General features: G+C 31.7%; 37 protein-coding genes and 1 other RNA gene (1 of these 38 cut by a window edge). 17 read left to right on the forward strand and 21 right to left on the reverse strand.

From position 1 onward, the window contains the following. On the reverse strand, positions 1 to 1329 hold the 5' portion of the coding sequence (gene dnaK / locus DK442_RS08375) for a molecular chaperone DnaK (RefSeq protein ID WP_109435416.1). The gene continues 588 nt to the left of window position 1, outside the view; the window shows 1329 of its 1917 coding nt (coding positions 1-1329); its start codon is at positions 1327 to 1329; its stop codon lies off the left edge, out of view. A gap of 228 nt (positions 1330 to 1557) precedes the next feature. Here dnaK and DK442_RS08380 point away from each other — a divergent pair, with 228 nt between their 5' ends. Then, on the forward strand, positions 1558 to 2982 hold the full coding sequence (locus tag DK442_RS08380) for an L-serine ammonia-lyase (protein WP_109435417.1): 1425 nt from the start codon (positions 1558 to 1560) through the stop codon (positions 2980 to 2982). A 61-nt stretch (positions 2983 to 3043) separates the two neighbouring features. On the opposite strand, the gene DK442_RS08385 is transcribed toward DK442_RS08380, so the two are convergent. After that, positions 3044 to 3523, reverse strand: a complete 480-nt coding sequence (locus tag DK442_RS08385) for a nuclear transport factor 2 family protein (protein WP_109435418.1) — start codon at positions 3521 to 3523, stop codon at positions 3044 to 3046. A 161-nt stretch (positions 3524 to 3684) separates the two neighbouring features. Here DK442_RS08385 and panB point away from each other — a divergent pair, with 161 nt between their 5' ends. Together panB and DK442_RS08395 are read left to right on the forward strand one after the other, a co-directional pair. Then, positions 3685 to 4503 (forward strand): 3-methyl-2-oxobutanoate hydroxymethyltransferase, encoded by an 819-nt coding sequence (panB, locus tag DK442_RS08390; RefSeq protein ID WP_109435419.1) that lies wholly within the window; start codon positions 3685 to 3687, stop codon positions 4501 to 4503. A gap of 99 nt (positions 4504 to 4602) precedes the next feature. Beyond that, positions 4603 to 5298 carry an RluA family pseudouridine synthase gene (locus DK442_RS08395; protein ID WP_109435420.1) on the forward strand — a complete coding sequence of 232 codons (696 nt, stop codon included), beginning with the start codon at positions 4603 to 4605 and terminating at the stop codon, positions 5296 to 5298. On the opposite strand, the gene DK442_RS08400 is transcribed toward DK442_RS08395, so the two are convergent. From DK442_RS08400 to DK442_RS08415, 4 genes are all read right to left on the reverse strand, one after another. Next, positions 5286 to 5738: a DinB family protein gene (locus tag DK442_RS08400; protein ID WP_109435421.1), complete on the reverse strand. Its 453-nt coding sequence runs from the start codon at positions 5736 to 5738 to the stop codon at positions 5286 to 5288. The two genes, DK442_RS08395 and DK442_RS08400, sit on opposite strands and share 13 nt — an antisense overlap. Before the next feature lie 9 nt (positions 5739 to 5747). Beyond that, a complete protein-coding gene (locus DK442_RS08405) occupies positions 5748 to 6557 on the reverse strand; it encodes a DMT family transporter (protein WP_109435422.1) in 810 nt (269 codons plus the stop codon). Between the two features lie 56 nt (positions 6558 to 6613). Continuing rightward, a complete protein-coding gene (locus DK442_RS08410) occupies positions 6614 to 8806 on the reverse strand; it encodes a T9SS type B sorting domain-containing protein (RefSeq protein WP_109435423.1) in 2193 nt (730 codons plus the stop codon). 131 nt (positions 8807 to 8937) lie between these two features. Continuing rightward, positions 8938 to 10482, reverse strand: a complete 1545-nt coding sequence (locus DK442_RS08415; protein ID WP_109435424.1) for a hypothetical protein — start codon at positions 10480 to 10482, stop codon at positions 8938 to 8940. A gap of 213 nt (positions 10483 to 10695) precedes the next feature. Here DK442_RS08415 and DK442_RS08420 point away from each other — a divergent pair, with 213 nt between their 5' ends. The 9 genes from DK442_RS08420 to DK442_RS08460 all read left to right on the forward strand — a co-directional run bounded on the left by DK442_RS08420 (position 10696) and on the right by DK442_RS08460 (position 18931). Next, on the forward strand, positions 10696 to 11868 hold the full coding sequence (locus DK442_RS08420) for a 2-isopropylmalate synthase (protein ID WP_109435425.1): 1173 nt from the start codon (positions 10696 to 10698) through the stop codon (positions 11866 to 11868). 81 nt (positions 11869 to 11949) lie between these two features. Further along, positions 11950 to 13332 carry a 3-isopropylmalate dehydratase large subunit gene (leuC, locus tag DK442_RS08425; protein ID WP_109435426.1) on the forward strand — a complete coding sequence of 461 codons (1383 nt, stop codon included), beginning with the start codon at positions 11950 to 11952 and terminating at the stop codon, positions 13330 to 13332. Between the two features lie 2 nt (positions 13333 to 13334). Continuing rightward, on the forward strand, positions 13335 to 13922 hold the full coding sequence (gene leuD / locus DK442_RS08430; RefSeq protein ID WP_109435427.1) for a 3-isopropylmalate dehydratase small subunit: 588 nt from the start codon (positions 13335 to 13337) through the stop codon (positions 13920 to 13922). Between the two features lie 68 nt (positions 13923 to 13990). Continuing rightward, entirely contained in the window at positions 13991 to 15106 is a 1116-nt protein-coding gene (gene leuB / locus DK442_RS08435) for a 3-isopropylmalate dehydrogenase (protein ID WP_109435428.1), read from the forward strand. A 187-nt stretch (positions 15107 to 15293) separates the two neighbouring features. Next, entirely contained in the window at positions 15294 to 16139 is an 846-nt protein-coding gene (locus tag DK442_RS08440) for an N-acetylmuramoyl-L-alanine amidase-like domain-containing protein (RefSeq protein WP_109435429.1), read from the forward strand. Between the two features lie 460 nt (positions 16140 to 16599). Then, complete coding sequence (locus DK442_RS08445; RefSeq protein WP_109435430.1) at positions 16600 to 17586, forward strand: AraC family transcriptional regulator; 987 nt, start codon at positions 16600 to 16602, stop codon at positions 17584 to 17586. 161 nt (positions 17587 to 17747) lie between these two features. Continuing rightward, positions 17748 to 18485, forward strand: a complete 738-nt coding sequence (locus DK442_RS08450) for a hypothetical protein (RefSeq protein WP_235010925.1) — start codon at positions 17748 to 17750, stop codon at positions 18483 to 18485. A gap of 12 nt (positions 18486 to 18497) precedes the next feature. After that, positions 18498 to 18725: a putative signal transducing protein gene (locus tag DK442_RS08455; RefSeq protein WP_109435431.1), complete on the forward strand. Its 228-nt coding sequence runs from the start codon at positions 18498 to 18500 to the stop codon at positions 18723 to 18725. A 5-nt stretch (positions 18726 to 18730) separates the two neighbouring features. Continuing rightward, the gene (locus DK442_RS08460) at positions 18731 to 18931 is read left to right on the forward strand and encodes a hypothetical protein (protein WP_109435432.1); all 201 of its coding nucleotides are present in this window, start codon (positions 18731 to 18733) and stop codon (positions 18929 to 18931) included. A gap of 266 nt (positions 18932 to 19197) precedes the next feature. Here DK442_RS08460 and DK442_RS08465 read toward each other — a convergent pair whose 3' ends face one another. From DK442_RS08465 to DK442_RS08475, 3 genes are all read right to left on the reverse strand, one after another. Next, positions 19198 to 19722 carry a hypothetical protein gene (locus DK442_RS08465; RefSeq protein ID WP_109435433.1) on the reverse strand — a complete coding sequence of 175 codons (525 nt, stop codon included), beginning with the start codon at positions 19720 to 19722 and terminating at the stop codon, positions 19198 to 19200. A gap of 159 nt (positions 19723 to 19881) precedes the next feature. After that, a complete protein-coding gene (locus DK442_RS08470) occupies positions 19882 to 20976 on the reverse strand; it encodes a helix-turn-helix domain-containing protein (protein WP_109435434.1) in 1095 nt (364 codons plus the stop codon). A gap of 237 nt (positions 20977 to 21213) precedes the next feature. Next, a complete protein-coding gene (locus DK442_RS08475) occupies positions 21214 to 22776 on the reverse strand; it encodes a GMC oxidoreductase (RefSeq protein ID WP_235010926.1) in 1563 nt (520 codons plus the stop codon). Between the two features lie 181 nt (positions 22777 to 22957). On the opposite strand from DK442_RS08475, the gene DK442_RS08480 reads away from it, so the two are divergent. Further along, positions 22958 to 23557, forward strand: coding sequence for a TetR/AcrR family transcriptional regulator (locus tag DK442_RS08480; RefSeq protein ID WP_109435435.1), 600 nt, complete (start codon positions 22958 to 22960; stop codon positions 23555 to 23557). Between the two features lie 86 nt (positions 23558 to 23643). Here DK442_RS08480 and DK442_RS08485 read toward each other — a convergent pair whose 3' ends face one another. From DK442_RS08485 to DK442_RS08495, 3 genes are all read right to left on the reverse strand, one after another. Then, positions 23644 to 27180, reverse strand: coding sequence for a T9SS type A sorting domain-containing protein (locus tag DK442_RS08485; protein ID WP_109435436.1), 3537 nt, complete (start codon positions 27178 to 27180; stop codon positions 23644 to 23646). Positions 27181 to 27183: 3 nt separating this feature from the next. Then, on the reverse strand, positions 27184 to 27615 hold the full coding sequence (locus tag DK442_RS08490) for a hypothetical protein (protein WP_109435437.1): 432 nt from the start codon (positions 27613 to 27615) through the stop codon (positions 27184 to 27186). A 352-nt stretch (positions 27616 to 27967) separates the two neighbouring features. Further along, positions 27968 to 29593 (reverse strand): ABC-F family ATP-binding cassette domain-containing protein, encoded by a 1626-nt coding sequence (locus DK442_RS08495; RefSeq protein WP_109435438.1) that lies wholly within the window; start codon positions 29591 to 29593, stop codon positions 27968 to 27970. Positions 29594 to 29860: 267 nt separating this feature from the next. Between DK442_RS08495 and DK442_RS08500 the strand changes: the two genes are divergently transcribed. Continuing rightward, complete coding sequence (locus DK442_RS08500; RefSeq protein WP_109435439.1) at positions 29861 to 31306, forward strand: peroxiredoxin; 1446 nt, start codon at positions 29861 to 29863, stop codon at positions 31304 to 31306. A 60-nt stretch (positions 31307 to 31366) separates the two neighbouring features. Here DK442_RS08500 and fsa read toward each other — a convergent pair whose 3' ends face one another. The 3 genes from fsa to ffs form a co-directional block, all read right to left on the reverse strand. Further along, positions 31367 to 32020 carry a fructose-6-phosphate aldolase gene (gene fsa / locus DK442_RS08505; protein ID WP_109435440.1) on the reverse strand — a complete coding sequence of 218 codons (654 nt, stop codon included), beginning with the start codon at positions 32018 to 32020 and terminating at the stop codon, positions 31367 to 31369. A 162-nt stretch (positions 32021 to 32182) separates the two neighbouring features. Further along, a complete protein-coding gene (locus tag DK442_RS08510; RefSeq protein WP_109435441.1) occupies positions 32183 to 33004 on the reverse strand; it encodes an SDR family oxidoreductase in 822 nt (273 codons plus the stop codon). Positions 33005 to 33102: 98 nt separating this feature from the next. After that, positions 33103 to 33201: signal recognition particle sRNA small type (gene ffs, locus DK442_RS08515), an RNA gene on the reverse strand. Positions 33202 to 33289: 88 nt separating this feature from the next. Between ffs and DK442_RS08520 the strand changes: the two genes are divergently transcribed. From DK442_RS08520 to DK442_RS08530, 3 genes are all read left to right on the forward strand, one after another. Next, positions 33290 to 34342, forward strand: a complete 1053-nt coding sequence (locus DK442_RS08520) for a glutaminyl-peptide cyclotransferase (RefSeq protein ID WP_109435451.1) — start codon at positions 33290 to 33292, stop codon at positions 34340 to 34342. A 204-nt stretch (positions 34343 to 34546) separates the two neighbouring features. Next, complete coding sequence (locus tag DK442_RS08525) at positions 34547 to 36310, forward strand: DEAD/DEAH box helicase (protein ID WP_109435442.1); 1764 nt, start codon at positions 34547 to 34549, stop codon at positions 36308 to 36310. Between the two features lie 134 nt (positions 36311 to 36444). Further along, positions 36445 to 37209, forward strand: a complete 765-nt coding sequence (locus DK442_RS08530; protein ID WP_109435443.1) for a carboxypeptidase-like regulatory domain-containing protein — start codon at positions 36445 to 36447, stop codon at positions 37207 to 37209. 66 nt (positions 37210 to 37275) lie between these two features. Here DK442_RS08530 and DK442_RS08535 read toward each other — a convergent pair whose 3' ends face one another. The 6 genes from DK442_RS08535 to DK442_RS08560 all read right to left on the reverse strand — a co-directional run. Then, positions 37276 to 37641: a VOC family protein gene (locus DK442_RS08535; protein ID WP_109435444.1), complete on the reverse strand. Its 366-nt coding sequence runs from the start codon at positions 37639 to 37641 to the stop codon at positions 37276 to 37278. Between the two features lie 39 nt (positions 37642 to 37680). After that, positions 37681 to 38337 carry an RNA methyltransferase gene (locus DK442_RS08540; RefSeq protein ID WP_109435452.1) on the reverse strand — a complete coding sequence of 219 codons (657 nt, stop codon included), beginning with the start codon at positions 38335 to 38337 and terminating at the stop codon, positions 37681 to 37683. 1917 nt (positions 38338 to 40254) lie between these two features. Further along, positions 40255 to 41070: a mechanosensitive ion channel family protein gene (locus DK442_RS08545; protein ID WP_109435445.1), complete on the reverse strand. Its 816-nt coding sequence runs from the start codon at positions 41068 to 41070 to the stop codon at positions 40255 to 40257. Between the two features lie 174 nt (positions 41071 to 41244). Continuing rightward, positions 41245 to 42201, reverse strand: coding sequence for a type IX secretion system membrane protein PorP/SprF (locus DK442_RS08550; protein ID WP_109435446.1), 957 nt, complete (start codon positions 42199 to 42201; stop codon positions 41245 to 41247). Positions 42202 to 42237: 36 nt separating this feature from the next. Then, the gene (locus DK442_RS08555) at positions 42238 to 42543 is read right to left on the reverse strand and encodes a hypothetical protein (protein WP_109435447.1); all 306 of its coding nucleotides are present in this window, start codon (positions 42541 to 42543) and stop codon (positions 42238 to 42240) included. A gap of 607 nt (positions 42544 to 43150) precedes the next feature. Next, positions 43151 to 44631: gliding motility-associated C-terminal domain-containing protein (locus DK442_RS08560; RefSeq protein WP_200825100.1), on the reverse strand; the 1481-nt coding region annotated here is incomplete at its 5' end.

Genomic DNA, 44631 nt, shown 5'->3' on the forward strand with positions numbered 1-44631 from the left:
TGCAGCCATAGGACGCTCTCCTTGCAATACATGAATCTCAACCGATGGTTGGTTATCAGCTGCAGTAGAAAATACTTGTGATTTCTTAGTAGGAATCGTAGTATTTGCATCAATAAGCTTAGTCATAACGTTACCCATAGTTTCTATACCTAAAGAAAGTGGAGTAACATCTAATAATAAAACATCTTTAACATCTCCTGTTAATACTCCTCCTTGGATAGCTGCTCCAACTGCAACAACTTCATCTGGATTCACTCCTTTACTAGGTGATTTACCAAAGAATTTCTCAACAGCTTCCTGTACAGCAGGAATACGAGTAGATCCTCCTACTAATATAATTTCATCAATATCACTAGTTGATAATCCAGCAGCCTTAAGTGCTGTACGACATGGTTCTATCGTTCTTTTTACTAAATCATCTATTAATTGATCAAACTTTGCTTTTGTTAGTGTTCTTACCAAGTGCTTAGGACCACTTGCAGTAGCTGTAACATATGGTAAGTTAATTTCAGTTTGAGCAGATGATGATAACTCAATTTTAGCTTTTTCTGCAGCTTCTTTAAGACGTTGTAAAGCCATTGGATCTTCTCTTAGATCCATATTCTCTTCACTTTTAAACTCTTCTGCTAACCAATCAATGATTTTTTGATCTACATCGTCTCCTCCTAAATGTGTATCTCCATCTGTAGATAAAACTTCAAAAACGCCATCACCTAATTCTAGTATAGAAACATCATGTGTACCTCCACCAAAATCAAATACTACGATTTTCTGATCTGTACCTTTTTTATCAAGACCATAAGCTAATGCTGCTGCTGTAGGTTCGTTGATAATTCTTTCTACTTTAAGACCAGCGATCTCTCCTGCTTCTTTGGTAGCCTGACGTTGCGCATCATTAAAGTAAGCTGGTACAGTAATTACTGCACTAGTGACATCCTGACCAAGATAATCTTCTGCTGTTTTCTTCATTTTCTGAAGTGTCATTGCAGATAATTCTTGTGGTGTATATAAGCGCCCATCAATATCAACTCGTGGCGTATCATTATCTCCTTTTACAACTTTATAAGCTGCTCTTTGGGCTTCTTTTGAAGATTCAGAGAATTTATTTCCCATAAATCTTTTAATCGAAGAGATAGTCTTAGTTGGATTAGTAACCGCTTGACGCTTTGCAGGATCTCCTACTTTAATTTCTCCTCCTTCTACAAATGCAATGACAGAAGGGGTAGTTCTCTTACCTTCAGCATTAGGGATTACTACAGGCTCATTACCTTCCATTACAGAAACACAAGAGTTGGTTGTCCCTAAGTCTATTCCTATTATTTTACTCATTTTTATATTTAAATTATTATACTATTATTCGTACTAATTCAATGCTGTTAAGTCAATGATTATGCCATTACAATCAATCTGACAGGATGTCATTACAATCTATTATATTAATATTAAACAAGCTATTAACTCTAAATAAAAAACAGTAGTAACTATTCCTTAAAAAACAAGTTTCTTTATTGTCAAAAAACTATATTTACCGCTTAAATTTTATCAATAGTTTAAATTATGGAATGTATCAGTGTTTTTGATATGTTGAAAATAGGTGTTGGTCCTTCTAGTTCACATACATTAGGTCCTTGGCGAGCAGGTCGAAGATGGATAGCAGAATTAAAAAGTAACAAAGTATTTGAATCTGTTACTGTAATCACGGTTGATCTTTTTGGTTCGTTATCATTAACAGGAAAAGGTCATGCTACTGATATTGCTGTAATTTTAGGATTATGTGGTTATGATCCTCAAACCATAGATGTTTCTACCATATCTTCTATTATAGATACTATTAACACTGATAAAGAACTTATCCTTAATAATGAGATAAGAATACCTTTTGACCCTAAGACACAGATTATATTTAATCGAGAATTTAAAGAGTTTCACCCTAATGGTATGACATTTCATGCCATATTGAACAACGGAGAAAAAATATCTTCTTCTTTCTATTCTATCGGAGGTGGATTTGTAGTACAGGAAGAACGAAAAAGAAAAGAGAAGAAACTTGAAAAATTTCAATATTTTCCTTTACCTATACAAAAAGCTACAGATTTACTTCAATATTGTACTTCTCAAAACAAAAAAGTATCTGAAATCGTCCTTGAAAATGAAAGATCACTAAGAAGTGATGATGAGATTAATAATCGAATCGCTCAAGTCTGGAATACAATGCTCGAATCTATGTATATAGGTTGTCATACAGAAGGGACATTACCTGGTGGGCTAAATGTTAGGAGAAGAGCTTATGATACTCATAAAAAATTGATAGGTACTACTCCCTATAGTACACCTACAGAATGGATTGAATCTATTCGAGATACCGAAGTAAAATTTCGTCAAATCCTTAAATGGGTATCATGCTTTGCCCTAGCAGTAAATGAAGTTAATGCCTCTTTAGGAAGAGTCGTAACTGCTCCAACAAATGGAAGTGCTGGTGTTATTCCTGCAGTCATGATGTACTATATGGTTATCGAGAATCACGATGCTAACTTTGATGATGTAAAACAATTTATGTTAGTTGCTGGCGAAATTGGAAGCTTATTTAAAAAAGGAGCTACTATTTCTGCTGCTATGGGTGGTTGTCAAGCCGAAATTGGTGTCTCATCAGCAATGGCAGCTGGAGCATTAACTGAGTTAATGGGAGGTACTCCTGATCAAGTCCTTATGGCTAGTGAAATTGCTATGGAACATCATTTGGGACTCACCTGTGATCCCATAGGTGGTTTAGTTCAGGTTCCTTGTATAGAACGAAATGCTATGGGTGCCATAAAAGCAATTAATGCATGCGAAATGGCATTAGATACAGATGCTGCAAATGCTAAAGTCCCTTTGGATAAAGTAATAGAAACGATGTGGGAAACCGCTCAAGATATGAATACCAAATATAAAGAGACAAGCGAAGGTGGTCTGGCTATTAAAGTTAGCCTAAGTGATTGTTAGATTTATTTAACAATCATAGCCTAAAACAGTAAGGCTCTTTTCTTAATCAATTTTTTAATATTTATTTACATCCTTCCCGATGTCTGGTATCTGCAAGAGCAATAATTTTCCAGTCTTTACCATCATTGAATAACTGAAATACATTTACTCCACAATGACTAAAATTATCATTGACATAAAACTCATACGGAGTCCAGGCATTTGCTATAAATGCATCTGTATCGATTTTAAATGATAATAATCGTTCTTCCCATTTCTGTTCTGCCGGTCTATTTTTAATCGCTAAAACAAATTTTCCAACATCTGTCTTAATAGTCTTAGAATGCCCTTCTTTATTCCTCGCAATAGTTTGCATTACTATATTATTATCCATGGTACTCTTCATTTTAAGAGTATCACCAGAATGAAATCCTTCAAAAAACTTTAAAATGGTTTGTTTTACTTCTTCTTTATAATTATTTACATCATCTACAGCTACTTCTTTTTGTGAAAAAGCATTCCAAGAAAATAGCACAATAAATAATAATGATAATTTATACATAACGTTTTTTATTTTTTGATCGATATAAAAGTAAGGTTTTAATTATTTTCTAAAATAGATAATTTTTACTTCAATATCATAAAGAAAAATCAAAAGCAGATTACTCTTGTTACCATATTGGTAATTCATTACTTTTACAGTCCTTAAAAAAAACAATACAAATGTCTACAGCTAAAAAAGATTACAAACGAGTGACGGTTAAATCCCTAGTGGAAATGAAGGCTAATAAAGAAAAGATATCGATGTTAACCGCATATGACTATACTATGGCTAAAATTGTTGATGGCGCCGGTGTCGATGTAATTCTTGTAGGCGATTCTGCATCTAATGTGATGGCTGGTCATGAGACAACATTACCTATTACTTTGGATCAAATGATATATCATGCTTCTTCTGTTATTCGTGCAATTGATCGTGCATTGATTGTGGTTGACTTACCTTTTGGAAGTTATCAAAGTGATCCCAAAGAAGCTTTACGTTCTGCAATACGAATAATGAAAGAATCTGGAGGACATGCTGTAAAATTAGAAGGTGGAAAAGAAATTAAAGAATCAATAAAGAGAATCCTTAATGCAGGAATTCCCGTAATGGGACACCTTGGGTTAACTCCTCAATCTATTTATAAATTTGGTACATACACTGTAAGAGCAAAAGAAGAAGAAGAAGCTCAAAAACTAAAAGAAGACGCGCTTATGCTTGAAAAAGCAGGGTGTTTTGCTATTGTTCTTGAAAAAGTACCTGCCAAATTGGCTAAAGAAGTTGCAGAAAGTCTCACTATACCTATTATCGGAATTGGAGCAGGAAATGGTGTTGATGGGCAAGTATTGGTAACACATGATATGTTAGGTATGACTCATGAATTCAACCCTCGCTTCTTAAGACGTTATTTAGACCTGTATACTGAAATGACAAACGCTTTTAAACAATATGTAACTGATGTTAAAGCTGTTGATTTCCCTAATGAAAATGAGCAATATTAATTTTGAGTAAACTTGATTATTAGAGCTATTATTAAAATGACGTCAAAGTTTAATACTACATTACAATACTTCTAAAATCTAATAATCTAAAAAACCAAGATGTCGAAAAGTTTCTCTACAAAAGATAACCTGCAAGTTCTCTATGAAGACAATCATATTATTATTATCAATAAACGTCCGGGAGATATTGTACAGGGTGATAAAACTGGTGACACTCCACTTAGTGAAGTCGTTAAAGAATATATTGCCGAAAAATATAATAAACCAGGAGCTGTATATCTAGGTGTAGTACATCGATTAGATAGACCTACTAGTGGTATTGTTGTATTTGCAAGAACAAGTAAAGCTTTACCAAGACTTAATAAATTATTTGCAAATAAAGAAGCTCAAAAAACATACTGGGCCGTTGTAAAAAAACAACCTCCAAAAGAAAAAGATACTCTTATACATTGGTTAAAAAGAAACCCTAAACAAAATAAATCATACGCCTACACAAAAGAAGTTCCTGATAGTAAAAAGGCAATTTTAGAATATAAAATAATTAAAAAACTAGATCGTTATTATCTTTTGGAAATTGATCTTCATACAGGGCGTCACCACCAAATAAGATCTCAACTTTCTGATATAGGATCCATAATAAAAGGAGATTTAAAATATGGAGCAGATCGCAGTAATAAAAATGGAAGTATTCATCTGCATGCAAGAAAACTTACATTTATACATCCGGTCAAAAAAGAATCCCTTACAATAATCGCCCCTCCTCCATCTGATTCGATTTGGGATCATTGCTTATGATTTAAAATTTGTTTTGAATGATGTTGTATATGTTCTACATAGTCGACAATTAACCAATCTAAGGTTTTTAAATCATCCTCTTCAATATCGATTTTGTAGTTTAATTCTTCTGTACTTAAGTTTTTAATAACAAAAATAATTTGTTTATTCAACGTACCCCATAGTTCAACTATGTTTTCAATTGTGCATTCTTGATAACGATTTACTTTTACCAAATCGTTTTGATTATATTTTCTAACTATATACGGTTTAGGTTCAAACTGTACTTCTGTAAATCGTTGTAAATTATGTATTGCAGAGTCGATTAGATGTCCTAAAATTTCTTTTTTAGACCATTTTATCTCTGATATTTTATAACTAACTACATCTTCGCCAAATTCAAGTATAGTTTTACTTGTTTTATATACCAAATCTTCTAATTTCAAAATCATGTCCTGCATAAATACTAATTATTTGTATGTTCTTATACTTTCGATAATTACAGAAGTTAGAATCAAAACACCTCCTATTATTGTAGAGAACACGGGAATTTCTTTCAAAAAAATCATTCCAATAATAATACCATAGACTGGTTGCACGCTACTTATAATACTAGCAGTTGTAATTGAAAAACGTTTAAAACTTCCTAAAAATAATGTATGCCCTATAGCTGTGGTCAACAAGGCTAAAGTGAGGGTTGGCATCCATTGATCCTTTATTCCCGAACTATCCATAAAGAAAAGAAAAGGTAAGAGAAAAATACTTACAATAACTAATTGATACCACATTAACGCAGAACCATTATAATTTGCAACCTTGGTTTTCATAATCAGATTCCGTAATGAATAGCATATAGCTGATAAGATTCCGAGTCCCACTGCTTTTGTGTATGAATTACTAAAATCTAAACCGGGTACTAAAAAATAAATACCGACCAAGACCAATAATGCTAGAAGCAAATGTACTTTTTGAAATTTTGTCTTTAATAAAACAGGTTCTAACAATGCAGTAATCACTGGATAAGTAAAGATAGATAGCATTCCGATTGCTACATTAGATAATTTCAAGGCATAGAAATAAGTGATCCAATGTAACCCCATCAGTATACCACTTAAAAGAATAGTAGGTTGATCTTTACTTCCTATCTTAAAAGAAATACCTTTCCAACGGCAAAAGATAAAAAGCAGGACTCCTGCAAATAATGCTCTAAACCCAATAATTACAGGTACTGGCATATCAATATATCTTCCTAAAGCACCCGAGGTGCTGATTAGAAGCATCGCTAGATTTAGTTCTAATACGTTTCTTAGGTGTTGGTTATTTTTTGGCAAATTGTTTATCTTAAAAGTGTAAAATTAGCTTTAAATTCTTTAAGTACACCCTGTTCTGTATATAATACTCTAAACCAATATGTATTTGAAGGTAATTGTCTGCCTTTATATGTTCCATCCCAATTTCCTTGCGGCCCTAAATTCACCAAAAACTTACCCAATCTATCAAAAACCAACACTTCTGAAATACTAACATTTTTTGTTCCTTCAATTCTCCATGAATCATGAAAACCATCTCCATTTGGAGTAAAATACTCAGGGTACCCAGCAGTTAACTCAACTTTAATACTTAGCTCTCCACACATCTTAATATCTCTAACGGTTATTGTATGCTCACCTTTAGTAACATCACTAAACAAATTAGATTCTTGCCAATCTTCATTGTCTATTTTATACTCATATTGTCCGTTTCCGGTTACTGTAACTTCGTATTTACCATTATTTGAAAATGCTCCCGATATTAGTTCTGCTTTAATCTCTTCTGGAGGATATGAGTCTACAACTTTAATACTTTTGGATATAGAACATCCATTAGCTCGGTTTGTTATTTCTACAGAGTAATCTCCTGAAACAGGAGGTGTAAAAGATGCATTTATTTCTCCGGGAATTTCATTTCCCATTACTGCTTGAACACCTGCGTACCACTGAAAAGTATATTCAGCAGCATCCAATTCTACTTCAATATCATCTGGTAATATATTAATTAATGTTCCGTCTTGACTCAGACATCTTGCATACTCTTCTTCCAAAATAATTGGAGCTATAGGTAACGCTGTAATTGTGAAAGCAACCGTAGTATAACATGTTTGTGTCGATTCTGCAATTCTAAGCCAAATTGTCTGAGGAGAAGAAATGTTTTCATAATCATTAGGTGTAGCAATTACATTATCTCCAAAAGATCCTGTATAATTATCTGCATCATCCTTATTGAGATGATATGACACTTTATATATCGATGGGTCCTGACTTCCTAATGCTAAAAGAGTATTATTGCTAAAATCAAAAGAAGCTACACCATCTCTTTCTGGGTCACAAGACTTAAGGTCTTCTGGTGAGCTTGCAATAGTTGGGGGAATCGCAAACTCTACATCAACAGAATCAGATGATGCACATAAACCAGAAACATCGATATCTACACTGTATGTTCCATCCTGAGTTACTTCTAATTGCTCTCCCCCGGCAAGTACTGTAGTTCCATCACCTGGAGCCAAAGGAACACCATCTTTCATCCATACATAGGTAGATCCGGTTCCAATAGTAGCATTTAATACTATTGATTCTCCTAAACACCCCGGATTTCCGTTTGCAATAGTTCTATCATCTCCTAAGTCTCCTCCAATATTAAAACTACCTGCAGATAAAAAAACCGCAGAATCAAATTGACCATCTCTATTATCAGCAATCACCATTTTTATGGTATAACGTTCATTAACAATAACGCTTCCTGACGCCTTCAAAATTTTGGTATACCCATTAAAATTTATGGGAGAATCTGTTCCCGGAGCAGTAGTTTTATTAAAAAACTTTTGATTTCTTGGTCGACATTCAGAAATTCCGTCTATTACATCATCAAAATCACCATCGCCATTTAAATCTACTCCTTCATTTACTGTAGTTACTTTAATAGGAACTGCTGGAGTTGTATCAGGTAAAACCGCCAGATTTCTTGAATTTCCAGCAGAATCAGTTAAAATAAAGGCAAAGACATCTGAAAAACTACACGGAAAGTTATTTATATACTCCTCTGAAGCGAATAAAAAATCGAAACTTATGAAATCTATACTAGGAATAAACTCAAACTGAATAAAAGTAGCATTAAACAGACTACCTGTACCTGTAATTCTGCCTAAACTTTCGTCGCCTTCCCAATCACTTCCATTTCCTTCACTTAAAGCATCAAAACTATTGGGACCGACTGCACTTTTTGCATTACCAGTGCTCAAAATAATACCTTTATCAATCTCAAAACCCGAACCATTCGATTCAAAATATCCGATACCATTAAATCCTGCCTTAGTCCCAGTAGAAGATATTATATTTTCGATTTTAGCACATGGACTGTCTATCAAAACATCTTCTATAAGCTGTTTTGGGCTAAAAGAACTATCATCAACACGTATTTGACCAATAGCAGAAAAGGCAAGTATCAAAAAAAAGAATACTGTTAATTTATGAACTGCTTTCTTAATTTTAATCATATAAGTCAGAGCGTATTTTTTTGCGATAATTGTATTATTTAGATTCCTTATTCTAAAGACAAACAAAAAGACGATTACCCTACTGATTTTATTTTCTTTAACAAAAAATTAACAATAGTATTATCCTTTATTTATCTTACAAGTCCTTCTGCTTTTTCTTTAATAATATCTGCCACTGGTCTTCCTTCAATATTACTCTCTAACCAAGAAAGAATATCTAAATACAAAAAAGCCCTTTTTTCATAAGGATGATTTTCGTATTCTTTTAGTGTTTTATGTAGTTTTCTAAATTCATCCTTTATTTGATGAGGAAAAATATCACCCAGATTTTTCAAAAATTTAATCATTTCCTTTTGCACCTCATGTAAGTCATCCATTTTAATTAAAAACCTGTAGGTTTCTTTTAATTGAGTTTCTAAATGATAATCCATACCAGCTTCATAATGTGCAACCAAACTAAGTACTCTAGAAAAACACATTAAGTCTTCTCTCATCTTTAGAGATTTGTTATTGATAATCTTCGCCAGGTATTCGATGCATTTTTTATGATTAGCCATACCAAAATACAGGCAACCTATTTTATAGTAAAAAACCATAATGTGATGATCATCCAAACGACTCTTAAATTCCTCGATCCCTTTAAGAATATCATCCACCAAATGTTCCCCTTCTTCAAAACTACCTTCTAAAAAGTGTACATTGAGTTTATTATTATAAATAAATTGGAACGACAATACATCAATATTATCATCTTTTGGAAATGTTTCATCTGCTATGGTGTTTTCTAACTTTGATAATGTTGATTTTAACTGAGCTTTATCTTTTATCAAGTATAAGGATTCTAACAAATAATGATTTCCTCTTAAGAAAAAAACCGGATTTTGAACAATCATTTTTGGGTGTTCATAAAATAGATCTATCCATTTTTTTGAATATTTATAGCACGATAAGAAATCCTGGACTATAAAACTATACCACAAATGGGCTTTATACAACCATAATTTCTCCCTAAAACCTAGCATATTCCATTCATACTTTGGAAGCTTACTATTAAAATAGTTCGTAATTATGCTATGCTCCTTATCATTTCTAACATATCCACTTTTTAGCATTAATCCATACAATTGCAATGACAAATTTGATAGCTTACTGGTTAAAACATTTTTCATGCTCAACATCTTTGCCTCAATTGTCAATTCATCTGCTCTATTATTAATACTTCTTGTAATATATTGCGTTTCTATAATTTTTTCGAGTTCTACAATTTCATAAGCAATATTATGTTCTTCATTCTCTTTTGCAAGAGCTTTTGCTTTTTCTAATATTTTTAAACTCTGCTTGTACAATCCTTTATGATACAGAATAGATGCAAAATCAAACTGTTCTCGTATTTGTGATCTTATATTCTGATGTAAAGGGCTTAACCTAAGGCTTATTAATATTTGTTTATATAAATGAGCTTTAAGGTTCGAGATTTGCAATTTTGTCACAATTCCTTTTTTTACAATAAGCTCTTCATTTAAAGTATCACTCTTGTCCAAATGGTTAAAAAGAGCAAGGAACTTTGAGTCAGTATTTACACCCAATCTACCTACATACACTTTAAATTGTCGCTTTTCGGATTTAGAAAGTGACTTAACTAAAACAAACAAAGGATCTTTTTGATCATTAGTCATTGTAAGAAAATATATTGTAATTAATTGATTAAAAGAAAGTTAAGTTTTCATTAAAACATTTTAGCATTGTAAAATGTATATCCCAATACTTCCTTTTTGAATTCCCAAAATATAAATTCGTAAGAGATTTAAGAAACATCTTGTAAGAATATTTAAAAAAAAGATAATCTTTTATCTAAAAGCACTGAACTTATAATTATTTATAGAATTCTCATGAGCGATAATAAAGTCCAAATATTTGACACAACATTAAGAGATGGAGAACAGGTCCCTGGTTGTAAACTAAATACTCAACAAAAATTAGTTATCGCAAAACAGCTCGATTACTTGGGTGTTGATGTTATAGAAGCTGGTTTCCCTGTATCAAGTCCTGGAGATTTTGCTTCGGTTAATGAGATAGCCAAAATCGTTAAAAACGCAACGGTTTGCGGACTAACAAGAGCTGTAGAAAATGATATTAAAGTAGCTGCAGAAGCACTTAAGTTTGCAAAAAGACCAAGAATTCACACTGGTATCGGTACTTCTGATTCTCATATTAAGTACAAATTTAATTCTACTCAAGACCAAGTTATTGAACGCGGTATTGCCGCTGTAAAATTTGCCAAATCTTTTGTAGAAGATGTTGAATTTTATGCCGAGGACGCTGGTCGCACAGATAATGAGTTTCTGGCACGAGTCTGTGAAGCCATGATTAAAGCTGGAGCGACTGTACTTAATATTCCAGATACTACCGGGTATTGTCTTCCAGAAGAATATGGAGCAAAAATTAAATATTTGAAAGAAAATGTTACAGGAATAGATAATGTGATTATTTCTTGTCATTGTCATAATGACTTAGGATTAGCAACGGCTAATTCGATTTCTGGAGCAATTAATGGAGCACGACAAATAGAATGCACTATTAACGGAATTGGAGAACGTGCAGGTAATACTTCTCTTGAAGAAGTTGTAATGATTATGAAGCAACATCCATATCTAAATTTGAATACCGATATTAACTCTAGGCTATTATATGAAACTAGTCAAATGGTATCTGATCATATGGGTATGATGGTTCAACCCAATAAAGCTATTGTAGGTGCAAATGCTTTTGCTCATAGTTCTGGAATACATCAGGATGGTGTTATTAAAAATCGTGAGACTTATGAAATTATTGATCCTGCTGAAGTTGGGGTCACCGAATCAGCTATAGTCCTTACTGCAAGAAGCGGAAGAGCAGCTTTGGCATATAGAGCAAAGAAAGTTGGGTATGAATTAACCAAACTTCAATTAGATGATGTCTACAAAGAGTTTTTGAATTTTGCAGATCATAAGAAAGAAGTAATTGATGAAGATATTCATCAAATTATGAAAAATACAAATGTAATTGCTGCTGTAGTAGCTTAAGAAAAAATACATTAATAAACCTACGAGTCGATACTGATCTTATATCAGTATGTAAAATCGTAGGTCTTTTTTTAGAGATATATGAAGAAAACCTTGTTTGATAAAGTTTGGGATGCACACGTCGTCAAAGAGATTAAAGACGGGCCGCAGATTTTATATATTGACAAACACTTAATCCATGAAGTTACCAGTCCTCAAGCATTTGGAGAACTAGAACAACGTGGAATTCCTGTTTTTAGGCCTGATCAAATCGTAGCTACCGCTGATCACAATACTCCAACTGTTGATCAACACTTACCGGTAAAAGACGACCTTTCCAGAAATCAATTAGAAGAGCTTACAAAAAATTGTAAAAAGAACAACATTACGCTATACGGACTTGGTCATAAGTACAATGGTATTGTGCATGTTATGGCACCAGAATTAGGTATTACCCAACCAGGAATGACCATGGTCTGTGGGGATAGTCACACCTCTACTCATGGGGCTTTTGGAACTATTGCTTTCGGAATCGGAACAAGTCAGGTTGCACAAGTTTTTGCTAGTCAATGTTTATTACTTCAAAAGCCAAAAAGTCTACGTGTAAATGTAAATGGAAAGCTAAAATCGGGAGTTTTACCAAAAGATGTCATCCTGTATGTAATCGCAAAACTTGGTACTAACGCAGGTACAGGATACTTTTGCGAATATGCCGGAAATGTATTTGAAGATATGTCTATGGAAGGTCGTATGACCGTTTGCAATATGAGTATAGAAATGGGAGCCCGTGGAGGGATGATAGCTCCTGATGAAACGACTTTTGAATACATTAAAGGAAAAGAATTTGCTCCTCAAGGGAAAGAGTTTGATAAAAAAGTAGCGTATTGGCAAACATTACCTACTGATGAAGGTGCTATTTTTGACAAAGAGTATCATTTTGATGCTGAAGATATAGAACCAATGATTACATACGGTACCAATCCAGGAATGGGTATTAAAATATCTGAAAATATTCCTTCAGAAAATAATGCTTCATTCGAAAAATCATTGGCCTACATGAACTTTGAAAAAGGTCAATCTTTAGTAAACCAAAAGATAAATTATGTTTTTATAGGAAGTTGTACTAATAGTAGAATCGAAGACTTTAGAGTGGCAGCTAATTATATTAAAGGAAAGAAAAAAGCGAATAATGTTACCGCTTGGTTTGTCCCTGGATCTCAGCAAGTAGCTCAACAAATTGTTAAAGAAGGATTGAATACTATTTTTGAAGAAGCCGGGTTTCAACTCCGTCAACCAGGATGTTCAGCTTGCCTTGCCATGAATGATGATAAAATCCCTGAAGGAGAATATTGTGTGTCCACATCAAACAGAAATTTTGAAGGGCGACAAGGACAAGGTTCAAGAACTATTTTGGCAAGTCCTTTAGTGGCTGCAGCAACTGCAATAGAAGGAAGAATAATTGATATAAGCAAACAACTAAATTAATTATGGATAAGTTTACAACACTAACATCCTCTGCTATACCATTATCGATAGAAAATGTGGATACTGATCAAATTATTCCTGCTCGTTTTTTAAAAGCAACAAGTCGGGATGGATTTGGAGAAAACTTATTTAGAGATTGGCGTTTTAAGAAAGACGGAAGTGTAAATGAAGACTTTGCATTAAACAATGCTGTTTACAATGGAAGTATACTCGTAGCGGGTGATAATTTTGGATGTGGGTCTAGTAGGGAACATGCAGCATGGGCTATTAATGATTATGGATTCAAAGTGGTTGTTTCTAGTTTTTTTGCAGATATCTTTAAAGGGAATGCTTTAAATAATGGTGTTCTCCCCATACAAGTTGATAAAGAATACTTAAAAGAACTTTTTGATCAAATTAAATCAAATCCTGATTCGCAGATCGAAGTAGATTTGGAAAATCAAAAAATAACTATTCTAGCTACAGACTCTTCTACTAATTTCGAAATTAATCCTTATAAAAAAACCTGTTTAATTAATGGGTATGATGACATTGATTTTTTAATTAGTAATAAAGCAGAGATCGAAGAATTTGAAAACTCTAAAGCTTAAGAAAATAAAATATTGTCAAACTAAGATTTGATCAAAAAAAAGAATAAAAATTAGAAACAAAAGAATAGATGAAACTAGATATCGCAGTATTATCAGGAGACGGTATAGGGCCAGAAGTAACCGCACAGGCCATTAAAGCCCTAGAAGCTGTTGCACATAACTTTGACCATTCATTTATATTTAAAGAAGGTTTGGTTGGTGCAATCGCGATTGACAAAACGGGCACCCCTTTACCAGATAAAACTTTAGAGCTTTGTGTTAATACAGATGCTGTACTATTTGGAGCTATCGGAGCTCCAAAATATGACAATGATCCCAGCGCTCCTGTTCGTCCAGAGCAAGGGTTATTAAAGTTACGTAAGGAGCTTGGACTTTATGCCAACATACGCCCAGTAAAAGCTTATGACACTCTAATTGATAAATCTCCTCTTAAACGTGAGATTATCGAAGGAACAGATATTTCTATCTATCGTGAATTAACAGGTGGGATTTATTTCGGAAAAAAAGAAATCAGTAAAGATGGTAATGTAGCGTCTGATCTATGTGAATATTCTAAGGAAGAAATTGAGAGAATTACTCATCTGGCATTTAAAGCCGCACAAAAAAGAAGAAAGAAACTTACATTAGTAGATAAAGCCAATGTTTTAGAATCGTCAAGGCTATGGAGAAAAGTAGTTACTCAAATTGCAACAGAATACAGTGATGTATCCCTGGATTTTTTATTTGTTGACAATGCTGCAATGCAAATGATACTAAATCCAAGCCAATTTGACGTAGTGCTTACAGAAAATATGTTTGGTGATATTATTTCTGATGAAGCTAGTGTTATTGGCGGATCTATTGGTCTATTAGCTTCAGCTTCCATTGGTGATACATGTTGTATGTTCGAACCTATTCATGGATCATTTCCGCAAGCAACAGGAAAAGGAATTGCTAATCCTATTGCAGCTATTCTATCTGCTGCAATGCTATTAGAGCATTTTAATTTGATGGGAGAAGCTAATGCGATTAGAGATGCTGTAGAAAAAGCATTAGAATTAAATCTTACTACACCTGACCTAAATACTAGTAATCCTCTTACGACAGAAAAAGTAGGAGATTTTATTGCCGACTATATTCTTAATCCAGAAGATTCGAATATCAATTTTGAAAATATACATGTAGGTCAATCTACTATTATATAAATAAACGCTATACATAATTTTGTAAAAGCACTCAAAGAGATTCTTAGAGTGCTTTTTTATTGAAACAAAAAGCTGAAAAATCAGTTATATATAGTGATTTCTTTATTTGACAAACTCATTAATTGAAAAAGATATCATACCTTTTTTGTACTTTACCAAAAAAAACAACTCTTATTTAACACTTTTAATGAAGTTAAAAATCTACATAATTCTTTTTTTTATACTTGCCAATTCAATAACAGCTCAAGAAATAACATGTTCTGCAAAGGATAAAGAAATTTTTACAACTCGAATACAGGAACTAAAAAAAGAATATCTTACAAAAAGTAATTTTAGTGAAACTATAATTTTTGTAGGCAAAACATTTTTAGGCACTCCTTATGTAGCTAAGACTTTAGAAATTGGCATTGAAGAAACTCTAGTAATTAATTTACAAGGTTTGGACTGCACTACATATATCGAGAATGTATTGGTATTTAGTTTAATGCTCAAAAATGACAAAAGTGATTTTGATACATTTACGAGCTATCTGGAAAAAATACGTTACAAAAATGGTGTATTAAATGGCTACCCTTCGAGATTACATTATTTTTCAGAATGGATCACTAATAATGAAGAGAAAGGTATTATAAAAAATATCAGTGGAGATATTGGTGGTATCGAGATGGAAAAAGACATTAACTTTATGAGCACTCATCGTGACCTCTACCCTTTTCTTAAAGAAGATCAAAACTTTAAAGGCATACAACAATCTGAAAAAGAAATTGGTCAATCTACATTATGCTTTCTTCCAAAAGATAAAATTAAGGAAAATGAACATCTAATTAAGTCTGGTGATATTATCGCATTAACTACAGCTATAACAGGACTTGATGTAACTCATACCGGAATTGCTATTCGAGAAAAAGATGGAAGAATACACCTATTACACGCCTCATCAAAAGGGCAAGTAGAGATTTCTAAACTTCCATTAGTTGATTATCTACAAGGAATACGTAAAAATACGGGGATAATAGTCAATCGAGTACAATAAAGCTTTATTAAAAAAAATAAAGCAATATATCTTCAAACGTATAGTTTTTACTACACTTAGTATTATTATTTTTTATTAGTAAGTACTATTACTCATTATCGAATATTGATTTAAATAAGGCATATTTACATTTATGCATTCTATTAACAGTAACGAAATTTAACTTAGTGCTACTATATAATAGAATATAACTCATATAAGATAAATATAATGTTAGAAATAAATTTTAAAACGATCGCATCAAATTTTTATATCTACATTTCTTAAAAAAAGAAATACATCTTTTGTAAGCAAACAGAATAAAAAATACTCAATAAAAACCAAATAACTCAACCTCTTTTTGGAAACCATCAACTTCAATTTTTTTCAACTTCTCATTCTTTTTGGTTCGATCCAAGGAATCATTTTTAGTTATATTGTTGTTTTTATAAAAAAACATCAATCTAAAAGCACCATTTTTTTGGGGCTTACAGTACTATTTCTATCTATTAGTAATATTCAACATATGCTTATCGATGTTAATTACTTTGATGACACATCGATTATAAGAAGAGCGTATGTTCCTTGGCAATGGATGGTAGCACCGATGTTTTATCTTTTTGCGCATAGCTTTTTACAGAAAGAATCTTTAAGCAAATCGTTATTGACTTTTCTTATTGCCCCCTTTTTTTTGATAACTATATTACATTCACTTCAGCTTATTTATCAAATATATTTTGATAACGATTTTATAATCTCTAATTATTACCAACAAGGTCTATTTCTATATACTAATTTACTTTCTTTTATTCATACACCTATTGTTATCTATATGATGTATAAAATGGTCATTTCGTATGAGAATAATCATGAAAAATCGATTGAAAAAATAAAAAAAGAAACAACTTGGTTAAAAAATCTTATACGATTAGGAATCGGAATTGTATCCCTTGGTATGATATCAGTGATTATAGGAGTCTTAATAGACATGAAGGATTCATACTTTGGCTATCCATTCTTTATATCTTTATCTCTTTGGATTTATTGGATAGGATATGTGGGTATAAACAGATCTTCTTCTCACGAAAGATTAGAAAAATTAACTACTCCCCAATTATCAAAAAAGACAGGACATGCTACTTTTGTTAAAATCAATGATTATATCGTAAAAGAAAAAAAATATTTATTAGCCGATATAAGCCTTAATAGTATTGCTGAAAAATTTCAAATTAGTAGCGGATATTTATCGCAACTGATCAATACACATACTCAGAATAGTTTTAATGATTATATTAATGAATTAAGAGTAGAAGCTTCTAAAAAAATGCTTATTGATTCACAATATGATAACTATACAATAGAATCTATTGGATTGGAATGTGGTTTTAAATCCAAATCTAATTTTTATACTACTTTTAAAAAATTCTCTAATTTAACACCTAATCAATTTAAAAAGTTAGAAGAATAATTATTTGCAATCATTTTAAAAAAACCTTTTTTTGTTTCACTTTTAACGCATGTATTACAACATATCATTACTTCGGTTTAGACAATAGTTAAAATACCAAGTATCCAATTCAATATGTCCATACATTTTTGTAAAACTTACCTTAAATCGCTAATTTAGTGATGCTAAAGAAAAAGAAAATGCTACTTCCCAGAACAAATATTGAACAAAAACTTAATAAACTAAGAGCAAAAAAATTTGATGTTTCATCATGGAAAGATCAAGTCAATGAAATCTTCAGAAAAGAAGAAGAAAACCAGGGACGAATTCTTCAAAATCTAAATAACTCGGTAGATATTGGCAAAAACACCTTTGATTTTGATTCACTAGAAACGAATAAGATATATCATATCGATCAAATTAAAAAAATATGTATTGATTACCGTTTACGTTTTTTAGATTCAAAATATTTCAAAGGAAAACTACCTCAATCTGCTTTACTGGCTATTAAAAATCTTGAAAGACAGCATCAGACAGAGTTAAAAGGGTTCAAAATAATAGCACCATCAAAACTTTTTAAACTAGAAAATGCAGATGACCCATTACTTTTTGCTCCTATGGGTAATGATTATTTTTATTTGATTCATAAATGGGGAAATGATCTACATCCACTTCGCAAAAATATAATGTGGTTTTTTAAAAGTTTTGAGAATTTACTATTTCTTACTTTTATAATAAGTGTTTTGCTTACTTTTATGGTTCCTGATGGTCTATTTAGTAAACATAATGATACTACCCAATTGGTAATGATATTTTTCTTTATGTTTAAATCTGTTGCAGCTGTAGTTTTATTCTATGGATTTGCTCTTGGTAAAAACTTTAATACTTCCATCTGGAATAGTAAATATTTTAATGCATAATACATCCAAAATATGTTTCCAGAAAGTGAATACGAAAGAGTATATACAGGAAGTTTAATAAACGTTCAGTTTTTACAAACTTTACTACAGGATAGGGGGATTAATTCGATAACAAGAGATGATATGAAATCGGGTATGATAGCTGGTTTTGGAGGAGGAGTCCCTGATCATATTCAACTTTTTGTAAAGAAGAACGATATGGAGGATGCTATTCCTATCATTGAAAAAAGCTTATCCTAGATTATATGGAAAACAAAAATCAATCTCCGCGTAAAGCCTGGGATTTAATGATTGGCATTGCACTTGTTGTATTTGGTGGTTTACGATTATACAATAGGTTGCAATCTGAAGCCGAGTGGAGCTTTAAATCTATAATCACCATACTATTTATTGGGTATGGAGGATATATGATTTATCGGCATTTTCAGACTCCTCCAAAAAATTAATCTAACGGCCATTATTGTTTGTTTCAATAATCAATATCCCCAATACCCATCTCATTGATTCTAAATGAATACCTTTAGAAGCTTAGGCTATGCACACTTAGGTCATTGAGTTTATTATAAAAGGGATTTCTTTTTTTGACTCTATATACTATCATAATTTTAATTTTCTGTAAAAAGTAAAACAGGGAATGTCTGGTGATATTAGAACTGAAGAAAACCATAATCTATTTGTATTTATTTTTAAACTCAATCTTTGTTGTAAGAAATTAAAAACGATATCCGATTTTGAGATTAAAAACAGATGTATAACCTATTTCTTTTCCATTTTCATTGCGAAATGCAAGTCCTATACCAAGTCCAGCTTCATAATTAAAATGTTTTCCAATATTTCTTCTGATTCCCCAAGTGGGAGTAAGTAATAGATAGTCTTGATTATCGTTTTCAGCTTCTGAAATATCAAAGAAACGATAACTGGCTCTAAACGAGATATAATTTCCACTATTACCATCTATTCTTCTACCCTTATCAACACGCTTGTTTAGATTGTAATACCATCGAGGTTCTAATGCTATCATAGGTTCAATATGATCAAAACTAACACCTCCTAAGCCTATTTCACTTCGTAAAGCAATTTGATTGGATAATCTTAATTCATTGTGAACCCACGCGCCTAGAACTCCGATTTGAATTCCAAAAACAGATTTTTCTACTGATGCTTCTTGTTGTATATTTTGTGAAAATCCAAAATAAAAACTACTTACCAACAATGAAACAAAAATTACTTTTTTCATACTAAACATTAATTTTGAAATTTGTTATTAATTAAGATTAAGTTGAGTCTTGTGAGTTATTTATGTTTTTTGATCTACTGAAGTAAAAGTATACTGATCAAAAAAATAAAAGAGTAATTTTGGGATTGAAGAAGTCCTGAAATAACCGAATTACACAAATCAGGACTTTTTTTGAAACTTTCTATAGGCTCCCGGAGACATTCCTAAACTGGTATTAAACGCGTTATAGAAAGTACTCTTAGATTTAAAACCAGCTTCCATACCAATGGCTTGGATAGAATATTTATTAAATACCGGATCAAGCAATAAGTTTTTAGCTGCTTCAATTCTGTATTCATTTACAAACTGAATAACACTTTTATTGGTTTCCTGATTTAGAATCTGTGATAAATACCCTTCACTAGTTCCTAATCGAGTTGCTAAATCTAATCGACTTAAAAGAGGGTTTTTATATAACTCTTCCTCATCCATTACTATATAAAGTTGGTTAATAATCTTAGAAACAGTAGTCTCGCTTATCTTCTTTTTTGCCTGATTACTATGTGTTTTTTTTGAGACCAAATATTGGTGTATTTCGTCTTTTTGAACTACTATTTGTAATCTAAACACTCCATAATACAATATCCACCACGATAAAAAAGAAATTAATATCCATAGAAAATCTGTAGTATATTCTGAGTCGAATACATAAGATTCTATATGAGACAAAATCCAACTTATAACAATGCAGATAATAAAAAGGTTTAATCTCAGCAACCAACGTTTTTTCTCTTCAGAAATTGTATTAGATCTTTTTATTAAATTCCTCGCCCAAAAAATTAAAAACGTATTGTAAACAAACGATCCAAAATACTTAATGTAATATACCCAACCATCAAAATCTGGATTATAAAAGTTAAAAATAGCATGGAAAAACGTAACTAAAATTTCAATAATTACCGAGATAAAGAAAAAAGCATAGAGCCATTTATACCACTTTTTTTTTAGGTAGTTATGCTGAATTTGAATTAGAAAATAGGTGAATAGAATTACTCCAAACAGCAAATCTAGCATAACATTGTTTAAAAATTGGGAAAGGTAATTTTCTAAATCACACCAATCTAATAAGGTCAAAGTTGTGAGTAAGAATAGCGATAAGGAGAGATATTTATTAGCACGATTCTTATAAAAAGATGAAGTTATTAATGCAATACTTATAAAATACCCTATACTTCCACTGACAATAATTGCAAAATCTAATAGTGTTATATTCAATCTTTGAAGAAATTAATGATATTAAAATTCAATAAGAAGTATAAATCACTTGAGTACGAATGTTCCATACTCCTATAAATACATCACACTAATAACTATAAATATTCTGAGATATTACAAGAGTGGTTTTGTCTTAGACTAAATATAAGCTGATTTGCTAATTTTTTTATATAGATTAAAGGAGAAAATAATTCTGGAATTTCCTTTTACATTTTATGTCGTAATACTATACCCTCACTAATGCTTCTTCTCAGGGATCATACTCATTGCACGTTCTGTAATTGCAGTAATGGATAAAGAAGGGTTCACTCCTGGGTTAGCAGATATCATAGATCCATCACAGATGTACATATTTTCATATCCAAAAACTTTGTTATTCTTATCAATAACACCTTCGGATGCATTTGATCCCATCACAGCTCCTCCCAAAATATGAGCTGTAGAGGGAATTCCTGCTAAGGGCTCTAAACCAAAAACAGTTTCTTTTCCATGTATTAAAGATGCATATTGTTTTGCTAAACCCAATGATTGAGGAATAAATGCAGATGGTTTCTTCCCTTCCGAAATTCTAGTATTCATTATCCCAAATATATTACGACGAAACTTCAACGTACTATCTAATGTTTGCATAAAAAGTAAAATAGCTGTGCTTTTCCCCCAATCCCTAGTTGTATACAGTTTTATATAGGTCAAAGGGTGTTTGACAAAGCTTGTAATCATCTTTACAACTCGAACAATAGTATTTTTACCATGAGTTAATGGTAAATGAGATAGCCTCCAAAAACCAGATCCTTTGGTATATCTTACAATTTCCAAATGGCTATTTTGATCTGTTTTAAGAATAGATCCAATGGCCACACCTTTAGACATATCCTTTTTCTTATCAAGATTAGTGACACTAATCAAGCTCTCATTATTCGTTCTGATGTCATATCCTAGTCGATCTGAAATTTTAGGTAATGATTTTTCCTTTAACTTCAATAATAATTTAATAGTACCTAGAACTCCTCCTGAAAAAATAACTCCTTTGGCTTTTATTGTTTTTTTAGTCTTAAAAAATCGAGTTGATGACTTATATTTTATTTCATACCCTTCTTTTGACTGAACAACATCAAAGACTTCATTTTCTGCCAAAATTTGAGCTCCCTTTTGTTGGGCCAGATATAAATAATTTTTATCCAGCGTATTTTTAGCCCCTACTCTACACCCTGTCATACATCCACCACAATAATTACATCCGGTGCGGTCAGGTCCTTTTCCACCAAAATAAGGGTCTGATACAGTAACATTAGGCTCTCCAAAAAAAACAGCAACCTTGGTAGATTCGAATTTATCTTTTATATGCATCGCAGATGCCAATTCTTCCAGAGCTTTATCTCCATCAAAAAGTTTTGGGTTTTTTTGTGCTCCCAACATTTTAGATGCTATTTGATAAAATGGCGCTAACTCAGATTGCCAATCTGTAAGATTTTTCCAACTGCCTGATATAAAAAAATCTTTTTTTGGTATTGGTAATGTATTTGCATATACTAAGGACCCTCCTCCCACGCCAGTTCCCGAAATAACAACCACATGCTTAAAAAATGACATTTTCATGATTCCAAACCATTTTAGAAAAGGCAACCAAAGCCATTTTCTTAAGTTCCAATTTGTTTTTGGAAAGTCTTTAGCTTCATACCATTTTCCTTTTTCAATTACCAAAACTTTATATCCTTTTTCTGATAGTCGTAAAGCACTAACAGAGCCACCAAAACCACTTCCGATCACCACATAATCATATTCCTCTTCTATTCTCATCATTTTAATATTATATTCTTTTTGGTATGGCAAAATGTTATTACCTCTTTTACATAAATAATTTTTTCTATTTTTTTCAAAACAGTCCAATAGTTCATATGGTAAATGATTAATTTTGAACAATACAAATCAAAAACCATACTATTTACTCAAATATAGTTCGGTTTTAGCAAATTGTCAACATATGGGACGAAAATCTATACTTAGAAATCGTAAAGAGAAAAGTAAAAAGGTAGAACAATGGACATTGGCTATTTTACCCAAGTTAAAAACCTCAAACTTGGGAAATCTTACTATGGACGATCTTGCTTTGTTAATGAAAAAAAGTAAATCTACTATATATCAATATTTTACAACTAAGGAAGAGATTTTTGAATATATTACCCAAACTAGAATTGATAACTTAAATACGTATAAGGCTGAGATCGCAATGGAAGTTTTACAATTGAATTATAATTATGAAACACTTGCTCGTATACTTACCGAAGGCGCTAAAGACATTTCTTCTTTTTATTTGAGACAGTTAGAGTTACATTATCCCACGGCATGGAAAATCATTGAAGATTTTTTATTTGGATTATTGGAAGATTTAAAACAATTTTATATTTCTGGAATCGAAGGTGGTCTATTTAAACCTATATCACCAGAACTACTTATTAAGCTTGATGAATATTTTATCATGCAGCTAATTATGGATGATACTTTCTTTAATAAAACTCAAAAAACGCTAGAATCTATTATTAAGGATTATATGTTCTTAAAATTTGAAGGTCTAATGAAATGATTTTTTATAGTATTTTATCCTAAATAAAAAACCTACAAACTAAGAGTTTGTAGGTTTTTACATCTATATTATTAATAATAATCTAGTTAGTTAATGATAATTCTAGATGTTTTTGTTCTAAAACCACCTGATCCAGAAATTTTAACCAAATACATCCCTGAATTAAGGTTCTCAAGAGATAATGATTGTTCTGAATTATTTAGTGTTCCTAACGCTTTTGAATATACAAGTCTTCCACTTAATCCATATACCTCTATAACACTATTAAGAACTGTACCTCCAGAGGATATTCTCACCTGCCCGTTAGAAATTGTTGGATAAAGAATCGGATCTTGTGTATTTCTAAGAACTTCCTCCTCCACTATTTCTTCTTCCGGAGCCACTTCTTTTTCAGCATTGATAGATCGTATAGCCCAACCAAAAGAGGTTACTCCAGGGTCCGAAATTAATCTAAAACGTATAGCAATCACATCTCCTGCATTGAAAAAATCTAATAGATTAATAGATTGTTCTTTAAATAAATCATCATTTATAGAAGGTGTAGGACCTGAATTAACAACATCGGTCCATTCGGGAAATTTCTCACCATCATAAGCATCTAAAGTTACCCAATTATTAAGATCACTAGAAGCTTCTATTGTCACATAGTCATAGAATCTACCTGGTGTAGGATCAAATTCTGTAATCGCAACATCTTCATAAGTAAAATCTCCATTATCTGCAGTAAGTGTGATTGGATGTTTTAAAACAGTACGATATTCTTTATTAATCAAATAAGGATGTCCAGAGTTATTAAGCACCGCCTGACTTACTGTTTCATCAACCGTGTTGATAACAAATTCATCACCAAAAGTATATACATCTGATGCTTCAAAAGTCTTGATAGAAACCAATTCTTGTGGCTCTGTAAAATCAATAACATCAAATGAAACAGAAGACAAAACTGATGCTGTACCAGAAGCATCTATTGCTTGTAACCCTAAGCTATGGTTTCCTTCTTCCAAACTTTCTATAGTATAAGTAAATGTAGTTCCTTGAGCAACATTATCTGTTATTTCTGCCGTTTCTTCTCCATCTACATACACTACAATTTTTTCAGCATCCTCGTTCTCTTGAACATAAGAAACCACCACATTTTGATTTTCTACTGACTCTTGAACCGCACTTACAATTGTTGGTGGTGCAAAATATGCTGGAGGTTCATATCCTTCTAATTCAACCAATGCGGCGGTCCAAACCCCTCTACCATGAGTAGCCATTACTACTTCATTGTTTACGATTTTCATTTGCCAAACAGAAAATGCAGGTAATCCAGCTAACAATGACCAATTTTTACCACCATCAAGCGTTTGAAAAACTCCTATATCGGTTCCTACCCATAATTTATTTTCATCAAAAGGCATTTCTACCAAACTATGAATCGCAACATCGGGAAATCCTCTATCTTCTCCTGTAGAAAAACCAGAAATATCTTCCCAGGTCTGACCTAAATCTTCAGTTTTTAAAATTTTAGCAGCTCCTTGTCCAGAAAACAAAACATAGGCTCTATTCTCATCCGTTGATGAAGTTTCAACTCCTGAGATAAAATAATTGTGATTTATACCATCTCTAGGATCAGAGAATAAAGCAGTGGGTTCATAAGAAACACCATTATCTTTAGATACGTGAATCACATAGCTACCAGATTCTGTCATTGCATTTCCTGCCCATACAACATCCGGGTTTGCAGTTGATACAGAAACATCCAATGCACTAGAGGCTCCTACTGAAAAATTATTCGGAATAGCAGTAAGCACCCAAGATTCTGCAAAATTAGTTGATCTCCATACACCACTAACACTTGGACTGAAAAGAACATTAGGATTATTGTTAGCATTTGTTATTTTAGAATAAAAAGGAGAAGTTCCTCGACCAGATTCCCCATGTCTTGCATTGAACCGTTGGCCATTTACAATACGTTCGAATCCATTATATTGTGAACCTCCGATAAATTTATTTGAATCTTCATAATTCCATAATACCTCAAATCCATCACCACCGATAATAAATGTATACGCTGTATCATCATTTGCACTGTCACCTGTTAATGATACCCAAGTACCATTATCTTGTGCACCTGCAATATAGTCTTCAACTCCATTACGTTTATCAGCTCCATAAAACTGAGTACAGTTTAATCCTGTAGCTGCAGTAGACCAATCATTAAGGGTTGTTCCTGGATCCAATAAATAATCTGTATGATATATTCCTCCATCATTAGCAAGAATTAATTTAAATTTCTTTTCTACGCCCTTGGTTATCCAAGTAATATTATGCTGATCTACATGCACATAATTATTAAGTTCTCCATTATATCCAGCAGCGATAGGTTGAAAAGTATAGTTTAAAGGACCGTCTGGAACTGGTTTGTTTTTTGCCGTTGTTCCATTTTTAATAGTTGCTTTGTTAATTTCAACTCTATGCATTACAACTCCACCTGCATAAAAAACATTTTCATTAAAAGGATGAGCTCTAATAATATTGTCATACCATCCTTGTCCTGTAATCAAATTTCCTTCTGCTGGAGCCCCTTCAAAACCAATTAATTTAAAACTTGCTCCGGCGTCACTTGTTACATAAAAATCTGTGTTTACAGCGGTAGTAGCATTACCTCCTGGTGTATATACTGAAATAAAAACTTTATTTGTATTTACTGGAGACACATCTAGTTCGAATCTTGCATGGTTCTCATTAAAATCATCCTTGTTTAAAACCAAATCCCAAGTTAATCCACCATCTGTACTTTTTATAACACCAATACCGTTTACCCCTCCATATAGTGTATTAAAACTTGAAGGATCGTAATCAAGGTCCTGAACATTCCCCTCTGTATAAGTATTTTGCCATGTTGTCCCACCATCTGAAGTAACAAAAATACCATTATCACTAGCTACTACAAGGTTATTCTCATCGGCAGGATTTATTACTAATCTACCAATTCCTCCAAATTCTTTTGTGTTTTGTAAAAACTCCCAGCTATCTCCGGCATTAGTACTTTTAAGAACTCCTATACCACCAATAGCATCTAAATTACCAAATGGTTCTCCAGTTCCTACATAAATCGTGTTTGGATTATTATCACTTATAACTACAGTAGAAGTAGATAAACTAGGCACCTTATAATCGGTTAAGTTTCGCCATGTAACTCCAGCATCCTCTGTTAACCAAAGTCCACCACCAACAGTACCAACATACCATTTATCCTCATTATCCGGCGCTACTTGTATACCACGTATTCTACCTGGTACATTTACAGGTCCACGTTCTTTAAAATTAATTATACTTGAGCTTTTTGCAGCAAATCTATTTTTATTTTTCATAGCTTTTTGATGCTCCGTCATCATAAAACCATCTTCATAAGTCGATTTTTCCGCTCCAATTGGCTTCATTAAATCAGAAATATGTTTAGCAATTTCCTCAATACCTTTCTTTTTACTGTAATCTTTTTTTGTTTTGTGCTTTTTACTAGTTTCGAGAGTTTTTATCTCTGTAATCTTTTGTTCTTTATTCGTATTGCAAGCAGAAAATACCGCTAACAAAAAAACAAAAATGAGTAGTTTCTTTAAGTTGAATTTGTGTTTCATGAGTTAGTTATTTAATTTAATGATTGTTATTTTTGTCTGAGTGTTTGATAGAAGTGCATCTTCGGGATTGTCAGATGCCGGCTTTTGTTCCATACCTACATATGGAATAAGCTTCAAAGAAGTATTATCGTTCCATTCTACATTAGTTCCTCTAAAATACCCTTCTTTTACTATATTTTTAGTTCCCGTATTGTATACAATGTACTCAAAATGAAATGCAGGATCACCCGGCTTTATAATTTTTTTAATTTGGAGCTCCATAGATTTGTCTCCATTCAATTTTGAAACTATAGTGTCGTTTCCCATTTTTGTAATAGGGTGAGGTGATTGTTTGTCTTGCTGTACAAGAGCCTTATTTTCAAAAGTTTTGCATTGTGCAAAAGAAAATATCGTCAAACCAAGAAAAAAGAGAATTGTAGTTTTTCTCAATAGCATTATTGTATTTTATAAATTACTTCTAAAACTGTATTAGCCATTAGTTAAATTAGTAACTTCTCTCTATTTTTTTTGGGGAAGAAATGTTGAGAGAATATATATATGCTGACACAGCAACAAAATATAATCTAATACGTGTTGCTAAAGTAGTTTTTATTTTTTTAAAAATCAACTACTTAATTCTTTATTTCAAAAAAACAAACCTTAAGTCATTGATAAAAAACTAAGCTAAATTATTAGCCTTTTTAAATCTTACAAAAGAAATAAAAATGAGATAATGTAAGATCAATTATTTAGCACTTATATTTTTGATGAGGCAAATAATATCCTATCTAGAACGAATAGCATCAAGTTAAACATTCACAGCATACATCTTTTCCCGAAGGTCTTTAATTTTTGGATCACTCATATATTCATCAAAAGTAGCATAACGATCAATAACACCATTCGGAGTTAATTCAATCACACGATTACCTACAGTTTGTGCAAATTCATGATCATGTGTAGTAAAAAGGATTGTGCCTTTAAATTTTGTTAGAGAATTATTAAAAGCTGTAATAGATTCCAGATCAAGATGGTTTGTTGGTTCATCCAACATCAATACATTGGCCCTTGTCATCATCATTTTAGACAACATGCAACGAACTTTTTCTCCTCCCGATAAAACATTTGATTTTTTAAGTGCTTCTTCTCCGCTAAAAATCATTTTCCCCAGAAAACCTCTAATAAAAACTTCTTCTCTTTCTTCTTCTGTAGTTGCCCACTGACGTAACCAATCTACCAGAGTCAAATCGTTCTGAAAATACTCACTATTATCTGCTGGCAAATAAGATTGAGTCGTAGTAATTCCCCATGCAAATTTACCTGCATCTGCTTTCTGTTTATCATTTAATATCTGATAAAATGCAGAAGTCGCTCTAGAATCTTTTGAAAAAACAACGACTTTATCACCTTTATTAAGATTAACATCAATACCACTAAACAATGTTTCTCCATCCACAGAAGCGGATAACCCTTCTACATTTAAAATTTGATCTCCAGCTTCTCTATCTCTTTCAAAAATTATTGCAGGATAACGTCGACTGGATGGTCTGATATCCTCAATATTAAGTTTTTCGATCATTTTTTTACGAGAGGTAGCTTGTTTTGACTTCGCTACATTGGCACTAAATCGTGCAATAAACTCCTGTAATTCTTTTTTCTTTTCTTCTGCTTTTTTGTTTTGTTGTGCTCTTTGTCTTGCTGCTAATTGAGACGATTCATACCAAAATGTATAGTTACCACTATAATGATTAATCTTACTAAAATCGATGTCAGAAATATGGGTGCATACGGCATCAAGAAAGTGACGGTCGTGAGACACCACAATTACAGTATTGTCATAATTTGCAAGAAAACTTTCTAACCATGATATCGTTTCGTAATCAAGATCATTTGTAGGCTCATCCATAATTAATACATCTGGATTACCAAACAAACATTGAGAAAGCAGTACTCTAACCCTTTGTTTTGTATCAAGATCTGACATTTGCGTGTAATGTAAATCTTCTTTGATACCTAAATTAGAAAGCATTGCTGCTGCGTCACTATCAGCATTCCAACCGTTCATTTCTTCAAACTGTACTTGAAGCTCTCCTATTTTCTCTGCATTTTCGTCAGTATAATCAGCATACAAAGCATCGATCTCTTTCTTTATCTTATACAGTTGCTTATTTCCCATAATTACAGTTTCTAATACTGTATATTCATCATATGCATAATGATTCTGTTCCAAAACAGACATCCTCTTTCCTGGTTCCAAATGTACATGACCAGATGTAGGTTCCATAACTCCAGAAAGAATTTTGAGAAATGTTGATTTACCAGCACCATTAGCACCAATAATACCATAGCAATTCCCCTGGGTAAAAGCTGTATTTACTTCATCAAAGAGTACTCGTTTACCAAATTGAACCGAAAGATTAGAAACTGATAGCATAATTATGAAAAATTGAAAAAAATTATAATTCGCCGCAAAAGTAGAAAAATGGATTCAGAACCTGAAACAATCTATCATTAATTTATTATACTTTCCTTCTGTTTATAAAGAATTCGAAGCATAATCATTGAACAAAAAAAATGAAGTAAAAAACAATAGATTCCCTTAATTCCTTAACAGATATAGAATTAACGTATAATTAACAACGGCAAAAGGAGTTTCCTTTTATTTTTGAGCGAATAGTCAGTTAATTTTATAGTACCCAAAATGCAATTTTCCGTATTAAAATATTTTGCTCAAGCTTCTTTCCTTTCCTGTTTACTATGGAGTTGTGACACTCCAGAAAACAGTAAACGAGAATACACTTATTTTGGCGGAGAAATTGTGAACCCAAACACCAATTATGTTATATTATCAAAAGGGTACGATTATAGGGATACTATTTTATTAGATAAAAATAATAGGTTTTTACATAAAATTGAAAATTTAGAAAACGGATTATATTCATTCCGACATAATCCTGAGAACCAAGTTGTTCTTCTTGAAAAAGGAGATAGTATTCTTATACGATTGAATACATTAGAATTTGATGAATCTCTTGTTTTCACAGGAGATGGTGCGGGAAAAAACAATTTCTTGATCGAAATGTTTATTCAAAATGAAATGGAACGTCAAAAATTAAAAAGAACTGGTTTACAATTTTCTCCCGCTTATTTTAAAAAGGATCAAGATTCTCTTTTAAGATACAAACTAAAGAGATTTGAAAAACTTACGAATAAATACGAATTAAGCGATTTAGCCAAAAAACTTACTCAAGCTAGTTTTATATTAGATTATTACACTAGACATGAACTCTATTATCATGGCCGTTACGGTATTGGAGGTCTGGATGCTACAAAGGATCTTCCAGAATCCTTTTTTGACTATAGAGTCAGCATAAATCTTAATGATGATGAATTAAAAAGATTGTATGCATATAACAGATATCTAAATTATTATTTTACAAATTCTTCCCTGGCAAATTATTCTAATGAGCTATCACAATACAGAGGTGAAGTAGGAAGTATCATACACAAACTAAATTTAATTGATAGTTTGGTAGATCATCCCTATATAAAAAATAGTTTACTAAGACGGGCGACTACTAATTTTTTATTAGAAAGTCAAAACAACCCTGATTCTGATAAAATATTAAAACACTATTTATCAGTAAGCTCTAATAAAAGATCTCAACGGGAATTAAGAAAACTTACTCGTTCAATTTCAAAATTAAGACCAAATCATGTTATTCCTGATCAAGAATTAATTACTTCAAAAGGAGAAGTCGTAAAACTATCTTCTCTTTTTAATAAACCAATTACTGCACTGTATTTTTGGTCTATGGAAAGTAAAGATCATTATGTAAGAGCTCATAAAAAAGCAGAATACTTAAAAACGTTATATCCCGGTATCGATTTTATTGCAGTAAATACTGACGATGAACAAACAAAAAACTGGTTAAAAACAATCAAAAGGCATCACTACAACCTGAATTACGAATATGAGTTTAAGTATCCTAAATGCTCATCAGAAGAACTTGTAATACATTATAGAAACAAAGTAATCCTTGTTGATAATGAAGGTAAAATCATAAATGCTAAGGCTAATTTATTTGCTTCTATTTTTGAAAAACAATTAATGCAATATACTCAATTGGCAAGTTTAGAAAACTAAAAAGCCACCCATTTGAAGAGTAGCTTTCTAAATACTTTTTAAAAGATGTATTCTTTTTCTTTAATTTCCTTTTTTATAATCTTCAAGAAATTTAGCAAGTCCAATATCTGTTAATGGATGCTTTAATAAACCTTCTATTGAAGATAGAGGACCAGTCATCACATCAGCTCCTATTTTAGCACAATCGATTACATGCATTGTATGTCTAACAGATGCAGCTAATATCTGAGTATCAAAACCATAATTATCATAAATCAATCTAATTTCTGCAATAAGATTAAGACCATCTGTAGAAATATCATCTAATCTTCCTATAAATGGGGAAACATAAGTAGCTCCCGCTTTAGCAGCCAGCAAAGCCTGACCAGCAGAAAAAACTAGAGTACAATTAGTTTTTATACCTTTATCACTAAAATATTTAATTGCTTTTACTCCTTCTTTAATCATTGGTACTTTTACAATAATTTGATCGTGAAGTTTTGCTAATTCTTCTCCTTCTTTTATCATACCTTCAAAATCAGTAGAGATCACTTCTGCACTAACATCTCCAGTTACAATATCACATATTTTCTTATAGTGATTAATTATATTTTCTTTACCAGTGATACCTTCTTTAGCCATCAAAGACGGATTTGTAGTTACTCCATCCAAAACTCCTAAATCCTGCGCTTCTTTAATTTGATCAAGATTAGCTGTATCAATAAAAAATTTCATAGTACTATGTTTAAAATTGTTGTGTTTTTATTATTGACCGCGAATATAAAAATAATCATTGTTGCGGTAAACAATCTTTTCGTTTATTTAGGGATTTCTTTTCTATCTCAACTTATTTTTCATCAGGTATATATAACCAGTTTTATACCTACAGTGTAAAAATTATAACTTATAATGATTCATCAACATTTTCTCATACATCTTATCCGGCAAAATTCGTTTTAGCACAATTGAGAATTTCTGCATAAATACTCCCACTTTATAATGCACCTTAGGTTTTTTACTTTTAATAATTTTAAAAACAGCTTCTGCCATTTCTAAAGGATTGCTGCCAGAATCGACATGTCCATCCATTAACTTTAAAGTATCCCCATATGGTTTCTCGTACGGAGAACCATCTATAACCGGAGCATGGTATCGACCCGCTGCAATATTTGTAGCAAAATCTCCCGGAGCTACATTGGTCATTTCGATATTAAAACTCTTTAATTCCATTCGCCATGCTTCAGTAGTCATTTCCAAAGCAGCCTTGGAAGCACTATAAATTCCACGATATGGTAGTCCCATATACCCTGCTATAGAAGTTATATTAATTACCAAACCACTACCTTGTTTTCGCATTAAAGGTAATACAGCCTTCGTTACGTTAATTGGTCCAAAATAATTTGTCGTAAAGTTTCTAATTATTTCTTCTTCTGGAATCTCTTCTATAGGACCAGTTATCCCCGCACCTGCATTATTTATCAACACATCCAAACGTCCATGTTTTTCTTCAATTATCTTAACCGCAGATGTAATACTATCAGTATCAGCCACATCTAACTGAAGGAGGCTAAACATATTAAAATCAGGAAACCTTAAAGGATTACGACTTGTACCATATACTATATATCCTTTTTCTGTAAGGTATGCACCTATTGATTTCCCAATTCCTGAGGAGCCGCCGGTGATTAAAACAACAGTGGTATTTTGATTTGTGTTCATATACGCAAATATACAATTCTGATTTACGAATTTCGATTAAAGAATTGATGAATTATAAATAAGAAAAGAGTGAGAATTTGTCAAATTTATTGTACAAAAAAAGGCAAGCTACCTACATCACACTGCTACAACCGTCTACCTTTGCTGCGTTCCCGCCCTGGAGGATTCAACAGGAGCTAGTTGTGTAGGACTTGCCGGTGCAAAGATACAATCTTTAGTAAATAAAACAATGATTTTTTAAACCCAATTAAAATAAATATCTTGCTTCAAAATTTAACCACACAAATGAAGATTCATAACTCCTTCGTCATCATTATATTAAGTCTATTTATCTTTTCATGCGGCAGCAATCAGGAAAAGAAAAAAAAATATTTTTCCATCATTACAGAAGATAATCAAACCAAATTCGTGCTTGGTCAGACGATAAAAGCTGATATTACAAATAAACAGAATATTAAAATTGACTCTGTAGCATATGTATTAGATGATAAGAGAGTCATTGTAAAAAATGATTTTAAATATGAAGAAAAAATAGACACTGAAAGATTAGGAAATCATATACTAAAAGCTCAAGTATTCTATGGTGGTAATATAGATACCATTACCAAAAAGATAACTTTTCTTAATAATGCATCTCCTAAATTATACAGCTACAAAATAATTGCAGAATACCCGCATGACAAAGAAGCTTTTACTCAAGGCTTAGAATTTTTTGGAGATACTCTTTATGAGAGTACAGGACAAAAAGGAAAATCTACACTAAGAAAGGTCAATTACAAAACAGGAGAAGTTCTGGTAAAAAAAGATATTGACAAGCAATATTTTGCTGAAGGAATTACCATATTAAATGATAAAATATTTCAATTAACATGGACTGCAAAAGAAGGGTTTATTTATGATCTCACAACTTTAAAAAAAACAGGAACTTTTGCATATAATCAAAGTAAAGAAGGTTGGGGCTTGTGTAATAATGGTACCGATATTTATAAAAGCGATGGTACTCAAAAAATATGGATTCTTGATGCCAATACACTTGCAGAAAAACGTTATATCGAAGTAACCACAAATAAAGGTGCTAAATCAAGGTTTAATGAACTGGAATGGGTGGAAGGTAAAATTTATGCAAATACTTGGCAAAAAGATGGTATTGCTATAATTAATCCAAAAAATGGTGCTTTAGAAGCAGTCATTAACTTAAGTGGCTTACGTAAAAAAGTATTACAACATCAAAATCTGGATGTCTTAAATGGTATAGCATATAAGGCAGATACCAAACATCTTTTTGTAACTGGTAAAAATTGGGATAAAATTTTTGAAATTGAAGTAATAAAGCAATAAAAAAATAAGCATAAGCACCTAAATTTAAATGAATTAACCACGATTTTAAGACCATCAAACTATTCACACCATTCAAAAAATGGGTTTAGAAACACGTAAAATTATCAGCCCTAACTTTAATACGAATTGCAACACTATAATAAGTACCTCGTTATTGTAATAGACAGATAATAAACCGTACCTTTGCGGCTTATTTTTAGCTATATGAATAAATTTGAAGCATTAGGCCTAGGTGAAGCCATTATAAAGGCGGTGAATGATATGGGTTTCGAAACCCCGAGTGAGGTACAGGAAAAGGCAATCCCTATTTTGCTTAATGAAGATACAGATATCGTTGCGTTAGCGCAAACCGGTACAGGAAAAACAGCTGCTTTTGGTTTTCCTTTAATTGAAAAAGTAGATAATAAGAGTAGAATTACACAAGGATTAATCCTTTCTCCTACTCGTGAACTATGTTTACAAATTACCAATGAACTTAAAAATTACTCTAAACATGTCCCAGGGTTACATACTGTAGCCATTTATGGAGGGGCAAGTATAACTGATCAGGCAAAACAAATAAAACGTGGTGCGCAGATCATTGTTGCTACTCCTGGAAGAATGCAAGATATGATCAATCGTAAATTGGTTGATATTTCTAATATTGGTTACTGTATATTAGATGAAGCAGATGAAATGTTAAACATGGGATTCTATGAGGATATTAATGCTATTTTATCTCATACTCCAAAAGACAAAAACACCTGGTTATTCTCAGCCACCATGCCAAAAGAGGTGTCTACAATTGCAAAACGTTTCATGAGTACACCTATAGAAATTACTGTAGGTCATAAAAACACAGGATCTAAAAACGTTTCTCACGAATATTATGTAGTAAACTCTCGTGACCGATACGCTGCCTTAAAACGTCTATCAGATGCCAATCCTGATATTTTTTCTGTGGTATTCTGTCGTACCAAAAGAGATACACAAAAAGTAGCAGAAAATCTTATTGAGGATGGATACAACGCTGCTGCTTTACATGGTGATTTAAGTCAAAATCAGCGTGATTTGGTAATGAAAAGCTTTAGAAATCGACAAATTCAAATGCTGGTTGCTACAGATGTTGCTGCAAGAGGGATTGATGTTGATGACGTAACCCATGTTATTAATTATCAACTTCCTGACGAGATAGAAACGTATACCCACCGAAGCGGAAGAACTGGACGTGCAGGGAAAAGTGGAGTTTCTATGGTCATTGTTTCTAAAAGTGAAGTTAGAAAAATTAAGTCTGTAGAACGAATCATCAAAAAGAATTTTGAGAAAAAAGAAATCCCAAGTGGAGAAGAAATATGCCAGGTTCAGTTATTTCACTTGGCAAGTGATATCGGAAAAGCAGAAATAAATCATGAAATCGATAGTTACTTACCTTCTATTAATGAAGTATTAGAAGAGTTTTCTAAGGAAGAATTGATTAAAAAATTCTTTTCAGTAGAATTCTCACGTTTTCATAATTATTATAAAAAATCCAGAGATCTAAATGCTATAGGCAGTGATCGAGAGGGTAATTCTAGAAACAATGATGGCAGTACTCGTTATTTTATCAATGTAGGAGAAAAAGATGGATTTGATTGGATGACTTTAAAAGACTTCCTTAAAGATGTCTTGTCGTTAGGAAGTGATTCTTTAAGTCGGGTAGATGTAAAAGAAAGTTTTTCATTCTTTAATACTAATGCTGAGCATCAAGAACTTGTGCTTTCTGTTTTTGAAAATTTCAAAATGGAAGGCAGAAAAGTTAATGTAGAAATTTCTAAAGATTCTGGCCGAAGAGGCGGAAGACGCCGTCGTGATGATGGTGGAGGATATAAAGGAAAACGTAGAAGTAACGACTTTAAACCAAAAGGTAAAAAGCGCTTTGGCTCTAATGAAGACAGAGGTAGTGGAGGAAATCAAAGAAGAGATCGAAGAAAGCGTAGCGATCGCAGATAAATCAAATGATATGTCTTGGTATTCAATATTTTTTAAAAATTAATCTATTGAATACCAAGGTTTAACAAAGTAATATGATTTTTGGCGCGATTTTTATGTTATATTATTAAAAAATGAACGTCATATTATAATACATGAAGAGAATATTATTTTACATAGCACTAATCATTGGTATAACCTCTTTTGCACAGGACAATAATTCTGAAGCTGTATCAGGTAAGGTATTAAATGCTGCTACAGACCAAACATTAGAAAATGTTCATATTGTGAACCTTAGTCAGGTAATTGGTACTATTACTGATGATTCTGGAAATTTTAATATTCCTGCCAAAGTAAATGATACTCTTTATTTTTCTTATATCGGATACAAGCCATTACGGGTTAGAGTTACCAATGATTGGATTAAGTTTGGAGAAGTTAAAATTAAAATGACCGAACTAGGTATTGCCTTAGAAGAAGTTGTAGTTGCCGATGTACAGCTAACTGGTTATCTGGAGATCGATGCTAAAAGAATTCCTATTTACAACAACTATAGATATAGTATTTCTGGATTAAATTCTGGTTATGAAGGAGGCAGCAAACAACCCGGAGCTGTCAATAAAGTTTTAGGAGCTATATTTAATCCTGCAGATTTTCTCTATAACATTTTTAGTAAACGATCTAAAGAGCTCAGAAAGCTTCGTAAGATGAAAAAAGACGATGAAATCAGAAATCTTTTGGAAACCAAGTTTGATCGTGCGACATTAACAGCATTACTCCAGGTAGAACGTTTAGATATAGACGAAATACTTCGCAATTGTAACTATTCTATCGATTTTATAAAATTCGCTAATGATCTTCAAATCCTCGATGCAATAAGTGAATGTTATGAAGAATACAAAATTTTAGACAGAAAATAAAAGATTAAATTAGAAGTATTATTTATAAAGTACGTCTTCATATCATAAATAAAACCTGATTATTTTTTAATTTGAAGAGTGTAGTGCAATTCTATTACCTTCTGAATCTATAAAATAAGCCATATAACCATGCTCTTCAGAAATTTGCTTTTTATTTAGAACTACTTTTCCTCCAGCATCTTCTACTCTACTCATTTCATTTGATACATCTGTACAAGAAAAATATACTAAAACCCCATTCTCACTTGGAGTATAATGACCTTCTGCCTCAACTAAAGATCCTGTAGCAATACCAGATTGATTTTTATTAGGAAACCATCCCATTTGCAAGCCATCCATGTCATGTATGGAAATCTCAATATCGAATACTTTTTCATAAAAAGCTTTTGCTCTATTCATATCAGTAACGGGAATTTCAAACCATGCTATCATAATATAAAACGTTTAACTGTTATTTTATTTATTTGAAATTTACTTATTATCATGGTAACGTGCAATAATTTGCTCATGACTTTTAATAACTTTCTTCGCCCATTCCATTCGCTTTTGTAGTTTTTCTTCTTCTTGCAATTGCCATTTAATCTCTGTATCTCTAAGTTGAGAAGTCACATGTTGTAGTATAATTGCAGCAGACACCGAAATATTTAGGCTTTCTGTAAAACCAACCATAGGTATATGTAATCTACTATCTGAAGCTTCAAGTACTTCATCACTCAACCCCTGTTGCTCTCTTCCAAAGAAAAAAGCAGCGGGTTGATTAATATTAAAATCTCCTAAAACCTTTGAGTCATCATGCGGAGAAGTTGCCACAATTTGATATCCTTTAGCTTTAAGAACATCAATACATTCTTTTGTAGATGAATACCGGTTAATATCAACCCATTTTTGTGCTCCCATAGCAATTTCTCTATCTATCCGTTTTACATTTACCTCTTCAATTACATGTACATTCTGAACACCAAACACATCACAACTTCTTATCACCGCACTTGTATTATGTAATTGGTATACATCTTCTACGGCAACTGTAAAATAATTTGTTCTATTGTCTAAAACTTTTTTATTAAGATATTGTCGTCTAGGAGTAAGAAAAGATTCTAAATATTCAAGCAGTTTTATATCTATCATAGCTGCTAAAATATAAAACAATATACTTATAAACTCAAAAAAGAGGGTCGTCTGATAGTTTTATCAAACAACCCTCTGCCCATCTACTTAATTTAACTTAATTTATATTAACATAGGAATACATATCACATTAATAGAAATTAAAATGATAATGTAATCCTAGATCTAAAATTCAGATTTTAAAAACACGTAAAATTAAAATATGAAATCATTTGATTTTTGACAATATAAAACCTCCCGCAATTACCCCTAAAAACGAGAGGTTTATAGTAAACACATTGTCAAAATGTATTTTTATAACTAATAACTAAATAGTTATCAGCTACTTTATATTTTTATCTGATCAATAAAGCTAACTAATATAAAACCTCCCGAAATTACCCCTAAAAACAGGAGGTTTATAGTAAACACATTGTCAAAATGTACTCTTATAACTAATCTCCATTAGTTATTTTATTTTTTTCTGACTAGTTGTAAATTAATATAAAACCTCCCGAAATTACCCCTAAAAACAGGAGGTTTATAGTAAACACATTGTCAAAATGTAACCTTATAACTAATTATATTTTAATAATTAGTTTCATTTTATTTATTTGACAATACAAATGCTACTTTTTAAATTAAAACCTCCTGAAATTACCCCTAACAACAGGAGGTTTATAGTAAACACATTGTCAAAATGTACTTTATAATCAATCACATAAATATTGTAATTGGTTTTATTTTTCTTCTTCAATATTATATATCATAACGCATCTCCTCAATCTTATAAAAACCTGATAAATTAGTTTTATGAATAGGGAAAAATATATCGCTTAACGTCATCTTTTTAAAAACAAAAAAAACACTGAAAATCAAATTATTACAACTATAAACTATATTCTTATAGCATGTAGAAGCTCTAAACTCTGTTAAAAAAACTGTTAAGAAAGTGCTAAAAAACTTACGGGAATACCGTAAAAAAGATAAAGAATACCTATATTTCGCACTTGAAAAATTACCAAAAGAATGTATCTTCTTTTCTTTTAAGGAAAGACAAGTCTCATTAAAACAAGACCATAAATTATATCTTGTAATTGCAAGAATTAATAATCCACTCATAATGGTTAATTTTTAAATTAATCGTTATTCAGACCCTGCTTTTGTTGGCTCGCCAAAGTTTTACAATTGCGGGGTTGTTTTGTTTAAACATCTAGTCTAGTATACAGTATAATTTTTATAAAAAATACTCCTAGCTAATTGTCCAAAACATATTTTACTATTTACCAATTTTTATTTTCATCATAATTCATGTACTAAACAAATAGTACATATATTGCTTATATATATCAATAAAAATATATGATATATATTTACATATATAGATTTTATTTGACCTTACTACGTGTTTACAAATTAAAAATATATAGAATATAAAAACCAAAAGGTAGGGGTAAGAAAATAAGTTTTTATTCTTCTAAACTATATTTCATGTTTTACTAAAAAACAATACTTAAAGATAATCACAATTTGCCAAACACACATACGACAAAAACACCTAATTATTACGGTTAAACCGTAAAAAATCTTTATCCCGTTTATACGCTAAAAAATTCAAATAACATAAATTAAAATTCTAATCAAAAAAAGTCATAAACACCTAAAAAACAATGATTTGAAATTTAATAACAGTGATTTTCAACAAACAAAAAAAGTAAGAATATTCTTCAATAGAAATTAAATAAAGTTATTTTTAACTATAATTTAACGCCTTTTATCCGTTTTTATTTTTTTAAAAAACGTCAAATTATGGAAAACAAGCTGCATTAAATCCTCAAAATAATTATAATACTCTAGTTTTCCGATAGTTAATTAGTTTTATAGCTTTTAAGAAGAATATACACATTAAACTCCTGATATATTTCTCTCTCTTTATTACTAAGCTTTCTTTTGAATTTCTACAGAATGAGGATAAGGAATTTCTATTCCTGCTTTATCTAGAGCAAGTTTACAGTTTTCTAACGTTTCAAAATATACATTCCAATATTCTTCTGGAGCACAATAAGGTCTGACAGCAAAATCGACAGAGCTCTCTCCCAATTGAGATACATTTACTGATGGTGCGGGATCTTGTAGAACTTTTGGATTAGATACTAATACTTGTAACAATACTTCTTTGGCCTGTTTAATATCTTCATCATAACCGATACCTATAGTAAGGTCTACTCTCATCACACCTTCGGCAGTATAATTAATGATATTACCATTTGCAAGAGCTCCATTAGGTATAATAGCCAATTTATTTCCTGGTGTAATTAATTTTGTTGTAAAAATCTCAATTTCTTTTACAGATCCTACTACTCCTTGTGCTTCAATAAAATCCCCTATTTTGTAAGGTCTAAAAATCATGATAAGTACTCCACCAGCAAAATTAGATAGGGATCCTTGTAATGCTAAACCAACAGCTAAACCAGCAGCAGCAATTACAGCAGCAAACGTAGTGACATCTATCCCTAATCTGGAAATCACAAGGATAATCAAAAATATTTTTAAGGCCCAATTTACAAGATTTAATAAAAATTTCTGCAAAGATTCATCATACTTCCCTTTAGCCATTATTCGTCCAGCACTTCCTATCATTTTTTTTATTACCCATGATCCTATAATAAAAATTAAAATTGCAGTAACTAGCTTTGGACCAAATTCTTTTGCTAATTCGATACCATAATTAAACCATTCTTGAGCTTTTTCCATTTGTTTAGAGTGTTAGTTGTGTATTGATAACAGAATATTATTATGTTTATTATTATTCTTTTTTTGAATATAAAATTTATATATAAATTCTTAAAAAGAATAACCAATCATTTTGGAAATAACATTATCAAATTGATTTTTTCTATCAACCACTATATTAGGAAAAATAATGATTTAAAAGAAGCGAGGAGTTAACATTCTATTATATTTTTTAAAGAGCTCGAATCTTAACATTACTTCATAGCTCCCATCATTAAATTGTGTTTGTCCCAGTTCAGTTGTTTCTCTATCATAAGCTAAACCAATCATTAATGCGTCAGATATTTGAAAACCTATCTGACCTGTCACAGCTGCACTCCAGCGATAGGCAACTCCTAAAGTTAGCCGTTCATACATCAAAAAATTTGCAGAAACATCAACTTGTAATGGTGCTCCAAAAACCAATTTACCTAATACTGCTGGTTTAAACTTTAAATTATCATTTAGATCAAATACATAACCAGTTATCAGATAATAGTTAATACGCTCTTCTGCCAAAAAGCTAACCGCTTCACTATCACTACTTGTACTACTTTCATCAAAATGATTAGTTTCTAAGAGACTAGGAGCACTTAAACCAAAATAAAATTTATCAGTATGATAGTAAAACCCTACCCCTATTTGTGGACTAAATTTATTATCAATATTATTTTCAAATAAAGCATCATTACCGTTAAACTGAGATAATCGTTGGAAATCAACATTTAGTAAATGCCCTCCTGCTTTAATTCCTAAACTCAGTTTTCCTCTTTCAGATAGTGGTATTGTGTATGAAAAATCGATACCAAAATAAGTCTCATCCGTTGGACCAATTTCATCATTAACGATTGACAATCCTAACCCTAAACGTTCATTAGTTCCCATGGGGGTATTAATTGTTAATGTCTGAGTACGAGGTGCACCATCCAAACCAACCCATTGACTGCGATGCAATCCCATAATACTAAGTACTCCTCGACTTCCTGCATAGGCAGGGTTAACACTAATAGTATTATACATATATTGAGTATACTGAGCATCTTGCTGCGCATAACTATTATGAAACACAACATTCAAAAGTACTATAGTAATTATTATATGTATAATTTTCATAGACGACAATTTTGTATACCTAATCTTGATAAAAGATTATAAATATATCATTGAGATATCATTTGCATATTTGCCATTTTTATAAATGATAACATTTTTGCCTTCAATTCGTATTTCATCATGTTTATTGAGTATTAATGAAGAAGAGGTTTCTAAAAATGAATATGCTATAAATAAATATGTACATAATAAAAAAGCAAGTATTCCTATTAAAAAAAATATAGAATAATTAGAGGTAACTTTTATTTGTTGTTGAATAGAGTTTGAATTGATATCTTGATTGATATCGTTTGAAGAAAAAAAACTACATACATCTAATGATGTAAAAAATTGAAACCTCATAGTGGTTATTATATTAGATTTATCGTTACTCAGACCCCCACTAATTACTAGCTCGCCAAAGTTTTATAATAGCGGGATTGTTTTTTTATTTTTTCTTCAAAAAGAAGAATACCAATTATACTTATTCATCATTTTGTATAACAAAGAATACATTCATAAAATCAAGGTTCCTTGAATTGTTATAAAATATGGTTTTCAGTATTATTTTTTTTAAAATAATATCACCGTATAATATATTGTACTATCATATCAATTTTAGCCATTTTAACAAACTTAGTTGACTATCAAAAATCTATGATAAAGAGGTAAGAAAACAATATATTTAAGATAAAATTCTTCTATTAAAAACCTATTGTTTTAGAACAATATCAATTATATTATATTTCTTTTAACATCATAAATTTATAGATAAAACTTTAATTGGTACTTCACTCATACATCAAAATAAATACGCTAAAACCGTAAACCTACTTCAACTACTTGATTTCCAATATCAAAGATTCTTTATCAAATAGTGCAATCAGTACCGACTACCCTATTTAAATTAACAATGTGTGTTTTTCATTTTATTATAGTTTATTATTACTAATTAAAACTTGAAAAGCTACTATCTATGAATATATAAATAGCCTGCTTTATTTTTTCTTTCTCCAGATGCTAAAATATATTCAAGCACATAATAATATGTCCCTACAGGTAACTCTTCACTCTCTTTTATAGTTGATCTACCCTTAGAAACTCCTCTGAAAAAATTATCATTTCTTCCATAATCATCAGCTTCAAATACTTTGACTCCCCAACGATTATAAACCTCTAATGTATTTTCATATTTTTCTATTCCATTTATCATAAATACATCGTTAACTCCATCCCCATTAGGAGTCACACCAGAATATATAATAATCTCATCATCCATACGAATTACAGTAACTGTTTCATCTTCAAAATCTCCATCATTATCTATATCAATATTAGTATCATTTGAAGGATCGTCTGACATATCGGTCACATCCTCTCCATTAGGATTTTGACCAATTACAGTTGCTTGATTGGTTACTTCTCCTAAAAGTATATCTTCTTCTGTTAAAATATAAGTAGCTGTAAAACTATTCACATCTATTTCTCCTACTTCCAAATCTATAGGACCTCCGATAACTTCTATTCCTTCTAATGGATCTATAAGAACAATATTTGTTATATCTACATTCCCATTATTTTCAACTGTAAAAGAATATTGTATTTCATCTCCTACATTTAAAACGTTATCATTATTGGCATCTATATAAACACCTACCTTGGTTAATTCTAAATTTGATATACTATTTACATTTCCAACTCTAACATTTATTATCGCGTCATCACAATCAATAGGTATAGCTATACTACATAAACTATATCTGATTGTATAATCTCCTGGTGGTGTACCAGGCAATACTAATATTTCACCTGTTGCAATATCAAGACTGACACCATCGCTTGGATTTGGGTCTAATATGGAAGTAATAACTACATCTACTCCTAGAGTAGCTCCATTACCATTAATAGTGTCATTGTTATCAACAATATTAGTCGAGTTACCACCCGTATCTCCCGCTATAATTACATTATCATCATTAGCAGTAATGCATGAAGGAGAATTTATTGAAATCATTTCTTGGCAACTGACAGTAGTTACTGTAATATCCACATTATCTCCTGATATAATATTTGTAATACTCCATATATTACCAGAAACATTTGTTATTATTCCAGTTGTACTTGTTACAACTCCACCATTAACAGTAACTTCCATTGAATATGTTGTTTTATCTGCTGAACAAGTTGGCCCGCTTGTAATGCTAATAGTTGGTACTGCTGTTATGGTTACATCCCTGGTTGCAGTAGCATCAGGACATCCCCCTGTACCACTTACTGTATAGGTCATGGTCACCGTACCTGCTGCTACTCCGGTAATCAGTCCAGTGCTTGAATTAATCGTTGCTATGCTAATATCGGCTGAACTCCAACTTCCTCCAGCCTCTGTAGAACTAAAGGTAGTCGTACCGGCGATACATGCTTCCTGAGTTCCGGATAGTGTTCCCGCTGTAG

Origin of the sequence: Aquimarina sp. AU119, from assembly GCF_900312735.1 — a bacterium.
Classification (GTDB): domain Bacteria; phylum Bacteroidota; class Bacteroidia; order Flavobacteriales; family Flavobacteriaceae; genus Aquimarina; species Aquimarina algiphila.

Bases quoted from the DNA above. Each gene is read 5' to 3' on its own strand.
- DK442_RS08550 (WP_109435446.1), bottom strand. From the start codon at position 42,201: ATGAAAATTATACATATAATAATTACTATAGTACTTTTGAATGTTGTG.
- panB (WP_109435419.1), top strand. From the start codon at position 3,685: ATGTCTACAGCTAAAAAAGATTACAAACGAGTGACGGTTAAATCCCTA.
- DK442_RS08460 (WP_109435432.1), top strand. From the start codon at position 18,731: ATGGAAAACAAAAATCAATCTCCGCGTAAAGCCTGGGATTTAATGATT.
- DK442_RS08405 (WP_109435422.1), bottom strand. From the start codon at position 6,557: ATGCTTCTAATCAGCACCTCGGGTGCTTTAGGAAGATATATTGATATG.
- DK442_RS08545 (WP_109435445.1), bottom strand. From the start codon at position 41,070: ATGGAAAAAGCTCAAGAATGGTTTAATTATGGTATCGAATTAGCAAAA.
- DK442_RS08450 (WP_235010925.1), top strand. From the start codon at position 17,748: ATGCTAAAGAAAAAGAAAATGCTACTTCCCAGAACAAATATTGAACAA.
- DK442_RS08475 (WP_235010926.1), bottom strand. From the start codon at position 22,776: ATGATGAGAATAGAAGAGGAATATGATTATGTGGTGATCGGAAGTGGT.
- leuB (WP_109435428.1), top strand. From the start codon at position 13,991: ATGAAACTAGATATCGCAGTATTATCAGGAGACGGTATAGGGCCAGAA.
- DK442_RS08395 (WP_109435420.1), top strand. From the start codon at position 4,603: ATGTCGAAAAGTTTCTCTACAAAAGATAACCTGCAAGTTCTCTATGAA.
- DK442_RS08525 (WP_109435442.1), top strand. From the start codon at position 34,547: ATGAATAAATTTGAAGCATTAGGCCTAGGTGAAGCCATTATAAAGGCG.
- DK442_RS08480 (WP_109435435.1), top strand. From the start codon at position 22,958: ATGGGACGAAAATCTATACTTAGAAATCGTAAAGAGAAAAGTAAAAAG.
- DK442_RS08465 (WP_109435433.1), bottom strand. From the start codon at position 19,722: ATGAAAAAAGTAATTTTTGTTTCATTGTTGGTAAGTAGTTTTTATTTT.
- fsa (WP_109435440.1), bottom strand. From the start codon at position 32,020: ATGAAATTTTTTATTGATACAGCTAATCTTGATCAAATTAAAGAAGCG.
- DK442_RS08415 (WP_109435424.1), bottom strand. From the start codon at position 10,482: ATGACTAATGATCAAAAAGATCCTTTGTTTGTTTTAGTTAAGTCACTT.
- DK442_RS08535 (WP_109435444.1), bottom strand. From the start codon at position 37,641: ATGATAGCATGGTTTGAAATTCCCGTTACTGATATGAATAGAGCAAAA.
- DK442_RS08490 (WP_109435437.1), bottom strand. From the start codon at position 27,615: ATGCTATTGAGAAAAACTACAATTCTCTTTTTTCTTGGTTTGACGATA.
- DK442_RS08400 (WP_109435421.1), bottom strand. From the start codon at position 5,738: ATGCAGGACATGATTTTGAAATTAGAAGATTTGGTATATAAAACAAGT.
- DK442_RS08420 (WP_109435425.1), top strand. From the start codon at position 10,696: ATGAGCGATAATAAAGTCCAAATATTTGACACAACATTAAGAGATGGA.
- DK442_RS08530 (WP_109435443.1), top strand. From the start codon at position 36,445: ATGAAGAGAATATTATTTTACATAGCACTAATCATTGGTATAACCTCT.
- DK442_RS08495 (WP_109435438.1), bottom strand. From the start codon at position 29,593: ATGCTATCAGTTTCTAATCTTTCGGTTCAATTTGGTAAACGAGTACTC.
- DK442_RS08380 (WP_109435417.1), top strand. From the start codon at position 1,558: ATGGAATGTATCAGTGTTTTTGATATGTTGAAAATAGGTGTTGGTCCT.
- DK442_RS08555 (WP_109435447.1), bottom strand. From the start codon at position 42,543: ATGAGGTTTCAATTTTTTACATCATTAGATGTATGTAGTTTTTTTTCT.
- DK442_RS08520 (WP_109435451.1), top strand. From the start codon at position 33,290: ATGAAGATTCATAACTCCTTCGTCATCATTATATTAAGTCTATTTATC.
- DK442_RS08385 (WP_109435418.1), bottom strand. From the start codon at position 3,523: ATGTATAAATTATCATTATTATTTATTGTGCTATTTTCTTGGAATGCT.
- DK442_RS08410 (WP_109435423.1), bottom strand. From the start codon at position 8,806: ATGATTAAAATTAAGAAAGCAGTTCATAAATTAACAGTATTCTTTTTT.
- DK442_RS08540 (WP_109435452.1), bottom strand. From the start codon at position 38,337: ATGATAGATATAAAACTGCTTGAATATTTAGAATCTTTTCTTACTCCT.
- DK442_RS08440 (WP_109435429.1), top strand. From the start codon at position 15,294: ATGAAGTTAAAAATCTACATAATTCTTTTTTTTATACTTGCCAATTCA.
- DK442_RS08510 (WP_109435441.1), bottom strand. From the start codon at position 33,004: ATGAACACAAATCAAAATACCACTGTTGTTTTAATCACCGGCGGCTCC.
- DK442_RS08500 (WP_109435439.1), top strand. From the start codon at position 29,861: ATGCAATTTTCCGTATTAAAATATTTTGCTCAAGCTTCTTTCCTTTCC.
- DK442_RS08455 (WP_109435431.1), top strand. From the start codon at position 18,498: ATGTTTCCAGAAAGTGAATACGAAAGAGTATATACAGGAAGTTTAATA.
- DK442_RS08485 (WP_109435436.1), bottom strand. From the start codon at position 27,180: ATGAAACACAAATTCAACTTAAAGAAACTACTCATTTTTGTTTTTTTG.
- leuD (WP_109435427.1), top strand. From the start codon at position 13,335: ATGGATAAGTTTACAACACTAACATCCTCTGCTATACCATTATCGATA.
- leuC (WP_109435426.1), top strand. From the start codon at position 11,950: ATGAAGAAAACCTTGTTTGATAAAGTTTGGGATGCACACGTCGTCAAA.